Source organism: Streptomyces sp. NPDC090445 (assembly GCF_044769385.1).
Taxonomy (GTDB): domain Bacteria; phylum Actinomycetota; class Actinomycetes; order Streptomycetales; family Streptomycetaceae; genus Streptomyces.
The window spans coordinates 1-45,313 of record NZ_JBIVXV010000044.1 but is presented as its reverse complement, the minus strand read 5'-3'; the positions used below and the strand labels follow the sequence as shown (position 1 = coordinate 45,313).

At 69.9% G+C, this 45,313-nt stretch carries 45 protein-coding genes and 2 pseudogenes; 30 read left to right on the top strand and 17 right to left on the bottom strand.

Going from position 1 to position 45,313, the window contains the following annotated elements; translation table 11 throughout:
* Positions 1-147: 147 nt before the first annotated feature.
* The 11 genes from kdpF (ACIQUT_RS38205) to ACIQUT_RS38155 all read left to right on the top strand — a co-directional run bounded on the left by kdpF (ACIQUT_RS38205) (position 148) and on the right by ACIQUT_RS38155 (position 10,358).
* Entirely contained in the window at positions 148-237 is a 90-nt protein-coding gene (gene kdpF, locus ACIQUT_RS38205) for a K(+)-transporting ATPase subunit F (RefSeq protein WP_403570082.1), read from the top strand.
* A 34-nt stretch (positions 238-271) separates the two neighbouring features.
* Positions 272-553, top strand: coding sequence for a hypothetical protein (locus tag ACIQUT_RS38200; RefSeq protein ID WP_403570080.1), 282 nt, complete (start codon positions 272-274; stop codon positions 551-553).
* Positions 526-708 carry a hypothetical protein gene (locus tag ACIQUT_RS38195; RefSeq protein ID WP_403570078.1) on the top strand — a complete coding sequence of 61 codons (183 nt, stop codon included), beginning with the start codon at positions 526-528 and terminating at the stop codon, positions 706-708. The genes ACIQUT_RS38200 and ACIQUT_RS38195 overlap by 28 nt, the downstream gene beginning before the upstream one ends.
* Before the next feature lie 88 nt (positions 709-796).
* Positions 797-952 (top strand): hypothetical protein, encoded by a 156-nt coding sequence (locus ACIQUT_RS38190; protein WP_403570076.1) that lies wholly within the window; start codon positions 797-799, stop codon positions 950-952.
* On the top strand, positions 949-1,038 hold the full coding sequence (kdpF, locus tag ACIQUT_RS38185) for a K(+)-transporting ATPase subunit F (protein WP_403570074.1): 90 nt from the start codon (positions 949-951) through the stop codon (positions 1,036-1,038). The genes ACIQUT_RS38190 and kdpF (ACIQUT_RS38185) overlap by 4 nt, the downstream gene beginning before the upstream one ends.
* A gap of 6 nt (positions 1,039-1,044) precedes the next feature.
* Positions 1,045-2,709 (top strand): potassium-transporting ATPase subunit KdpA, encoded by a 1,665-nt coding sequence (gene kdpA / locus ACIQUT_RS38180; RefSeq protein ID WP_403570073.1) that lies wholly within the window; start codon positions 1,045-1,047, stop codon positions 2,707-2,709.
* The gene (gene kdpB / locus ACIQUT_RS38175; protein ID WP_403570072.1) at positions 2,706-4,811 is read left to right on the top strand and encodes a potassium-transporting ATPase subunit KdpB; all 2,106 of its coding nucleotides are present in this window, start codon (positions 2,706-2,708) and stop codon (positions 4,809-4,811) included. Before kdpA ends, kdpB begins: the two co-directional genes overlap by 4 nt.
* A gap of 7 nt (positions 4,812-4,818) precedes the next feature.
* Positions 4,819-5,535, top strand: coding sequence for a potassium-transporting ATPase subunit C (locus tag ACIQUT_RS38170; RefSeq protein WP_403570071.1), 717 nt, complete (start codon positions 4,819-4,821; stop codon positions 5,533-5,535).
* Positions 5,536-5,634: 99 nt separating this feature from the next.
* Positions 5,635-6,324: a response regulator gene (locus tag ACIQUT_RS38165; RefSeq protein ID WP_403570069.1), complete on the top strand. Its 690-nt coding sequence runs from the start codon at positions 5,635-5,637 to the stop codon at positions 6,322-6,324.
* A gap of 57 nt (positions 6,325-6,381) precedes the next feature.
* A complete protein-coding gene (locus ACIQUT_RS38160; RefSeq protein WP_403570068.1) occupies positions 6,382-8,925 on the top strand; it encodes an ATP-binding protein in 2,544 nt (847 codons plus the stop codon).
* Positions 8,926-9,551: 626 nt separating this feature from the next.
* Positions 9,552-10,358 carry an SDR family NAD(P)-dependent oxidoreductase gene (locus tag ACIQUT_RS38155; RefSeq protein ID WP_403570067.1) on the top strand — a complete coding sequence of 269 codons (807 nt, stop codon included), beginning with the start codon at positions 9,552-9,554 and terminating at the stop codon, positions 10,356-10,358.
* A gap of 253 nt (positions 10,359-10,611) precedes the next feature.
* On the opposite strand, the pseudogene ACIQUT_RS38150 reads toward ACIQUT_RS38155, so the two are convergent.
* A pseudogene (locus tag ACIQUT_RS38150) lies at positions 10,612-11,162 on the bottom strand (cation:proton antiporter); the annotation flags it as partial.
* Positions 11,163-11,330: 168 nt separating this feature from the next.
* Here ACIQUT_RS38150 and kdpF (ACIQUT_RS38145) point away from each other — a divergent pair.
* Positions 11,331-11,420, top strand: a complete 90-nt coding sequence (gene kdpF, locus ACIQUT_RS38145) for a K(+)-transporting ATPase subunit F (protein ID WP_403570065.1) — start codon at positions 11,331-11,333, stop codon at positions 11,418-11,420.
* 2 nt (positions 11,421-11,422) lie between these two features.
* Entirely contained in the window at positions 11,423-14,005 is a 2,583-nt protein-coding gene (locus ACIQUT_RS38140; RefSeq protein WP_403570064.1) for an ATP-binding protein, read from the top strand.
* A gap of 149 nt (positions 14,006-14,154) precedes the next feature.
* Here the strand turns inward: ACIQUT_RS38140 and ACIQUT_RS38135 are convergent, their stop codons facing one another.
* Positions 14,155-15,186, bottom strand: coding sequence for a hypothetical protein (locus ACIQUT_RS38135; RefSeq protein WP_403570062.1), 1,032 nt, complete (start codon positions 15,184-15,186; stop codon positions 14,155-14,157).
* A gap of 407 nt (positions 15,187-15,593) precedes the next feature.
* Complete coding sequence (locus tag ACIQUT_RS38130; protein WP_403570060.1) at positions 15,594-15,953, bottom strand: WhiB family transcriptional regulator; 360 nt, start codon at positions 15,951-15,953, stop codon at positions 15,594-15,596.
* A 582-nt stretch (positions 15,954-16,535) separates the two neighbouring features.
* On the opposite strand from ACIQUT_RS38130, the gene ACIQUT_RS38125 reads away from it, so the two are divergent.
* From ACIQUT_RS38125 to ACIQUT_RS38115, 3 genes are all read left to right on the top strand, one after another.
* Entirely contained in the window at positions 16,536-16,988 is a 453-nt protein-coding gene (locus tag ACIQUT_RS38125) for a hypothetical protein (protein WP_403570059.1), read from the top strand.
* 2 nt (positions 16,989-16,990) lie between these two features.
* The gene (locus ACIQUT_RS38120) at positions 16,991-19,639 is read left to right on the top strand and encodes a caspase family protein (RefSeq protein WP_403570057.1); all 2,649 of its coding nucleotides are present in this window, start codon (positions 16,991-16,993) and stop codon (positions 19,637-19,639) included.
* Positions 19,640-19,744: 105 nt separating this feature from the next.
* Entirely contained in the window at positions 19,745-20,257 is a 513-nt protein-coding gene (locus ACIQUT_RS38115; RefSeq protein ID WP_403570055.1) for an ATP-binding protein, read from the top strand.
* Between the two features lie 315 nt (positions 20,258-20,572).
* Here the strand turns inward: ACIQUT_RS38115 and ACIQUT_RS38110 are convergent, their stop codons facing one another.
* The 4 genes from ACIQUT_RS38110 to ACIQUT_RS38095 form a co-directional block, all read right to left on the bottom strand.
* Positions 20,573-21,943, bottom strand: coding sequence for a ricin-type beta-trefoil lectin domain protein (locus ACIQUT_RS38110; protein WP_403570053.1), 1,371 nt, complete (start codon positions 21,941-21,943; stop codon positions 20,573-20,575).
* A gap of 189 nt (positions 21,944-22,132) precedes the next feature.
* Positions 22,133-22,351 carry a hypothetical protein gene (locus ACIQUT_RS38105; protein WP_403570052.1) on the bottom strand — a complete coding sequence of 73 codons (219 nt, stop codon included), beginning with the start codon at positions 22,349-22,351 and terminating at the stop codon, positions 22,133-22,135.
* Positions 22,352-22,398: 47 nt separating this feature from the next.
* Positions 22,399-23,406 carry a 1-aminocyclopropane-1-carboxylate deaminase gene (locus ACIQUT_RS38100; RefSeq protein WP_403570050.1) on the bottom strand — a complete coding sequence of 336 codons (1,008 nt, stop codon included), beginning with the start codon at positions 23,404-23,406 and terminating at the stop codon, positions 22,399-22,401.
* Positions 23,407-23,447: 41 nt separating this feature from the next.
* Entirely contained in the window at positions 23,448-24,158 is a 711-nt protein-coding gene (locus ACIQUT_RS38095) for a GntR family transcriptional regulator (protein ID WP_403570087.1), read from the bottom strand.
* An 843-nt stretch (positions 24,159-25,001) separates the two neighbouring features.
* On the opposite strand from ACIQUT_RS38095, the gene ACIQUT_RS38090 reads away from it, so the two are divergent.
* Positions 25,002-25,583 (top strand): hypothetical protein, encoded by a 582-nt coding sequence (locus ACIQUT_RS38090; RefSeq protein WP_403570048.1) that lies wholly within the window; start codon positions 25,002-25,004, stop codon positions 25,581-25,583.
* Positions 25,584-25,994: 411 nt separating this feature from the next.
* On the opposite strand, the gene ACIQUT_RS38085 is transcribed toward ACIQUT_RS38090, so the two are convergent.
* Positions 25,995-27,845, bottom strand: coding sequence for a DUF4158 domain-containing protein (locus ACIQUT_RS38085; RefSeq protein WP_403570046.1), 1,851 nt, complete (start codon positions 27,843-27,845; stop codon positions 25,995-25,997).
* A gap of 257 nt (positions 27,846-28,102) precedes the next feature.
* Here ACIQUT_RS38085 and ACIQUT_RS38080 point away from each other — a divergent pair, with 257 nt between their 5' ends.
* Both ACIQUT_RS38080 and ACIQUT_RS38075 read left to right on the top strand, forming a co-directional pair.
* Complete coding sequence (locus ACIQUT_RS38080) at positions 28,103-28,459, top strand: hypothetical protein (protein WP_403570089.1); 357 nt, start codon at positions 28,103-28,105, stop codon at positions 28,457-28,459.
* A complete protein-coding gene (locus tag ACIQUT_RS38075) occupies positions 28,402-28,848 on the top strand; it encodes a Tn3 family transposase (protein WP_403570085.1) in 447 nt (148 codons plus the stop codon). The genes ACIQUT_RS38080 and ACIQUT_RS38075 overlap by 58 nt, the downstream gene beginning before the upstream one ends.
* A gap of 126 nt (positions 28,849-28,974) precedes the next feature.
* On the opposite strand, the gene ACIQUT_RS38070 is transcribed toward ACIQUT_RS38075, so the two are convergent.
* A complete protein-coding gene (locus ACIQUT_RS38070; protein WP_403570044.1) occupies positions 28,975-29,550 on the bottom strand; it encodes a TetR/AcrR family transcriptional regulator in 576 nt (191 codons plus the stop codon).
* A 104-nt stretch (positions 29,551-29,654) separates the two neighbouring features.
* Between ACIQUT_RS38070 and ACIQUT_RS38065 the strand changes: the two genes are divergently transcribed.
* The 4 genes from ACIQUT_RS38065 to ACIQUT_RS38050 all read left to right on the top strand — a co-directional run bounded on the left by ACIQUT_RS38065 (position 29,655) and on the right by ACIQUT_RS38050 (position 32,300).
* A complete protein-coding gene (locus ACIQUT_RS38065; RefSeq protein ID WP_403570042.1) occupies positions 29,655-30,287 on the top strand; it encodes an NAD(P)-dependent oxidoreductase in 633 nt (210 codons plus the stop codon).
* 2 nt (positions 30,288-30,289) lie between these two features.
* Positions 30,290-31,120 carry an SGNH/GDSL hydrolase family protein gene (locus ACIQUT_RS38060; protein ID WP_403570040.1) on the top strand — a complete coding sequence of 277 codons (831 nt, stop codon included), beginning with the start codon at positions 30,290-30,292 and terminating at the stop codon, positions 31,118-31,120.
* A 272-nt stretch (positions 31,121-31,392) separates the two neighbouring features.
* On the top strand, positions 31,393-32,136 hold the full coding sequence (locus tag ACIQUT_RS38055; protein WP_403570038.1) for a recombinase family protein: 744 nt from the start codon (positions 31,393-31,395) through the stop codon (positions 32,134-32,136).
* Entirely contained in the window at positions 32,133-32,300 is a 168-nt protein-coding gene (locus tag ACIQUT_RS38050; protein ID WP_403570036.1) for a hypothetical protein, read from the top strand. The genes ACIQUT_RS38055 and ACIQUT_RS38050 overlap by 4 nt, the downstream gene beginning before the upstream one ends.
* Before the next feature lie 125 nt (positions 32,301-32,425).
* On the opposite strand, the gene ACIQUT_RS38045 is transcribed toward ACIQUT_RS38050, so the two are convergent.
* Positions 32,426-32,965: a GNAT family N-acetyltransferase gene (locus ACIQUT_RS38045; protein WP_403570084.1), complete on the bottom strand. Its 540-nt coding sequence runs from the start codon at positions 32,963-32,965 to the stop codon at positions 32,426-32,428.
* Positions 32,966-33,543: 578 nt separating this feature from the next.
* Between ACIQUT_RS38045 and ACIQUT_RS38040 the strand changes: the two genes are divergently transcribed.
* Positions 33,544-34,215 carry a DUF4097 family beta strand repeat-containing protein gene (locus ACIQUT_RS38040; RefSeq protein ID WP_403570034.1) on the top strand — a complete coding sequence of 224 codons (672 nt, stop codon included), beginning with the start codon at positions 33,544-33,546 and terminating at the stop codon, positions 34,213-34,215.
* 182 nt (positions 34,216-34,397) lie between these two features.
* On the opposite strand, the gene ACIQUT_RS38035 is transcribed toward ACIQUT_RS38040, so the two are convergent.
* Complete coding sequence (locus tag ACIQUT_RS38035; RefSeq protein WP_403570032.1) at positions 34,398-34,748, bottom strand: hypothetical protein; 351 nt, start codon at positions 34,746-34,748, stop codon at positions 34,398-34,400.
* A 257-nt stretch (positions 34,749-35,005) separates the two neighbouring features.
* Here ACIQUT_RS38035 and ACIQUT_RS38030 point away from each other — a divergent pair, with 257 nt between their 5' ends.
* Both ACIQUT_RS38030 and ACIQUT_RS38025 read left to right on the top strand, forming a co-directional pair.
* The gene (locus ACIQUT_RS38030; RefSeq protein WP_403570031.1) at positions 35,006-35,182 is read left to right on the top strand and encodes a hypothetical protein; all 177 of its coding nucleotides are present in this window, start codon (positions 35,006-35,008) and stop codon (positions 35,180-35,182) included.
* Positions 35,183-35,192: 10 nt separating this feature from the next.
* Positions 35,193-35,579, top strand: coding sequence for a hypothetical protein (locus ACIQUT_RS38025; RefSeq protein WP_403570029.1), 387 nt, complete (start codon positions 35,193-35,195; stop codon positions 35,577-35,579).
* 360 nt (positions 35,580-35,939) lie between these two features.
* On the opposite strand, the gene ACIQUT_RS38020 is transcribed toward ACIQUT_RS38025, so the two are convergent.
* The 4 genes from ACIQUT_RS38020 to ACIQUT_RS38005 form a co-directional block, all read right to left on the bottom strand.
* Positions 35,940-37,175, bottom strand: coding sequence for a serine hydrolase domain-containing protein (locus ACIQUT_RS38020; RefSeq protein WP_403570027.1), 1,236 nt, complete (start codon positions 37,173-37,175; stop codon positions 35,940-35,942).
* A 154-nt stretch (positions 37,176-37,329) separates the two neighbouring features.
* Positions 37,330-37,722, bottom strand: coding sequence for a DUF1048 domain-containing protein (locus tag ACIQUT_RS38015; protein WP_403570025.1), 393 nt, complete (start codon positions 37,720-37,722; stop codon positions 37,330-37,332).
* Between the two features lie 2 nt (positions 37,723-37,724).
* Positions 37,725-38,057, bottom strand: a complete 333-nt coding sequence (locus tag ACIQUT_RS38010) for a PadR family transcriptional regulator (protein ID WP_403570023.1) — start codon at positions 38,055-38,057, stop codon at positions 37,725-37,727.
* Positions 38,058-38,631: 574 nt separating this feature from the next.
* Positions 38,632-39,264, bottom strand: a complete 633-nt coding sequence (locus ACIQUT_RS38005) for a hypothetical protein (RefSeq protein ID WP_403570021.1) — start codon at positions 39,262-39,264, stop codon at positions 38,632-38,634.
* A 446-nt stretch (positions 39,265-39,710) separates the two neighbouring features.
* Between ACIQUT_RS38005 and ACIQUT_RS38000 the strand changes: the two genes are divergently transcribed.
* A complete protein-coding gene (locus ACIQUT_RS38000; RefSeq protein WP_403570019.1) occupies positions 39,711-40,448 on the top strand; it encodes a VOC family protein in 738 nt (245 codons plus the stop codon).
* 212 nt (positions 40,449-40,660) lie between these two features.
* Here ACIQUT_RS38000 and ACIQUT_RS37995 read toward each other — a convergent pair whose 3' ends face one another.
* Positions 40,661-41,596, bottom strand: coding sequence for a LysR family transcriptional regulator (locus tag ACIQUT_RS37995; RefSeq protein WP_403570018.1), 936 nt, complete (start codon positions 41,594-41,596; stop codon positions 40,661-40,663).
* A gap of 146 nt (positions 41,597-41,742) precedes the next feature.
* Here ACIQUT_RS37995 and ACIQUT_RS37990 point away from each other — a divergent pair, with 146 nt between their 5' ends.
* From ACIQUT_RS37990 to ACIQUT_RS37980, 3 genes and pseudogenes are all read left to right on the top strand, one after another.
* Positions 41,743-42,795: a YncE family protein gene (locus ACIQUT_RS37990; RefSeq protein WP_403570016.1), complete on the top strand. Its 1,053-nt coding sequence runs from the start codon at positions 41,743-41,745 to the stop codon at positions 42,793-42,795.
* Positions 42,796-43,418: 623 nt separating this feature from the next.
* Positions 43,419-43,697 carry a hypothetical protein gene (locus ACIQUT_RS37985; RefSeq protein WP_403570015.1) on the top strand — a complete coding sequence of 93 codons (279 nt, stop codon included), beginning with the start codon at positions 43,419-43,421 and terminating at the stop codon, positions 43,695-43,697.
* A gap of 6 nt (positions 43,698-43,703) precedes the next feature.
* Positions 43,704-44,253, top strand: a pseudogene (locus tag ACIQUT_RS37980) (DUF4328 domain-containing protein).
* A 47-nt stretch (positions 44,254-44,300) separates the two neighbouring features.
* Here the strand turns inward: ACIQUT_RS37980 and ACIQUT_RS37975 are convergent.
* On the bottom strand, positions 44,301-44,993 hold the full coding sequence (locus ACIQUT_RS37975) for a hypothetical protein (RefSeq protein WP_403570013.1): 693 nt from the start codon (positions 44,991-44,993) through the stop codon (positions 44,301-44,303).
* Between the last annotated feature and the right edge of the window lie 320 nt (positions 44,994-45,313).

Sequence of the window (45,313 nt, the reverse complement as noted above, 5' to 3'; positions counted from 1 at the left end):
CCGTGATCCGCCAGTACATCGAAGGACAGAAGCGGCCCGTCTGACCGTCAACCCGGAGGCGCAGCGAACTCCGGCGCTCCGCGCCTCCGGGCCAAGGATGCGTTTCCCTCCCCGGCTGAAGCCGGGGATACCCACGCAAGATCAGGGATGGATGCGGAGAACGCGGTCGGGCTGCTCATCGCCCTCGCCCTGCTCGGCTATCTCGTGACCGCACTGATCAAGCCCGAGAAGTTCTGATGCGAAACCCTCCTGTCCGGACAGGAGGCCTCACATGTCCGGGTACCGACTCCACGACGCTGCCGTCCTGCTCGCGGCGCTCGTGGTCCCCTCCCTCGTGGCAGTCGCGCTCGTGCCCTTCCGTGCGGATCTATCGGCGACGAACGCGGCCCTGATCCTCGTCGTCGCGGTGGTCGCGGTGGTCGCGGTGGTCGTGGTGGTCGCGGTGGTCGCGGTGGTCGCGGTTGCCGCCATCGGCACGCGGATCGCCGGAGCGGCGGCCGCTCGCCGGAGGCGGTGGTCGAGTACGTGCGCAGGGAGCTCGTCGGCCTGCTGAGGCTGCGCGGCTGCCGCTTCGACTACTACGGCCGCTTCCTGCTGGATCCCCTCCCCGGCCCGCTGCCCCCGGAGCAGGACCGCCTGGTGGCCGTCGCGCCGGCTGCACAGGCCGGCTCCGCCCTGGACACGGCCGACCTGTCCCACCAGGCCTGACCGGGCGTTGTCCGGCGCTTCCCGTATGGGTGGCGTTAAGAGTTCCCGTGCGCCCGTATGGACCTCGTCAAGGTGACTTAACGCCGGGATGAAGACGCGGTTATCTCGTCATCGGCCATGTGGCCGATTCATTTCCTCCCTCTTCACCCAGGAGCTCACGGTGGCCGATCTGGCCTTCGTCGTCACCACGATCGCGGTGTTCGCGCTGGTGGCTCTCATCGCCCGGGGGGTGACCAAGCTGTGACCGCCGAAAACATCATCGGCCTCACCGTGGCCGTCTCCCTGCTGGGTTACCTCGTCCTCGCTCTTGTGCACCCGGAGAGGTTCTAGCCACCGATGAGTCCCGTCCTCGCTGGTGTGCTCCAGCTCCTCGCACTGATGGCCGCGCTCGCGCTGGCCTACCGCCCCCTGGGCGACTACATGGCCCGGGTCTACTCCTCCGAAAAGCACTACAAACCGGAGAAGTGGATCTACAAGGCGATCGGCGCCAATCCGACCGCCGAGATGCGCTGGCCCGCGTACCTGCGCGGCGTCCTCGCCTTCTCCGCGGTGAGCGTCCTCTTCCTCTACGCCCTCCAGCGCGCCCAGGGCGTGCTGCCCGGCTCGCTCGGCTTCCAGGCCATCGACCCCGACCAGGCCTTCAACACCGCCGCGTCGTTCGTGGCCAACACGAACTGGCAGTCGTACTACGGCGAGCAGGCCATGGGCCACGTCGTCCAGACCGGCGGCCTGGCAGTGCAGAACTTCGTGTCGGCGGCCGTGGGCATGGCCGTCGCGGTGGCCCTCGTACGCGGCTTCGCCCGGTCCCGTACCGGTGAGCTCGGCAACTTCTGGGCCGACCTGGTCCGTGGCGTGGTCCGGATCCTCCTTCCCATTGCCGTCCTCGGCGCGATCGTCCTGGTCGCCTGCGGCGCCATCCAGAACTTCGCCGGCATCCACGAGGTCGGCCAGTTCATGGGCGGCTCGCAGCAGTGGAACGGCGGCGCCGTGGCCTCCCAGGAGGTCATCAAGGAGCTGGGCACCAACGGCGGCGGCTACTTCAACGCCAACTCCGCCCACCCCTTCGAGAACCCCACCCCGTTCTCCAACCTCTTCGAGATCTTCCTCATCCTGGTCATCCCGTTCGCGCTCACCCGCACCTTCGGCCGCATGGTCGGCAGTCTGCGGCAGGGGTACGCGATCCTCGCGACGATGGCGACCATCTGGATCGGTTTCACCGCGCTGATGATGTGGACCGAGTTCGCACACCACGGCCCGGCCTTCGACATCGCGGGCGGGGCGATGGAGGGCAAGGAGACCCGTTTCGGTGTCGGCGCCTCCGCGATCTTCTCGGTCGCCACCACGCTGACCTCGACCGGCGCGGTCAACTCCTTCCACTCCTCCTACACCGGGCTCGGCGGCGGCATCCAGCTGCTGGGCATGCAGCTCGGCGAAATCGCCCCCGGCGGTGTCGGCTCCGGCCTCTACGGCATGCTCGTCATGGCGATCATCGCGGTGTTCATCGCCGGCCTCATGGTCGGCCGCACCCCCGAGTACCTGGGCAAGAAGATCGGCACCCGCGAGATCAAGTTCGCGGCCTGCTACATCCTGATCACCCCGGCCCTGGTCCTCGGCTTCACCGCCGCGGCCATGGCGCTGCCGACCCCGCCGCACTCGATGCTGAACTCGGGCGCGCACGGCTTCTCCGAGGTCCTGTACGCCTACACCTCGGGCGCCAACAACAACGGCTCCGCCTTCGCCGGCCTGAACGCCGACACGCAGTGGTTCAACAGCACCATCGGCATCGCGATGCTGCTGGGCCGCTTCCTGCCCATGGTGTTCGTCCTCGCGCTGGCCGGATCGCTCGCCGAGCAGAAGCCCGTACCCGAGACGGCAGGCACGCTCCGCACCGACAAGCCGCTCTACACCGGTCTCCTCGTCGGCACGATCCTCATCGTCACCGGTCTGACCTACTTCCCGGCCCTGGCACTGGGTCCGCTCGCCGAAGGGCTCGCCTCATGAGCACCGCCACTCCGACCCGTGCTCCGCACGAGGACCTGCCCACCGGCCACAAGCCGCCCGCCGGCCGTGTCGGCGGAGGCCTGTTCGACCCCAAGCAGCTCCTGAAGTCCTTCCCCGATGCGGTGAGGAAGCTCGACCCGCGCGTCATGATCAAGTCGCCGGTCATGTTCGTGGTCCTCGTCGGCTCGGTCGTCACGACCGTGCTGGCCGTCAACGACCCGACGGACTGGTTCGGCTGGGCGATCACCGCCTGGCTGTGGCTGACCACGATCTTCGCCAACCTGGCCGAGGCCGTGGCCGAGGGCCGCGGCAAGGCGCAGGCGGACACCCTGCGCAAGGCCAAGACCGACTCCGTCGCCCGCCGCCTGACCAAAGACGACAAGGGCGAGGAGGAGGTCCCGGGCACCGAGCTGAAGATCGGTGACCTGGTGGTCTGCGAGGCCGGCGACATCATCCCCGGCGACGGCGACGTCGTCGAGGGCGTCGCCTCCGTCGACGAGTCCGCGATCACGGGCGAGTCCGCCCCGGTGATCCGGGAGTCCGGCGGCGACCGCAGCGCCGTCACCGGCGGTACGAAGGTCCTGTCGGACCGGATCGTCGTCAAGATCACGACGAAGCCCGGCGAGACCTTCATCGACCGCATGATCGCCCTGGTCGAGGGCGCGGCCCGGCAGAAGACGCCGAACGAGATCGCCCTGAACATCCTCCTCGCGTCCCTCACGATCGTCTTCCTGCTCGCGGTCGTCACGCTCCAGCCGTTCGCGATCCACGCGGGCGCCGAGCAGTCGATGATCGTGCTGACGGCCCTGCTGGTGTGCCTGATCCCGACCACCATCGGCGCGCTGCTGTCCGCGATCGGCATCGCCGGTATGGACCGCCTGGTCCAGCGCAACGTGCTGGCCATGTCCGGCCGCGCCGTCGAGGCCGCCGGTGACGTGTCCACGCTGCTGCTCGACAAGACGGGCACCATCACCCTCGGCAACCGCCAGGCCTCGGAGTTCGTCCCCGTCAAGGGAACGACGGCGGCCGAGCTGGCGGACGCGGCCCAGCTGTCCTCTCTCGCGGACGAGACGCCCGAGGGCCGCTCCATCGTGGTCCTGGCGAAGGAGAAGTACGGGCTGCGCGAGCGCCACCAGGGCGAGCTGTCCCACGCCGAGTGGATCGCCTTCACCGCCCAGACCCGCATGTCGGGCGTGGACGTGGACGGCAAGCAGACCCGCAAGGGCGCGGCCGGCTCCGTGATCACCTGGGTCAAGGAGCATGGCGGCGAGGTCTCCGATGATGCCGACCTCCTCGCCAACCGCATCTCCGAGGCCGGCGGCACGCCGCTGCTGGTCGCCGTCAAGGACGGGCGGGGCGCCCGGGTCCTGGGTGTCATCCACCTCAAGGACGTGGTCAAGGAGGGCATGCGCGAGCGGTTCGACGAGCTGCGCCGCATGGGCATCAAGACCGTCATGATCACCGGCGACAACCCGCTGACGGCCAAGGCCATCGCCGAGGAGGCGGGTGTCGACGACTTCCTCGCCGAGGCCACCCCCGAGGACAAGATGGCCCTCATCAAGCGGGAGCAGGCCGGCGGCAAGCTCGTCGCCATGACCGGCGACGGCACCAACGACGCCCCGGCCCTCGCCCAGGCGGACGTCGGCGTCGCGATGAACACGGGCACGTCGGCCGCCAAGGAGGCCGGCAACATGGTCGACCTCGACTCCAACCCGACGAAGCTGATCGAGATCGTCGAGATCGGCAAACAGCTGCTGATCACCCGGGGGGCGCTGACGACGTTCTCCATCGCCAACGACGTCGCGAAGTACTTCGCGATCATCCCGGCCATGTTCGCGGTGGTCTACCCGGGCCTGGACAAGCTCAACATCATGGGCCTGGCCTCGCCTGAATCCGCGATCCTGTCCGCCGTCATCTTCAACGCGCTGATCATCATCGCCCTGGTGCCGCTCGCCCTCAAGGGCGTGCAGTACAAGCCGACCAGCGCCGACAGGATGCTCCGCCGCAACCTCGGCGTCTACGGACTCGGCGGCCTGATCGCCCCGTTCATCGGCATCAAGCTCATCGACCTGCTCATCTCCCTCATCCCCGGAATCGGCTGAGACGACCATGAACAACTCAGTAGCCAGCACGGCACGCCTGATCGGGGCCGGCCTGCGCGCCCTGCTCGTCCTGACCGTGATCTGCGGGGTCGTCTACCCGCTGGCCGTCACCGGCATCGCCCAGGCGCTCTTCAACAACAAGGCCAACGGCTCCGAGATCAAGGACAAGAGCGGGCAGGTCGTCGGCTCCTCCCTCATCGGCCAGACCTACAACCTGTCGAAGAAGGACCCCAATGATCCGGAGGAGGCGGCGAAGCCGGACCTCAAGTGGTTCCAGCCGCGTCCCTCCAACGGACTGGGCAGCAACAGCGTCAACACCCAGTACTCGCTGATCCTCTCCGGCGCCACCAACCGCTCGGCCGACAACGGCGCCGTGGGCGGCAAGTGCACCAAGGGCGCCGAGGAAGGCACCCTCTGCGCCCAGGTCCTCGCCGCCAAGGAAGCCGTCATCGCGGACAACTCCACCGCCGGCCACCCGGTCAGGCCCGAGGACGTGCCGGCGGACGCCATGACAGCCTCCGGCTCCGGACTGGACCCGCACATCTCCCCCGCCTACGCGAAGCTGCAGATCCACCGGGTCGCCGAGCAGAACAGGATCGACGTCAAGCAGGTGGAGAAGCTCGTCGCCGACCACACCACCGGTCGGACACTCGGCTTCATGGGCGAACCCCGCGTCAACGTCCTCGAACTCAACACCGCGCTCAAGGCACTGACCAAGAGCTGATGTTCCACATCGCACGGACGGGGAGCCGGCAGGGCGCGGAATGCTCGCGCCCTGCCGGCTCCTTACCGTGCCCCGCAACGAAGGAAAGGCTGCACAGCGATGACCCGGGTGCTGGTGGTGGAGGACGATCCCCAGCTCGTCCGCGCGCTGAAGATCAATCTACAGGCGCGCAAATTCGAGGTCGAGGAGGCCTCCGACGGAGGCTCGGCCCTGCGGCTCGCCGCCGCGCGCAGGCCGGACGTCATAGTGCTCGACCTCGGGCTGCCCGACATGGACGGCATCGACGTCATCAAGGGCGTCCGCGACTGGAGCCGGGTCCCCATCCTGGTCCTCTCCGCGCGTCACACCTCGGAGGACAAGATCCGGGCGCTGGATGCCGGCGCGGACGACTACGTGACGAAACCGTTCAGCATGGACGAGCTCCTGGCGCGCCTGCGGGCGGCCGCCCGCAGGCAGGATCCGACTGCCGCCTCCCAGGCCGACAAGGTCGCCCTCGTCACGACCGACGAGTTCACCATCGACCTGGTCGCGAAGAAGGTGCGCCGGGGCGAGCGCACGGTACGGCTGACCCCGACCGAGTGGCACCTGCTGGAGATCCTCATCACCCATCCGGGCCGGCTGATCACCCAGAGCCGGCTGCTGCTGGAGGTCTGGGGCCCGAGCTACTCGGAGAACACCAACTACCTGCGCGTCTACATGGCCCAGCTCCGGCGCAAACTGGAACCGGACCCCTCGCACCCCCGGTACCTGATCACCGAACCGGGTATGGGATACCGCTTCGAACCCTGATCACCCTGATCACCCTGATCACCCTGATCACCGTCAACAGAGAAGAAGAGCCTGAACATGGGACGCGGCAAGCTCCGCATCTACCTCGGTGCGGCACCGGGCGTCGGCAAGACGTACGCGATGCTCTCCGAGGCGCACCGCCGGGTCGAGCGGGGCACCGACTGCGTCGTCGGCTTCGTCGAGCACCACAGCCGTCCGCGGACCGAGGTGATGCTGCACGGCCTCGAACTCATCGAGCGGTGCGAACTGGAGTACCGCGGTTCCACCTTCACCGAGATGGACGTGGACGCGATCCTCGCGCGGCGGCCCGCCGTCGCCCTGGTGGACGAGCTCGCCCACACCAACGTTCCCGGCTCGCGCAACGCCAAGCGGTGGCAGGACGTCGAGGAGCTACTCCAGGCCGGCATCGACGTCGTCTCCACCGTGAACATCCAGCACCTGGAATCGCTGGGCGACGTGGTCGAGACGATCACCGGGGTCCGGCAGCGCGAGACGGTCCCCGACGAGGTGGTGAGGCGGGCCGATCAGATCGAGCTGGTGGACATGTCCCCGCAGGCGCTGCGGCGGCGCATGGCCCACGGCAACGTCTACAAGCCCGACAAGGTCGACGCGGCCCTCTCGAACTACTTCCGGCCCGGGAACCTGACCGCGCTGCGCGAGCTGGCGCTGCTGTGGGTGGCCGACCGGGTCGACGAGTACCTCCAGGAGTACCGGGGCGAGCACAACATCCGCTCCACGTGGCAGGCCCGCGAACGCATCGTCGTGGGCCTCACCGGCGGCCCCGAGGGCCGTACGCTCATCCGTCGCGCCGCCCGCCTGGCGGAGAAGGGTGCCGGAGGCGAGGTCCTCGCCGTCTACATCGCCGCCAGCGACGGCCTGTCCTCCGCCTCGCCCAAGGAACTGGCCGTCCAGCGCACCCTGGTCGAGGACCTCGGCGGCACCTTCCACCACGTCATAGGCGACGACATCTCCGACGCCCTGCTGGAGTTCGCCCGCGGCTGCAACGCCACCCAGATCGTGCTCGGCGTCAGCCGCCGCCGCTCCTGGCAGTACGCCTTCAGCCCCGGCGTCAGCGCCACCGTGGCCCGCGAATCAGGCCCGGACCTCGATGTCCACATCGTCACCCACGACGAGGCCGCCAAGGGCCGCGGCCTGCCCGTTGCCCGCGGCGCGCGCCTCGGCCGGTCCCGCCTCATCTGGGGCTGGCTGGCCGGCATCGGCGGCCCCGTGCTGCTCACCGTCCTGCTGAACCAGCTGGTCCCCGACCTCGGCCTCGCGAACGACATGCTGCTCTTCCTCACGTTCACGGTGGCGGCGGCTCTGCTCGGCGGGCTGCTCCCCGCGCTCGCCTCGGCAGCGTTCGGGTCCTTGCTGCTGAACTACTACTTCACCCCGCCGCTGCACGAGTTCACGGTCTCCGACCCGAAGAACATCGTCGCCATCGCGATCTTCGTCGGCGTGGCGGTGTCGGTGGCCTCCGTGGTCGACCTCGCCGCGCGGCGCACCCACCAGGCCTCCCGCCTGCGGGCCGAGTCCGAGATCCTCTCCTTCCTCGCCGGCAGCGTCCTGCGCGGCGAGGACTCCCTCGACGCCCTCCTGGAGCGGCTGCGCGAAACCTTCGCCATGCAGTCGGTGGTCCTTCTGGAACGCACCAGCGAGGTCGACCCCTGGACCACAGCGGCATCCGTCGGCACCGGCACGGTCGTCCGCCCCGAGGACGCGGACGTGGACCTGCCCATCGGCGACAACATGGCGCTCGCCCTCACCGGCCGGGTCCTGCCCGCCGAGGACCGCCGTGTCCTCGGCGCCTTCGCGGCTCAGGCAGCCGTCGTACTCGACCGACAGCGCCTCGTTGACGAGGCGGAGAAGTCACGTGAACTCGCCGAGGCCAACCGCATCCGAACAGCCTTGCTCGCCGCGGTCAGCCACGACCTGCGCACTCCGCTCGCCGGCATCAAGGCCTCCGTCACCTCCCTGCGCTCCGACGACGTCGAATGGTCCGAGGACGACAAGGCCGAACTGCTCGAAGGCATCGAGGACGGCGCCGACCGCCTCGCCGCGCTGATCGGCAACCTCCTCGACATGTCCCGCCTCAACACCGGCACCGTCGTCCCGCTCATTCGTGAGACCGACCTCGACGAGGTCGTCCCCATGGCTCTGGGGGGCGTACCGGAGGACAGCGTGGACCTGGACATCCCCGAGACGCTGCCGATGGTCGCCGTCGACCGGGGCCTGCTGGAGCGGGCCGTCGCCAACATCGTCGAGAACGCCGTCAAGTACAGCCCTCACGGCCAGCCCGTCAACGTCTCCGCCAGCGCCCTGGGGAGCCGCGTCGAGCTCCGGGTCGTCGACCGGGGCCCCGGTGTCCCGGATGAGGCCAAGGACCGCATATTCGAGCCCTTCCAGCGCCACGGTGACGCCCCGCGCGGCGCCGGCGTCGGCCTCGGACTCGCCGTCGCCCGCGGCTTCACCGAGTCCATCGGAGGCACCCTCACGGCGGAGGACACTCCGGGCGGTGGCCTCACCATGGTCCTCACCCTCCCCATAGCAGGTGACGGCCCTCCGGTGTCCCCGGAGCTCCCGACGTCTGCGGTCACCTGACATCGAGGAAAGGTCCCACCGGAACACGCGAGCCGTCCGGCACCGGTACCCCCACACCGGAAAGCCGGACGGCTCATGTGTTGTGCGACGGGTGACCGACACGCGGTCGCGCAGGTCCGTACCCCCACGGTGGGACCATGCGCTTCTTCGGTGTTCAGGTCACCGCCCACCAGCCGCGTGCCGCCGGTCCGTCGTCCGGCTCCGTCGCCACACCAGTCTGCGCCCGGCCGATGGCCCTCGCATCACTCCTTGACGGGTTCCTTCCGCGCAGAAGTCGATCTTTTACGCCGCCCTGATGGGCGTGCGTCAGAAGGCTGTCAAGGAGCCGCCGGGCGCTTGCCTCGATGTCCCCGATGCGCTGGGATTGCGCCATGAACAGCGGTCCGCGCCACCACGATCGGCCACCGAATCAGGTGCGGCCGACGGCGCCCGCTGTCCGCGCGGCCCTCTGATTTCGGCCGCGCGTCCTCCGCGTACCTGCTGCCGCCAGCCCCCTGAAGGGTGCTGCCCGAGGCTCCGTACGCATCCTGACCCTCACCTTCACCGCATGACCTGAGCCCCGGCTCACGCCCGCCTCGCGGCGGGGCGCCGGGCACGTCAGCCATGCCTGTTTCCAGGGATCCACCATGTCGTCATCTCTGTCAGGCCGTACCGTCCTCGTCACCGGGGCCACCTCCGGCATCGGCTATGAGACCGCCCGGCAGCTCGCCGCGCGCGGCGCCACCGTCCTCCTGCACGGCCGCACGCCCGAGGAGGCCCAGGCCGCCACCGACCGGCTCATCGCCACCGCCGGTATGGCCGGGGCCCTTCTCCGGCCGCTCGCCGCCGACTTCGTCCGCCTGGAGGAGGTCGAGAGCCTGGCCCACGCCGTCGTAAGCGACCACCCGCGCCTGGACGTACTCGTCAACAACGCGGCCATCGCGGCGCCGGAACGCCACACCCTGACCGCCGACGGCAACGAGATCTCCTTCCAGGTCAACTTCCTGGCCCACTACCTCCTCACCAACCTCCTGGAGCCCGCCCTCACCAGCGACCCCGGCGGGCGCGTCGTCAACGTCTCCTCAGCGCTCCACCGCTCCGGCGCCATCCAGTGGAACGACCCGCAGCGTGTGCGGCGCTATTCCCGCCTCGCCGCGTACGCCCAGTCCCAGCTCGCGCTGACCGTCTTCGCCGCCGACCCGCGCGTCACCGCCGTCTCCGTCGACCCCGGCGTGTGCGAGACCGGCCTCCTCCCGCTGTACGGCCACGAGGGCGCCCCTGCCGCCGAAGGCGCCCGGCACGTCGTACGGCTCTGCGACCCGGCCACGGAGATCGTCAACGGTGCGTACCACGACCGCTCCGAGCGCGTCGCCCCGGCCCCTGCCGCCACCGAGGACCGCACCATCAAGCGCCTCAACAAGCTCGCCGACCTCCTTGTCGGCCACACCGCCTGAAGGGATCCACGGACATGTCCAAGCGCGCACGCAAGAAGAAGGCCCGCCGCAAGAAGGGCTCCAACCACGGCAGCAAGCCCAACTGCTGACCGTCAACCCGCCCCGTGGGCGGCCTCCGAAGGGCCGCCCCACTTCCATTGCGGCCTCGCGCGCTGCTCACCTGCCGGTGCTCTGACGCACCGCCCGATCCGCGGCCGCCCGCCCCCGCCCGTAGAGCGGGCGGCCGCCTCCACCGGCGCTTGCCGTCTCCGTCCACTGCGGCATCTGTCAGTACGCGTACGAGTGGCCGCTGGTCCAAGAGGCTTCCGTCGTCCGCGGCGACCGGGATGGGCAGGGCTGCGGCCAGTGGGACGACTCCGCGCGTGCCCGCCCACGTCAGCACGGCCGGGACGCGCCAGGACGGGCATGCGCCCGCATTGCGCTGGACGACGGCACCAGGGCGATGACGGTCTCCAGTACCGGGTCCTCCGTCCTGCGACGGATCAGCGCCACCGCGCCCGCGACGACGCCTCCGATGAGGGTGCCGCCCCCGGCAAGCAGCGCGAATCCGGTACCCGCCGCCTGCCGGGACACCCCGGTGGAGGCTACTGCGACAACGACCGCGACGCGGAAGAGCACCAGCGAAGTGGCGTCGTTGAAGAGGCTCTCGGCCTGGACCAGGACCTGGACGGCCCCCAGGATCAGGGCCATCTGCCGGGTCAGCGGCGTGACCAGCGGCGCGACCACGCCCACGGCGGCCGCCGAGGCCAGGGCCAGGCCGACGGCGAGGACGCTGACCGGCTTCCATACCAGGCGCAGTTCGCGCCGACCAGGCTTCCCGGCACACCGCCTTCACTCTATCGATGCAACGGCCGTCAATGGACCGTCAAAGTCCCGCCTCAGAGCCGTTAGGAGTGCATCAGGGGCGTTTCCCTCGCGGCTTCGCTGCTGTTCGCTGATGAGGTTGAGGACGCGTGGAGGAGTCGGGTGCGGGTGAGCACGGAGAACATCGTCGGCATCGTCATTGCGGTCTGCTTGATCGGGTACCTGATCCTGGCGTACCTCTTCCCCGAGAAGTTCTGAGCATGGCGACCGTGGACGAGGCAGGGCTGGAAGCGGCGGCGGAGCCGGTCCTCCGGCCCGGGAGGCTCAAGGTCTTCCTGGGCGCGGCTCCCGGCGTCGGCAAAACGTACCGGATGCTCGACGAGGCGCACCGCAGGGTGGCCCGTGGCGCGGATGTGGTGGCCGGTTTCGTGGAGTGCCACCGGCGTCGGCACACCGAGGCGAGGCTCCACGGCCTGGAGGTGCTCCCCCTGGCCGACGTCGACTACCGGGGAGGCCGGTACGGGGAGTTGGACCGCGAAGCACTGCTGTCCAGGCGTCCGCAGGTGGTGCTGATCGACGAGCTCCCCCACACCAACGCCCCGGGCGGCGGCCGACACCCGAAGCGCTGGCAGGACGTCGAGGACATCCTGGCCGCCGGGATCGACGTCGTCACCACGCTCAACATCCAGCACCTGGAGTCGCTGAGCGACGTCGTCGAGAAGATCACCGGAGTACCGCAGCGCGAGACGGTGCCCGATGAGTTCGTACGCCGCGCCGACGAAATCGAACTGGTCGACATACCCCCTGAGGGACTTCGCCGCCGGATGGCCCACGGCAACATCTATCCCCCGGAGCGGATCGACGCCTCCCTCGCCCACTGTTTCCGCCCCGGCAATCTCATCGCGCTGCGGGAACTGGCCCTGCTGTGGCTGGCCGGGCGGGTGGACGAGGCCCTGCACAAGTACCGCATCGAGCACGGCATCGGGGATGTCTGGGAGACCCGGGAACGGGTGGTGGTGGCGCTCACGGGCGGCCCGGAGGGCGAGACCCTGATCCGCCGTGCCGCCCGCATCGCCGGCCGGTCCGCCGGCGGCGAGCTCCTCGCCGTGCACATTGCACGCAGCGACGGTCTTGCCGCCGGGTTCTCGCACGCTGCGCTCGCCGCGCAACGGGCCCTCGTCGAGGACCTGGGCGGCAGCTACCACTCCGTCGTCGGCGACGAAGTCCCGACCGCCCTGGTGGACTTCGCCATGGCGGAGAACGCCACCCAGCTCGTCCTCGGTACGAGTCGGCGCCGCAGGCTGGAACGTTTCCTCACCGGCCGGGGAATCGGCGAGACCGTGGTGGCGCTGTCCGAGGACATCGACGTCCACATGGTCACGCACGAGCGGGCGGGCCACGGCAGGCTGCTGCCGTCCCGCCGCCGCACGCTCCCCACCTCCCGGCTCATCGCCGGGCCCGTGGCCGGTGTGGTGCTCCCGGTGCTGCTCACCTTCGCCCTCGACCGGATACGCGGCACATTCAACCTCACCAGCGAAGCGCTGCTCTTCCTGGTGGCCGTCGTCGGAGTGGCCTGCATCGGCGGAGTGGCCTCCGCCCTCATCGCGGCACTGACCACCGCACTGCTCCTCAACTACTGGTTCATGCCGCCCATGGGCGAGTTCACCATGAACGACCCGGACAGCGTGCTGGCGCTGGTGGTCTTCGCCGCCGTCGCCGCCACCGTGGCCGCCGCGGCGGACCGGTCCCTGCGGCTCTCCCGCCGCGCCGCGCGGGCCACTGCCGAGGCGGAGACGATGTCCTCCCTGGCCGGCAGCATCGTCCGCGGCGACCAGACGATCCCGGCGCTGCTGGAACGCACCCGGGAGACCTTCGGCATGAACACCGTCGATCTGGCTTCGGAGCCCCCGGACCCCGGTGCCGGAACGAACGGCCGACGCCGCACGCGGACGGATGCCGACCCCGCCGTGGTGGTCGCTGCCGGATCCGGGGCCTTCCTCGTCCTGCGTGGCCGTACTCTGCCCTCCTCCGAGCGCCGTGTGCTGGCCGCCTTCGCCGCACACGTCGGCGCCGCGGTCGAGCGGGCCCGCCTGGCCGAGGCCGCCGCCGAAGTCGAACCCATCAAGGCCGCCGACCGCCTCCGCACCGCCCTGCTGCGCGCCGTAAGCCACGACCTGCGGACCCCGTTGGCGGGGGCGCTGGCCGCGGTCAGCTCGCTGCGCACCCCGGACGTGGACTTCTCCGAGGAGGACCGGGCGGAGCTGCTCGAATCCGCCGAGATGTCCCTGAACCGGCTGAACCGCCTGGTGGAGAACCTGCTCGAGCTCAGCCGTCTGCAGGCCGGCGCCCTCACCCTCGAACTGCGGGCCACGACCCTTGAGGAAGTCCTGCCGGCCGCTCTGGAGTCACTGGGACTGCTCTCCGCGGGCAGGCCCGCCGTCCACGTACAGAACCTGGAGACGGTACCGGCTCTGCGAGCCGATCCGCCCCTGCTCGAACGCGTACTGGCGAACCTGGTCGGCAACGCGGTCCGCCACGCCCCCGCCGACCGTCCGGTGCTGGTGACGGCGAGCGCCTTGGCCGGACGGGTCGAAGTCAGGATCGCCGACCGGGGCCCCGGGATCGCCATCGACGACCGCGAGCGAGCCTTCGAGCCCTTCCAGCGCCTCGGCGACCGGGACAACACCGCCGGACTCGGCCTCGGCCTGGCCCTGGCCCGGGGACTCACCGAGGCGATGGACGGCACGCTCACACCCGAGGAGACCCCCGGCGGAGGCCTGACCATGGTCCTGTCCCTGCCCGTAACCGCCGATGCGGCCGCGGGGGCAGCCCTGACCTCTTGACCGCAAGCGCCACCCCGCCGAAGCAATGCGGTTCACCGAGCAGGACACCGCCCCTGTGAGGGGGGTGGCTTGCCGTGGCCTCCCGGGGCGGTGCCCCGGGAGGCCTTACGTGACCGGTGTCTCGGCCCAGTCGACAGCCGGGCACCCGGCTACTGCATGAACTCGATGTGGGGATGCTCCGGTGCCGCCGGGCAGACGTACAGCTGCTGTTTGTAGCCGCTGCCGATCTGAACACGGGTCGGTCGGCATATGTCGTCGTGGTCGTCGGTTGAGGACGCGGCGGCCTGGTCTTCGTACGGGATCCAGCTGCGGTCGTTGCCGTCCGATTCGAACGTGGCGATGGTCAGCAGAGCGTCCATCGCGGTGTCGCAGGCGGGGCACTGCCGCGGGCTGGGGTCGGTGTAGCCCCACTGGGGCCAGCCGCCGGCCTTCCAGCCGGGGGCGACGGACAGATTGCTGTGGTAGTACGACTCCGGGTAGGGAGCGTAGGAGCTGTCCACACCGGCGTCGGCAGCCTGCCACCTGCTCCAGTCGTCCAGCTGCTCTCGCAGCTCCTTGCTCAGTTCAAGGGAGTTGGGGTACTCGGTGATCTGCTCCGGCGCGAGCACGCACGGCTCAGGCACGTATTCCTCGTACTCCACATCGAACGGTTCCGGGGGTGAGGTGAGGATGTCGGTGACGGCGTCCGCGGACCGCCAGACCACGGCGGTCCTGGGCATGTACAGATCCGGGTGGTCGAAGGGACACCACAGCACCTGAAGCAGATCGGCCTGGCCGGGCGGGCGCAGCACGGGGACGTCACGCACGTACAACTGGGCCACGGGCAGCAGGGGGACCGGACCATCGGGCCGCTCTTGGTCCCAGTCGATCTCCTCCAAGAGCGCCCTCTCCTCCGGCGTGGACGAGGAAACACCGTCCGGGTGCGCCGCCGCTCTCGCCCGCACTCGCTGCTCCACCCGCACCGCGGCCAGCAAGTGGCCACCCCCCTCGTGCGGGGCGTCGCAGTGCGGCCACGGCTCGTCGGCGGGCCACAGCAGTGGCCCGCCGATCGAGCTGTCATGCGGTGTAGGAGCCCCGCGGCGGGGGTGCAGCCGGGTCGCCGGGCGGGCCAGCGGGGCCAGTTGGGGGAAGACCGCGGTGACGTCAACCGGCCGCGGCGGGGTGGTACGGATGAAGGTCATGACACCGATGGTGCCAGCGCCCTCCGACACCGGGGCATACGGAGCTGCGACAGCTGACGCCTGTGCGACATCCGTGAGTTCCGTGATCCGGTCTCGGCAGAGGCTTTGCGCATCCCTCCGACCGAGCCGGAGATCAAGACGTTGATCACCGGCTGGGGCGGCGAGCCGGCGACCTGTCGGGCGGCCCTCACCGACGGCGCCACCTGTCCGCTGCACGGCCTCTGGCCGACACCCGCCCTGCAGCCTCCCCTGGCGTCGGTCCGATCGAACTGCTCCTGCTCTTGGTGGCCTGCGATGCACTACTCCTGCGGCAGGCGCGTTGTCCCTCCGCGCGCCCCGCGGCTGACCGCCCGAAGGGCACCCTGCAACGAAAGCACGCCTTGCCGCCGAGGTCGGCAGTCAGGCAGTCAGGCAGTCTGAGCCTTCGCGTGGAGGCGCGCCTGAGCCTGCTGCCGGTGCTCGGTGCGCGCGATCTCCAGTAGGCGCCGCCAAGACGTCACCAGGGGCCGGCGTCGCAAGAGAGCGCGCCGCTCCCGCTCGGTCATACCGCCCCAGACCCCGTGCTCAATCCGGTTGTCCAAGGCTTGGGCAAGGCACTCAAGCCTCACCACGCAGTCGGTGCACACGGCTTTCGCAGTGCTCTGGGCCACCCCGTCACCGAACAAGTCGTCTGGGTCTGCATTGCGGCATGCCGCCCATCCATGCCACGTCTGAGTATCGTCACCCACCCCGGCGCCCGTCCTTCCTCTTGTTCCCGCCCATGCCATTCGACCAGTACACGCAGCAAGCGGCACGCTCGTTCAACGCGCTCGCCGATCGCCCGACAACCGACGGCAGGTGGCAGGGCCCTGGACCGGCATCCCCGCAGGTACACAGCAGCATGCCAGCGCCGGTCCGGGCCGTGCGGGTGCAAGGGTCGCCCAGCCGGTGAGCCGCCGCCCGGCCAGTTCCGTGATCGGCCGGGCGCCGGGCAGCGGTGGCAGAGCCAGAGCACGCCCGGCCCGCCCGACGGCTTCCACCGCCCGGACGGCTTCCACCGCCCGGACGGTGTCCTCGGCGCCGGGGGCGAGGACCGGCACCGTGCGACACATCTGCATCATCCGATGAGTTCTTGAGCCCAGCTGCAGATCTCAGGCTGGGGTCTCGCGCCCGCCCGCGGCGAGGTGGTCCTTGAGTCGGTTGCCGGGTCCGCCCCGCGGGCCTTGCGTGGTCCCTGCCATCGGGCGGCCTTGTACCGAACCCTCCCCTCCGCCGGCCGATGTGTGTCACGCTCTGGCATGCGCAGCGCATGCTGCTGCGCCCCACGGGTAACGAGGCCCACGAGGGCAGGGGATACGGGGGCACGGAGGATGGAGCTGATCATCGGGGTGGCCGACCCCGAGGAGAGTGCCGCAGTACGGGACTTCTTCCGCTGGTTACGGAGCGAGGACGAGCCGCCCGGCGAGCTCCGGCTCGCTGCGCGACGCGCACCGGGCTCGATGAGCGGCGGGCTTGACGTCATCAACGTCGTACTCACCCAGTCCGTGGCCCTCGGCAACCTGGCCCTCGCCTACGCGGGATGGCGCAGGGCGCGCCGCAGCCGTGCCGCCGTCACCTTCACCAGGGCGTCCGACGGACTGTCGGTGACGGTGGAGGACGGCTCGGAGGAGACGGTGCAGCGGCTCGTACAGGCCCTGACCCCCGATCCGGTGTCCGTACCCCCACCCGCAGCGCCCTTGCCTGACGGGCACGGTGTACCCGGCGGACGTGGCGCACCCGACGCATGTGACGTGCCGGACGGGCCGCCGCCAGGAGCCGAGTAGCCGTGGAGCTGGCCGACCCGAACGGCTCGTACGCCGTCCTCGTAGGCTCGTCACGGTACGACTCCCCAACCCTTGAGGACCTCCCCGCGGTTGCCGGGAACGTCCGGGACCTCGGACGGCTCCTGATGGACCCGACCGTCTGGGGCCTTCCCCCGGGGCATTGCATCCCGATCACGGACCCGTCCTCGCACGAGGTCGTCCTCGACGCCGTGCACGAGGCGGCGCAGCGGGCCACCGACTCCCTCCTCGTCTACTACGCCGGACACGGCCTGCCGGGCCCCGACGGCGACGGACTGCTGCTCGCCCTGCCCACCTCCGACACCGATCGCCCCTACTCGTGGCTCGACTACCGGGGCGTCCGCCGGGAGGTGCTCAACGCGGGCCGGAGGGTCAACCGGATGGTGATCCTGGACTGCTGTTACAGCGGCCAGGCGTTGATCGGCGGGATGAGCGGTTCGGTGACGCTGACCGAGCAGGCACGTATCGCCGGCACGTACCTGCTCACCGCGACCTCCGCCAACTCCATGGCGCTGTCGCCCCCGGGCAAGCCCCACACCGCCTTCACGGGCGCGCTGATCCGCCTGCTGGACCAGGGGCTGCCCCGCGGCGGACCGCTGATCACCGCTCCGGAGCTCTACGACCACCTGCTCGACGACTTGCGCTCCGACGACTTCCCGCTCCCGCAGCAGCGGCTGGGCGGCACCGGGCACACCCTGGTCTTCGCCCGGAACCGCTACGGGACGCGCAACCCGGTCGCCCTCGCCGCGCCGGCTGCCCCCGCGAGAGCGGTTCCCGAGCGGCTGCGGGACGCGCTACGGGCCCAGCCGCGGTTGATCGCGGAGCACGCGTCCCGGTGGCGGACGACCGACCCTGCCGGGGCGGCGGAACTGCTCACGCTCGCCGCCACGACGCGCCCCGCCCAGGAGGCGGCGGCATTGGTGTGCCTGCTGCGCGGGCAGATGCGGACGGACGAGGCGGACTTCGTGCTGGCCGCCGCCGCGTCGCAGCGTGCGCCCGCCGACCTCGCCGCGTGCATCCATGCCCTGCGCGCGATGGACGACGACGGGTCCGCGGACATGTTGCTGCGGACGGTTGCGAAGCACCGTCCGCCCCAGGACGTTGCAGCCACCATCCGTTCGCTGCGCACAGACGGAGGCGGTACGACGGCGGTAGCCGATGCGGAGGCACTGCTTGCGGCGGCGGTCGCTGAGCTCGGGACCACCGAGGCGGTCCTCGACCTGGCCGGGGCGCTGTGGTCCGCTCAGCTGGACGACTGCGCCGACCAAGTCCTGCGGGCCCCTTCGGTCTCCTCATCGCACGAAACGGCCCGGCTCGCGGAAGCGTTGAGCTCGATCGGCCGTGTGGAGGAGGCCCTCGCCTTGTACGTCCGGGTGTTCGAGGACGTCGTCCAGGCGCCCTCCAACCTGGTCCGGGTCCTGCGCTTGGCGGACGAGGCAGGCCGTCCGGCCGACGCGGACCGGCTTCTGACAGCCGCGGCGAAAACGGTCTCGACGATCCAGGACATCGCCGATCTGTGCGACGCCCTCTGGGCCGCCGGCATGGGGGACCGAGCCGGGGGGACGCTGGCCTGGTCCGCCGGGCGCTTGGCCACCGACGGCGTCATCGTGCTGGCGGACGTACTGCATGCTCAAGGCCACGACGAGGCCGTACTGCAGCTGTTCGCACAGGCGGCGCTGCACAGGCCGGTGGCGGACACCCCCGTTCTGGTCGCGGCGCTGCGTACGATGGGCCGCCCGCTGGACGCCCGCCGGCTGCTCCTGGACGCCGCCGGGCGACCGGTCGAGGATGTCGCCGAGCTGTTCGGGATCCTCGACGACCAGGGTGCGGTACGGGACCGCGCGCGGGTACGGGGCGCCCTGCCGGACGCCCTCGCGCCCCGTGCCCGGCTGATACGCCTCCTGCATGTGGCGCGCCGATCTGTCGAGGATCTGCTGGACCCGCTGCTCGGGCTGTCGGACGCGCAATTCGACGATGCATTGCGTCTGCTGCGCGCGGAGGGCGCGGACGACGTCGCCGGCCTGCTCCTGCGTCACCTGGTGCGCAACGCTCCGGACCGGGCGGCGCAGAGGCTGGAGCACCTCGACGGCGCAGGCTCGCTCCTGCTCGACCGCGTAGTCCTGCGGGCGTTGCTGCAGGCGTCCGACCGCCGGGTGGCGGAGGTGCGGACCGAGGTGATCGTGGCCCTCGTGGGCCCGCGCGGCCGGACGATCGACGAGCGGGTCGCGGCGATCGGATCCCTGTGCGAAGCAGGTCTGACGGAACGTGTCGAGGAGGTCCTCGCCGACGCCACGCGGCACGAGCCGAGGGTGGAAATCGTCAACCTGATCGGCCGCATGGAGGCCCGGGGCCTCACCGCGGGCGCCCGGGCCGTTGTCCGCAGCGCGTCCTGGATGTTCTCGGAGCTGTACCGGGATTTCGTACTCGCGCTGCTGCGCGCCGGCCTGCGGGACCTCGCCGTGTACGCCCTGGAGAGCAACCCGGAGAGGCTCAGTCCGGCCCAGCGCGAGCAACTGGTCCTGACCCTGGGCATCCCCGCTCCGGGCTCGACCGGCGCCCCGTCCAACGGTCCGGCTCCGCCTCCCAAACCGTCCACCCCCCTGCGCCTCCGCGACCGCCTTCGTCGTCACTGAGGCGTACGGCTTGGCCCCGCAACGCTCCGCGCAAGGGTCCGGCCTGCCGCTGTGCCCTCGATCGCGGCGACGAGCGCGTCATCGAGCCGGTGAGTTGGGGGTGCAGTGCCGGTGGGCGGAAGGCCCGCCAGTACGCGCCCGCGCCGGTGCTACAGGGTCCGGCCTTGGCTGCGTTGGCGGGCTTGCTGTCCCGGAGTGCGCCGGCTGCATGCCGGTGAGTCGGTCATCCTCTTCGGACCGGTCGGCCTCGGCAAGACCCACATCGCCCAGGCCCTCGGCCACCTCGCCCTCTGCCAAGGTGCCCACGTCCGCTTCGCCAAGACCAGCCGCATCCTCGCCGACCTGGCCGGCGGCCACGCGGACCGCACCTGGGAGAAACGGATCCGCGAAACCCGTCCGCCCCGACGTCCTCATCCTCGGCGTCCTCATCCTCGACGACTTCGCCATGCGCCAACTCAACGCCACCCGGGCCGACGACCTCTGAGATCCATCCGGGAAGTCTCTCAGAAGTACCTCGCACAACATGCGGGTTTCGAGAGGACTTTTGCGAACAGCGACCTGCGGAAACGTGATCACTTTGGCGGCTCTCGCAGAACTCTCACAGATGAACATTTATGAGAATCGCGGAGCGTGAGGCTTTCGCCAGGGTCACCAGGTGGCGGTGTCCCGTCTTGCGAAAGCTCAGGCACCGAGGAAGAGCTGCGGCAGCCGCCCGGCTGCCGCAGGGACCGCCGTGCTGTTGGCCCGGACGTGCCGGGCCAACAGCACGCCCTTGGTGCCTGTCTTTTTCGATTCCGGGACGGTCAGGTCAGAGGCCCTGCGGCACTGGGCCGGGACGTCGGCTGAGGTCCCGGCCCTGTGCTGCGAGCCCGAAAGGTTCGAACGTGGTCGTCCAGACGTTCCGGCGGAGACTGTCAGAAGGTGCCGTGGCCGTTACCGGTGGAACTCCCAGAGCTGGTTGACGTCGGTCGACGAGCAGCTCTTGATGACCATCTGCTGGCCGTGGCCGGCCTTGGTCAGGCACTTGCCGTCCTGCTTGCTGACGATCTGGTAGTAGGCGCCCTTGCGGACCATCTTCCACCGCTGGTCGGGCCTGTGGTGGTAGTCCCACCACAGGGTGGCCTTGCCGCCCGAGTTCGTCAGCAGCCGACGCTCCTTGCCGATGAAGAAGAGGATGTCACTGCCCCACTGCTCGGCGTACCACTGCTGGTTGGCCTTGCGCTCGTTCGTCCAGGTGACGACGCGCGTGCCATCCTCGAAGGAGCCGCCCTCGGTGTCCAGGACGGTCTGGTCGTGGTAGTTGGCGATGGCGGTGAGCCCGCGGACGGTGTTGTACGTCTGGACCCGCTCCCGGGCGGCGAAGTCGTTCGCGTCGAAGTAGTCGACCGCGAGGAAGTTGGGCTTCTTGCCGCCCGTCGCCCTCATGCAGGTGGCCACATGGCTGCTGATCGTGTCCGCCGTGTTGTAGCGCTTGGCCGCGGCCTCGGTGCGGGGCGTTCCGTGCGAGAAGTGGTTCATCGTGAAGAGGCGGGTGTACTTCTCGTGGTAGAGGCTGCGGTGGGCGGCATTGAGGGGCTTCGCGTCGCCCCCTTGCCCGTCGCACGAGCCGGTCGCGTCCTCCTCGAAGGAGTTCTCCACCGTCCACTCCTTCGTGTACATGATCCGGGGGTCCTTGTCCGCCCGCCACCCGTTGCTGCTGAAGAAGAGCAGGCGCTGGTTGACGCTGATCATGTCGGAGACGGTGGGCCAGTCTTTGTCCTTCACCGCGAAGCCCGGGGTCCCGTCGAGCGTCTTCGGGGTCGGGTTGAAGAGGAGACGACGCGCCCCGCTGTCCGAGACGGCCTCGTAGACGAGGTTCGAGTGCTCGTCGCCGAGGCGGTCCTCCAGGTTGACGACGACGATCTCCTGGCGGTTGTCGTTGAGGAACTTGACGACCTCGGCGAGCCCCGAGGTCAGGGTCTGCGAGGCCGTGCTGTAGATCTCCCCCTCCTTGGTGACGGTCCTCGGGCACTGGCCGTGGCAGAGAAAGGCGTCGTACTTGCCGCTGCTGCTGGGCTGCCGGTAGGCGTCGAGCATGAGTGCGCGGGCGCCCTGGTTCAGCTGCCCGGTGATCGTCTCCCGCTGGTAGGCGTGGTTGAACGCTGCGGCGAACACGGAGCGGTGGTTCGCCATCGCGTTGTGCGCCGTGAGGAAGGTCATGTCAAAGAGCTTCTTCTCCCACGGCGCGGCCGCCTCCTGCACCGGGGTGTCGTCCGCGGTCGCCGTGGTCGCCCCGGGGAGGGCGGCGAGCAGGAGTGCGATCACTGCGGTGAACAGGGTCGTCGTCAGCGCCCGGCCGCGCCTCCCGCGCCGGCCGCCCTTGATTTGCCTGTGGTCTGTGCTGGTTGTGGCCCGTGGTCCCGTGGTCTCGGGTATCACGTAGTCCCCCCTTGGTCGGTGTTCGGGTGTGAGTAGTTGCGGTACAGGATGTAGCGCTGGAAATGATCACGGGCTCTAGCTGCGGATCTCCGTGTTCGGGTGGGCTGGGTCTGGAGGGGGCCGAAGCGCCGGGCCGTCGTCCACCGCGGCGGCCTCTGCTTCGGCGAGCACCCGGTAGAGCGAGGCGACCGACGGGGACTTGCCCGCGTTCTTCCCGGTCTTGATGGTGAGCTTCTTGGCGTTCTCGGGGACGGGGACGCCCTTGTCCTTGAGCGCGACGGCGAAGGTGAGCATGTCGTCGTCGATGACGGCGTGATGGGGAGACCGGGTATGTACCCGGATCAGCGGAAGACGCCGCTGTAGGCGTTGAGGGCGGGCTGGCCGCCGAGGTGGGCGTACAGGACGTTGGAGTCCTTGGGGATATCTCCGTTGCGTACGAGGTCGATGAGCCCGGCCATGGACTTTCCCTCGTAGACGGGATCGATGATCATGCCTTCGAGGCTTGCGGTGAGCCGGATGGCGTCCAGGGTGGACTGGACGGGGATTCCGTAGAGGTCGCCAGCCCAGCCCTCGAGGACGGTGATCTCGTCGTCGCGCAGGTCCCGGCCGAGGCCGATGAGTTCGGCGGTGTTGCGGGCGATCTTCTCCACCTGGGCGCGGGTCTCGGCGAGCTTGGCCGAGGCATCGATGCCAAGCACGCGGCGGGGCCGTTTCTGGCCGGCGAAGCCCGCGATCATGCCCGCGTGGGTACTGCCGGTGACGCTGCACACCACGATCGTGTCGAAGAAGACGCCCAGTTCACGCTCCTGCCGCTGCACCTCGTAGGCCCAGTTGGCGAAGCCGAGACCGCCCAGCGGATGGTCCGAGGCACCGGCCGGGATGGCGTACGGGGTGCCGCCGGCGGACCGGACGTCCTCCAGGGCTTGCTGCCAGCTGTCCTTGAAGCCGATGCCGAATCCGGCCTGGATCAGTCGTACGTCGGCGCCCATGATGCGTGACAGCAGGATGTTGCCGACCTTGTCATTGACGGCGTCCGGCCAGTCCACCCAGCTCTCCTGGACCAGGACGGCCTTCAGACCGGTCTTGGCCGCGACCGCGGCCACCTGCCGAGTGTGGTTGGACTGGACCCCGCCGATGCTGACAAGAGTGTCCGCACCCCTGGCAAAGGCGTCGGGAAGCAGATACTCCAGCTTCCGGGTTTTGTTACCGCCGAAAGCCAGCCCACTGTTGCAGTCCTCCCGTTTGGCCCAGACGCGTGCACCGCCGAGGTGGTCGCTGAGCCGGTCCAGGGGGTGGACGGGGCTGGGTCCGAACAACAGGGGGTAACGCTCGAGGGCGTCGAGGGACATCGGCGGCTCCTTCAGTGAACGCGCCCGGTGCAGGGCTTTGGTCAGTGCGGGGAAGCGATGCCGGCGGGTCCGCCGCCCAGCTCGTCGCCGCCAGGGAGCGGGATGTCGAGCAGGGGCACCAGCGTCTGCCAGTTGGCGCGGGTGGCAGCTACTGCCCCTTCGACATCTCCGGCCTCGCACAGTGCGATGATCCGGTCGTGTTGCGCGACCGAGCCCCGGCCACTGAGCGAGGAGAAACGCCGTCGCTCCAGGCGCCGCAGCACCGGCGTGAACTGCTCAAGGACATTCCAGATGGCGGGATTGGCGCAGGCGGCGACCGGGACGCCGTGGAAGTCGTCGTCGGCGGCGATCGCCGCGTCGGCGTCGTTGCGCCGCAGGGCGTCGGCGAAGCGTGCATTGGCCCCGCGCATGGCGTCGAGCTCGGCGGCGGACAGGTTGGGCAGTGCCTCGCGGACGGCGAGTTCGTGCATGGCGGACGTCACCGACTGGGCGGCACGGACAGCGCGGGCGTCCAGGGGGCTGACCATGGTGTAGCGGCCAGGTTTCGTCTGGACCAGTCCGGCCCGCTCCAGACGCGCCAGAGCCTCCCGAACGGGGGTGCGGCTGACGCCCAGCCACTCCACCAGGTCACTGTCGTTGAGACGTTCACCCGGGGCAAACGTGCCATCCACGATGGCGTCCCGGATCGCCTGGTAGGCGTTTTCCCGAAGGAGTGACCTCGAAATGAGCCCTCGGCTCTGCGGAACTGGCATGCAATATATTGCACGCAGGATGTCGATGTCTGTCAAGGGCGCAGTCCGAAGCGGTCTATCGCCGGACCGCCCGCGAGCTAACACCCAGAGGTATGTAGCGCAAGGTGATACTCAGGGCTGGACCGGGTGGGGGGCGTCGCGGTGCAGCGGGCGGCGGTAGTGGTGGTTGCGCTTCGAGGTCTACTTATCGGACCTCCCCATGCTTGATGGTGTCGACCAGGGGCAGTTGCCGCAGTAAATGCCGGATTTACTGCGACGGAGCCCCTACCGCGCTCACCCACGACGCCGAGGGCGGCACCTCACCCCCGATGCTGCTGGCCCGCTCCCGTCACGCCTCCGTCCGCTCCTTGGAGCGGTACGCACGCCCCGGCGTCGATGCGGTCGCCCGGCACGTCGCCAGCAAGGACCCGACCGCTCGTCGACGCTGACCGCCGTCACGACAGCGGTCAGCTCACCGTCGTGGGGGCCTACGGCATGTTTCCGGCGTATTCCGGCTGCTTTCCAAGTTGGATAGCCGATGACTCGCACTTCGGCTGCTGCGGCCGGTCCGCGGGGCGGCAGACCCTGCCCGTCTCCGCAGTTCAGAGCCGCCTCAGCCCGCTCGGCCACGCGGTCGCGCGGACTGGGCCGCCCTGCCCGTCCGGCACTGCGACAGTGGAATCGTCCACCGGTAGATCAGGCCGAACGGGCAGCGCATCACCGCCCTGAGCTGGGGGAAGGGGCGACTTCGTCCCAGATCTGCAACAAGTGCAACAGTTCTGACGTCCCGTCCGATCTTCCAGGGTCGAGACCCATACGGTTCGGAGCGATCCGTTGACCGCCCAGACCGAGGAATGCCATCAGATGTCCAGGAAGACCCTCCGGCCCGCCGGTGTCGCCGTCGCCGTTCTCGTTTCCCTCGTGCTGACGGGCTGCGGGTCGGCCGACGACAAGCCGACCGCCGAGGCCGCGCCCGCTGCCTCCGCGACCGCCTCGGCCTCGGCCGGTGCGGGCTCCGCGAAGCCGAAGGCACCGACCAAGGCCGCCACCCCGTCCGGCTCCGCCGGGAAGCCGGGCGCGTCGCACGTGCCCGGCACCGGGGACGAGAACCCCGGCGACCACTCCAACATCGGCGGCGGCACCGCGGCGACCAAGTTCGGCGGCCGGACCACGATGGGCGCCCTCGAAACCTTCACCGGGATCGCCGTGCACGACAAGTTCGTCTTCAGCGAGGCCGCGAGCGCCAACACCGACATCCAGGTGCACGTCGCCCAGGGCGCGATGGCCACCACGTCCAACCCCAGCATCACCAAGAAGGCCCCGGAGACGATGACCCTCGCCGAACTCGGCAAGCGACTCGCGGCCGTACCCGCCGAGCAGCGCAACATCGTCTGGGCGGTCACGTTCACCGCGGACGGCGACATCAAGTCCGTCAAGGACAGCTGAGCCCCTCCGCTCCCCGGCCCCGGTCCGGATCCGACGCTCCCGCCCGCTTCGCCGACCGGCGCAGGCCACACCCGGTGCGACAGGTCGATGCGCAGCGGCCCGGCCGCCGACCGGCTGTACCCGATCGCTGGCCACCCGGCCCAGATGCGCGGCAGTACCTCGACGGGCGGGCGACGGAATGCACTGTCGGCCCACGCGGATGGGCGCGGCCGTCCGCCAGTCGCCTCGGTCGTCTGCACGGTCTCCCGGCTCAACCCACCTCTGAGGTTCCCCGAAGCCGCCATCGAGGGTGTGAACGGCGCCCTTTCCAGCGGCCCTGAGGCCTCAGTTTCAACTCCGGCAAGGTCCTCCCCTGTCCAGCACCTATCCCCGGGCAACAGTCCGGCTCCCGGGGATAGGCCGAGGTCCCGTCTACTCCTCGTTGTCCTCATCCAGCCCGAGCCCGGCCGCGTCCGGGTCGCGCAGCGGACGCAGGGCGCCGGCGGCCGGGGTGGAGGGGGTGAAGCTGTAGCGGCCGAGCACGTTGAGGTTCGCGTGCTTGAGCGGGGAGAGCCGGGCGATGTCCTCGTCCCGGATCTCGTGGCCCTCGGCACGGAGCTGGGCGACCGCGGCGTCAATGTACTTCGTCGTCCAGAGCACGATGGCGTTGAGGACCAGGCCGAGTGCGCCGAGCTGGTCCTCCATCCCGTCGCGGTACGCCTGATGGATGGTGCCGCGCTTGCCGTGGCACACGTCGCGGGCCAGCTTGTGGCGGGACTCCTGCACGGTGAGCTGGCGGTTCATCTGCCGGCGGTAGGTGTCGTCGACCGGGTCGACCATCCGCATCAGGTGTTCGGTCTTGCCGATCCGCCCGTACTCGGCGAACGCCTGCCCCAGCGGGGTCGAGTGGCCCTCGCGCGCCAGCAGCGGCTTGTCCTTCACCCGTCGGCGAGCCAGCGCGGGCAGCCGCCGCACTCCGGCCAGCACTCGCGCGCCGCCGGTCGCCGCGTCCAGGGCCTTCGACTCGCCCAGCAGCGCGAGGCACGGGCGCACCGTGTTGTAGCGGGTGGTCAGGGCCGCCCGCATCGCGACGTCGGCCGAGTCCTCGTCCTGTGGAACCAGCGACACCACCAGCGCGGCCGCGGTCATCACCGCCTCGCGGGGCGCGACCTCCTCGACCGCCGCCCACAGCGCCGCCGTATCCAGGTCCGCGCCGTGCTCCTCGACCAGCTCCGGCTCCTCGAACAGCACCTTCGCCGCCCGCGCGAGCGTCCGTGACGCCTTCTCCAGCTGCGGCAGCGTCGACAGGCGCTCCTTCTCCGTCGCCCGCTTCGCCGTGCTGATCAGCCGGGTCGCCATCAAGACCTGGAACAGGTCCAGGGCCTCGTCGATGGCCTTCGCCTCCAGGTGCCGCATCACCGCGGTGAGCATCGCCGTCCGCTTGGGCTCCTCGGCCCGCTCCAGGCTCGCCGCCTTCGACCCCAGCCCGTAGCGGGCCAGCGCCGCCAGCCGGTTCGGCGGAACCTGCGACAGCCGCACCCGGCCCAGCCCGAACGCCCCGATCTCATCGACCCGCTCCAGCGACCGGGCGAACGCCGTACCCGTCGTACGCGTCGGCGGCCGGCGCAACCGCTCCAGCTCCGAGAACCGCGCGCCCTCCGGCGTCACCAGCATGGCCACCAGGTCCCCGGGCAGCGCCGCATCCGCCCGGTGCGCGGCCCTGGCCACCGTGGTGTGCAGCCGCTTCTCCGCGACCGCCCGGACCTCCGACACCTTCCGGGCCAGCACCGACACCCCCGGCAGCAGCACCCGGTGACGGCGCAGCCAGCCCACCGCCTGGTTGAACAGCGCCACCGGCCCCTCGGCGTGCGTCCACGCCCGCCCGTGCAAGAACGTACGGAACTTCCGCCCCCACTCCGCGTCGTCGTACTCGTGGTACTCGTACGCGTCCCGGATCTCCCACGCGTGCTCGTACGCCGTCGGCTTGCGCTCCGTGTACTGCTTCACGCAACTGACGTCCCCGATGCCGAGCTGCTCTCCGAGGTACTCCACCACGGCCCACGGAACGTCCAGCGGGTCGTCAGGGAGGAACCGGCCGATGTAGCGCACAGTGCACATCTGGAGGGCGAACCCGAGCCGACTGTGATCACCGCGCCGCTTCGCGATCAGCTTGCGGTCCTCGTCGTCGAGGAAGAAGAACCGCTCCAGCTCCGGCCGGGTCGGCTCCTCGTTGAACTTCCCGTACGAAGCCGCCTGCTCATCAGTCAAGAACTCCACTGGCATGGACCTGACGCTAACGACGCCCGCAGCCGCCCAACGATCTTCCGCCGAACCCCGGCGCCAGACCGATCGCCTGTGCTAGCGGCCCATGATCACCGGCTTAGCGTTAACCGCTGTACCGCTGTTCCCCGAGGCCGGGTTACCGGGAAAACGAGGGCCTGGTCATCGATCCAGAGACCGGCATCCCCTCCCTCAAGGCCCACCGCTCCGAGGGTCAGCGGGCCTCGGCGAAGGCCCTGGAGCAGGAGATCAGGGCCCGGATGCCGGAGCGCTCCCTGCTCGGGATCATCTCCCGCACGGCGTACTGGGTGGAGTGGTGGCGCCGCTTCGGCCCCGCCTCGGGCAACGAGCCGAAGCTGAAGGACCCCTTCGGCCGGTACGTGATCACCACGTTTGTGAAGGGCACGAACATGGGCCCCTACGGCTCCGCGGTCGCCGCGGACGGCACCCACATGGACACCTACCTCAACAACCTGCTGTCCGAGACGTCCGTGCGGTACGGCGCGCCGGCTCACGCAAGAACGCCACCTGCACCGCGTTCCGCGAAGTCGGCCGCGTCATCCGCACCGTCCAGCTGCTGCGCTACCTCTCGGATGCCCCGCTGCGCCGACGGGTGACCGCCGCCACGAACAAGGTCGAGGCGTTCAGCGGCTTCTCCCAGTGGATCGGCTTCGGAAACGGCGGCGTCATCACTGACAACGACCCCGTCGAGCAGGAGAAGACCGCGAAATCCAACGCTTTGCTCACGAACGCGGTGATCTTCCACAACGCCCTCGACATCGCCGAGATCGTCCGCCAGCTCCAGGAGGAAGGCCACGTCATCGACCCCGAGGACCTGGCCCACATGTCGCCGTACCTGACCGAGCACATCCGCCGCTTCGGCGAATACTCCACTCACGAGCTCGGCATCCAGCCCGGGCAGTACGACCCGCACCTCGACGTCGACTTCAGCCCGCTGCGCGGCGACGGTCCGCGCGCGCCGGACGGCTACGGCCAGGCGGCCTGACCACCCATGCGAGGAAAACCACGATGAACGACTCCGCGACTGGTCGGGCGTGCTGATGGACTGCTTCCGGCGCAGGTTCTGCCGTAGCAGGCTGCGTACGATGCATGCACCGCTGATGGAAGGCGGTCACAGCAGCGGCTGCACGACCGCCCTGGCGAGGCCCTCGGCGAAGGCGCGCGGCGCCGCGGGGGCGTCCACACCGTGGGCGTAGTAGCGCAGGAATGCCTCCTGGAAGCACGCGCCCACCAACAGGCTCGCGGATGCGCCCGGATCGGCATCCCGGGCGATGCGGCCGAGGTCCTGCTCTGCCCGCAGGTAGCCGGCGAAGCCGGCGACCGCCTGTTCCGGCCCGGCGCCGTGGCGGCCCATCGCCTCCCGATGGGCGGCCATCCGCCGCGGATCGGCGAAGAGGGCCCCCAGCATGGGGATCGCCCGCTGGTAGAAGTCCGAGGCCGCGTGGGCGAGCGCCGCGAGATTGTCCTCGACGTCACCCTCGCCCGGGCGGACGGTGACGCGGGACATGCCCGGCAGCCGCTCGTCGAGGACGGCGAGCAGCAGCCGCTCCTTGTCCCCGAAGTACTTGTACAGCGTGGGCTCCGACACGCCGGACGCCTGCGCGATCTCCTTCGTCGTGGCGTGCATGACGCCGCGGTTGTGCAGGATCTCCGCAGCCGCGTCGAGGATCTTCTCCCGTGTGCTCATGACCGACCGTCCTCCTCATTTCGCCCTCCCGCTTGACGGGTTAGTGAACACTAGCGCATCCTGGGGTTAGTGTTTACTAACCCCACTCCGACCTGGAGGTCGGCATGCGCATCACCGTTTTCGGTGCCACCGGTGGCACCGGCCGGCAGCTCGTGGCCCAGGCCCTGGAGGCGGGCCACCACGTCACCGCGGTCGTCAGAGACCCAGCCCGCCTGCACCAGGCCGGCCATCCGCGACTCGACGTGGTGACCGCCGACGTGATGGACCCGGAAGCGATCACCCAGGCGGTGGCCGGACAGGATGCCGTCGTCTCGGCCCTGGGGCCGCGCGCCAAAGGCGAAACCTCGGTATGCAGCGACGGCGCCCGTGCGATCATCACCGCGATGCGGGCCCGCGGCACCCGCCGCCTGATCGTCGTCACCGCCGGCGGCCACATCGTCGACGCCGGCGACGGATGGTTCACGAAGGCCGTGGTCAAGCCCATGCTGCGGCGCTTCCTACGCGACAGCTTCGCCGACTTCGCCCGCACCGACCAGGCTGTTGAGGCCAGCGGCCTGGACTGGACGATCATGCGGCCGCCCCGCCTCACGGACGGCAAGCCCCGCCCCTACCGCACCGCCGTCGACCGCAACGTGCGCGGTGGCATCACCATCGCCCGCGCCGACCTCGCCCGCGGCATCCTCGCCGCACTCGCCGACCCGGGCACCGCCCGCCACACCATCGCCCTGGGGCACTGACCATGAAGAGCCTGTTCACGAAGAGGCGCGTCATCATCGCCCTGTCCACCCTGCTCCTCGCCGTACTGGGCGCGGGCGGCACCGTCGGCTACCTCACCTTCGTACGCTCGCCCACCAGCGCACCGGCCGATGCCTGCACCGACGGGCGCCCGCGGGCCGACGGCCAGGTCGTCGTCGCAGCAGGCGCCAGCATGGTCCAAGGCACCCTCGGCCACGACTGGGTCGGCGCCCTGCGCGAGAAGCCCGCGTTCCGCGACCACGAGTTCATCAACGCCGGCGACAACGGCAACACCAGCGCCGACCTGCTGGGACGCGTCGACAGCGACATCGTGGCCTGCGACCCCGACCAGGTCGCCATCCTCGTCGGCACCAACGACGTCCGCGACGGAGTGCCCCTGAAGGACTACCGCGACAATCTCCGCGCGATCATCGACCGCATCAAGGACAAGACCTCGGCCCGTATCGCCCTGATGTCCCTGCCTCCCCTCGGCGAGAACCTCGACACCGGCATCAACCACCGGCTGCGCGACTACAACGCGGCGATCAAGGACACCGCCACCCGCGCCAAGATCGACTACGTGCCCGTCAACGAGCGTTTCACCGATCACCTCGACGACCGGAGCGACCGGCCCGCCTACGACTTCAGCTTCACCACCGCCTACCTGGCGGCCACCGAGCACTACCTGCTCGGCCGCAGCTGGGACGACGTCGCCCGGAGCAACGGACTCGAACTGTTCGTCGACCACATCCACCTGAGTGACCGGGGCGGTGCCATCGTCACCGACCTCACCACGGGCTGGTTGTCCGGCAACGACGCCACCGCGAGGCAGTAAGGCGTTGCCTCGGGGTCGAGCCGGAACCGCGCAGAGAGTGCATTTGGTGTCGCATCGTTTGACACCGTCGACGCCTGAACGGCCCGAACGGCCGGCCCCGTACCAAGTGTCGGCAAACGAATGACGACAGGCGCGCCGGGCGTTCAATGAACCCGGACTTTCCGGGGCCCGACGGCGGCGCCGATCCCATCAGATCCGATGGCGGATGATGACAGGGTTTGCTGACAGCTAGGGTCGAATGCGACCACCGAGAGCGGGGAGCGGGGAGCGGCATGGCCAACCTGGTCTACAAGCGGGTGTCGACCGACCAGCAGTCGACCGACCGTCAGAACCTCGTCTTGGCCGAGGCCGGGATCGAGGACCCGGTCGTCTTCGAGGAACAGGCCGGCACCTCCAGCCGCCTCCACCCGCTTGAGCGCCCGAAGTTCGGCGAGCTGCTCGCCTACGCGCGGCCGGGCGACACCGTACACATCTCCGAGATGTTCCGGCTCGTGCGCGGCACTCAGCACGTCCTCGACGTGCTCGACGCCCTGCACCGCGACCGCCTCGCCCTGCGCATCCACGACGGCGCGTTCTCCACGATGGACCTCACCGCCCGCCACCCGCGCACCGGCGAACTGCTGTCCACGGTGAAGTTCATGGTGCAGACCCTCGCCGCCGCCGGCGAACTCCAGCGTGATCTCCAACGCGAGCTGACCTACGACGGGCTGCGGGCCGCCGAGGCAAAGGGCAACAGAGGCGGGCGCCGCCCGGCCGTACCTGCCGACAAGACCGACGCCGTCCGCACGGCGTATCTGGAGGGCCGGTCCATCGCGGCCCTGGCCCGCGAGCGCGGCGTCAGCCGCGGTGCCATCCGCACCGCCGTCGCCGACCTCCTGCCCGAATACACGGCCGCCGACCCCGGCGCCCCTGCCCCGGAACTGCCGGTCACCTCGACATGCCGGGCAAGGTCGCCGACTTCCTCCGTACCACAGACCTGGAACCAGCCGAGCGGACCGCGCTCGACCAAGGGGTGACCGTACGACGCGGCCAGGGATACACCCTGCGCATCAGCGCCATCCCGGCGGTACACCGCCAACTCCTCGACCGCTGCCGGCCCCTCGACAACACCGCGGCAATCCCGGCACAGCGCAAGGCCCGCCGCGAGTACGCGAACCACGTCAGCAACCTCGACCAGTAACCAAGATCATCCCGTGGTGGGTTTCTGGCGTATTTGGGTCATGCCCCCTTCGGGACGGGCACGAAGCTCGCGGGCGAAGTGGTGATCTGCTGCCCCGGGCGGCCGAGGAGACGGCGCCGGGCAGCTCAGACCTCGGGCAGGGACGGGTCGGGTGTCCAGGGGCTCGGAGCGGTGATGGCCCAGCGCTCGTGATCCCGCCAGCCCCCGTCGACGTAGAGGTAGGCCGGCGAAATCCCCTCGTAGCAAAAGCCCAGCCGCTGCACCAAGGCAAGGGACGCCTTGTTCGCCGGCTGGATGTTGGCCTCCAGCCTGTGGAGCCGCAGGTCGGTGAAGGCGTACTGCAGGGTGGCGGCAAGCCCTTCGGTCATGTACCCGTGCCCGGCGGACGGAGCGAAAGCCGCATAGCCGAGGGACGCGCCCTGGAAGCGGCCGCGGATGACCGAATTGATGTTGACCATGCCGGCGGCCGTCCCTGTCTCCCGGACACGGACCAGGAAGCCGAGGTTGACGCCGTCGTCGAAACGGCGCATCCAGGCCTGGAACTCCTCCGCGGTTGCAGGCAGCTGCATCCACGGCAGGTGCAACTCGGAGCTGGCCCGCACGAGCGAACAGAACTCGTCCTGGTCAGAGCGGGTGAGCGGACACAGTTCAACTCGTGACGACATCTTCGGCATGACCCAACGTTAGGGCCTGCGGGCAGGAGGCCACCCGAGTCATCCACAACCGGAATGATCTAGGACTGGATCATGCACCCCCCCCTGAGAGTGGCGCCGTTGTGACGGTCCGGATGCGGCGAGGCGCCCACGATCCAGACAGCCACCGCCGGACAGGCAGGCCGACCTGCGGAAGCCGACCGCGCGGCGTCGACAGCGCGACGCAGGTGTGATGGCCGGCTTCCCGCACATCAAGAGGCCACCTCCCCGGGATCCGCAGCCGCTCGGTCTCACGACCGCAGGGCGAAGAAGCCAACCGGTACGTCGCACGGCTCGATTACGGTCTCGTTCAGACCGAGCGCCAGCGCGGCTCCCGCGAGCCCCCGGCATAGCATTCACCCCCATTCCATTGCAACGCAACAAGGCGTGACGTTGCGTTAATTGCCACACCCAACGCAACGATTTACCAGCCCTGAGCTGGGAAGACAACACTCAGACGCAATGAATGGATTGATAGATTCTTGAACGCAACGTAGTGTTTCACCTGTCGGAAACACCGACGGGAACAACAAAACGAAGGAATCACCACGATGCAGACGTTCACCACCCCCGCCCCGATCGCCACCGTCCTGGACATCCCCGCCGGACGCATCCGCTTCATCGCCGCCGACCGCGCGGACACCACCGTCGAGGTCCTCCCCACGACCGCCGACAAGCACAGCGACATCAAGGCCGCGGAGCAGGTCGAGATCGACTTCACCGACGGCGTCCTGCGCATCGCCGCCGAGCCGCCGAAGAACAAGTTCCTGGGCGACTCCGGCTCGGTCGAGATCACCGTCCATCTGCCCGCCGACTCCACCCTCCGGGCCAAGGCCGCCAGCGCCGAACTCCGCGGCGTCGGCCGCCTCGGCGACGTGGTCTTCGAGGCCGCGGCCGGCACGGTCAACCTCGACGAGACCGCCGCGGCCCACTTGGCCCTGCAGGCCGGCGACATCGCGGTCGGCCGCCTGCACGGCCCCGCCGAGGCCACCACCTCCAAGGGCGACATCCGCATCACCGAGGCCCGCCGCGGCACCGTCCACCTCCGTACGGAGGCCGGCGACGTGACCATCGGCGCCGCCCGCGGCGTCTGCGCCACCCTCGACGCCGGAACCGCCTACGGCCGCATACGCAACTCCCTGCAGAACACCACCGGCGCCGACGCGGCCCTGACCATCCACGCCACCACCTCCTACGGCGACATCACCGCCCGCAGCAACTGACCCTTCTCAGCCATGACGGCCAAGGCGGACAGGCCCCTCCACCTTTCACAACAACATCACCGCTCTGCAGGACATGGCCGCTGCCGGCTCCTGACCGGATCTCACCGGCCGCCGCGGGGCCGAAGCCTGACGGCTTCGGCCCCGCGAACAACGAACCTCGAAGTGGAAGGGCGGCCCAGGGCTCAGGTCCTCGCCCAGCTGGGCATCTCCGCCGTTGCTTCAACCCAGGCCAGAACCTGATCAACGGCAACATCGAAATCTGCCGGCGCCTGCGGATGAAGATCCGCCTGCCACGCCACATCACCCACGAAATCGAGCCCGATCACACTGACCCCGCCCTCGGCAAACACGCTTACGTTGCCGTACCTGTTCCCGAAATCCACGTCCACTTGGGCATCGGGAGCGTTCTTCCGGCGCCTGACCGGGCGCCAGTCAGCAGGACGAATCCGCAGCGCCACGTCGACACCACAGGCCCGGCACCCGCTCTCACGCTCCGCGAACCACGCCTCCAGCCAGTCCGGCAGTCCACCCACGCCGCTCCCCCTCGCTCCGGAATCGCACCAGAACACCATCCTGACAGGCAGGTCGGCACAAAAGCTTCCGGCACCCAACCGAGCGACCGGCACAACTCCCTACAGGGGTCGAGCAGCCTCCCTCACGGTTCTGCACTCGACCTCGCACTTCGCTCTGCAGATCAACTCGTACGCCGACAACACGAGCCGCGCGACACGCCCGAAGGCTTTTCGAGGCCGTGCATGGCCTGACCCGCTCTGGTCGGAGCCACAGCTCCGTGGCCCGAGAGCTCGGCCTGAACCGCCGCACCGTCAGCAAATACGCCACCGACTGGACCGGCGGCCGACCGGTGATCGTCGGCCACACGCTGCTGTTCTCTGTCGGCTCGGTGCTGTGCGCCGCCGCCCAAGGCGTCGAGGACTTCAGGTCGGCCTGGCCTGCAGTGCGGCAGTAAGAATGAGGTCGTGTTCAAACGCGAATGGCCGGAGCCACCGACCGATGCCCGGCTTGACCCATACCGCCACGCTGCTGCCCGTCTCATGAACGGGAACGAACAGATCGGCGTGCTCGTGATCCGAGTCGCCACCTGGTGGCGAAGGGAAGGACCCTTCTGGCGAAGGCGGTGGGGGAATCCGCGAGAACTTCCCGAGTGGGCGCTGTCTCGCGTCGGCCCGGCACAACAGTTGCCCGACTTCGACGACGGGATCGTCTCAGCTGAGGAGCTCGACGGGGAGCTCGCCGACTGGGCAGCGGGGATCTTTCGCCTACGGGGCCGGCAGTTCAGTCTCGTCTGGCTTGGCGAAGAGGAAGCCGACGCTGCGCATAGGGAGCACGGGTGGACGATCGGCTGACCATCCCTGCTGTGCTGTTTACCGCGGCATAGCCGGGACGTTCATCCGTACGCGGCTGGGGAGCTTCGGGGCTCTGGCAGGACTGTCGTAGCCGGAGATCATCTCGGTGACACGGTCGGCTGGTGCACAGGATGGGCAGCCTGTGACTGTGCTCTGTTGAACCGGCCGAGCTGTGGCAGGCCGCCGGCGAAGCCCAGCTGGGGCTCCGTGTACGGCGGCGGCACCTGGCGTGCCTCCGTTGGCGTAGGCCTCCCTGCGTGCCGCCGTCCAGGCGGAAGCTCCAGCCGGCAGGGGGCGTCATCGGGGGTGTTCCTCCGCTGACCCGCACGGGGCCGGGGCCGGGGCCGTCCGGAGGCTCGGTCAGTCGTCGATGGCCTGGTAGAGGGTGGTCCAGAAGTCCTGCATGGCGCGTGCCGAGTCCGGGGTGGACATGCCGGTCTGGGTGAGGAGGATGCCGACGAGCCGGTTGTGCGGGTCGGCGTAGGTCGTCGTGCCCGTTCCGCCGTCCCAGCCGAACTGGCCGACGGGCGCGTAGTCGCCGCGGTAGGTGCGCACCGTCATCCCGAAGCCCCAGCCGCCGGTCTGCCCCTGGCCGTGTGACAGGTGGACGACGCTGCGCGCCCAGGTCTGTAGGGCGGCTGTCTGGTCGGGGGTGAGGCGGTTGGTGGTCATCAGCTCGACGGCGGGCCGGGACAGGATCCGCTCGGTGCCGTGCATTCCGTGGTTGAGCAGCATCCGGAAGTAGGCGTGGTAGTCGTCGACGGTCGAGTCGAGCCCGCCGCCGCCGGACTGGAACGCCGGGGGCGTGCTGTGGTGTCCTCCTGCAGCCTGGTCCTCCACGGTGAACTCCCCGGTCTGCGGGTCGGGGGCGTACAGGGGCGGCAGGCGGTCGATCTTGTCGGCGGGCACGTGGAAGCCGGTGTCCTTCATGCCCAGCGGATCGAAGATGCGCTCACGCAGGAACGCCTCGAAGGGCTGGCCGGTGACCCTGGCCACCAGCACCCCGAGCACGTCGTCGCCGACGTTGTACAGCCACCGCTCTCCGGGCTGGTGCATCAGCGGAAGCGTGCCCAGGCGGCGCATCCACTCGTCCGGGTCCACTGCCGGCAGCATCCATCCGTTCTCGCCGTAGACCTTCCGCTCGAAGTACGCGCTCATCATCGGGGAGCCCATCGCCGTCATGTCCAGCCCGAGACCGCAGGTGGAGGTGAGCAGGTCCCGCACGGTGATCGGACGCCGTGCCGGCACGGTGTCGTCCAGGGGGCTGTCGGGCCGCTTGAGGACCCGTCGGTCGGCCAGTTCCGGCAGCCACTGGTCTATCGGGTCGTCGAGCCGCAGCCGGCACTCGTCCAACAGGACCATGGTCCCGGCGACCGCGACCGGCTTGGTCGTCGAGGCCATGCGGAAGATCGTGTCCCGGCGGATCGGCGCGCCGCCGTCGTGGCGCATCGTCCCGATCGCCTCGACATGCGTCTCCTCGCCCCGCCCGATGAGGGCGACGAGGCCGGGGATCTTCTTGGACTCGACATGCGCCTGCAGTACCTCGCGCAGGCGGCGCAGCCCTGCTTCGGACAAGCCGTTGTTGCCGTTTGCCATGACGGGTCTCCTTGTACGCGATGGTCGGTCTCGACAGTGCCGCGGGCAGGCGGTGGCGGGCGGCCGGCCGGGGGCGCGGCCCGGCCGGCCGCGTGGTGCAGACAGGCGATGAACGTGGTACTCCGCCCTGTGGGGGCGATGTGCTGAGGCGGGATCAGACCGTCTCGGTTCCTGCTACGGTCGCGCCGCCGGCGGCGCGGTCGATGTCCTCGGCCAGCTGCTTCCGCGCGCGGGCGGGGACGTAGCCACCATCGGAGTAGTTCTGGGCGAACGCGTCGGCGAACTCCACCGGGTCCTCGCCGACGATCCCCCGGACCGGCGTCCCGTCCGCTGCGGCCTGCTCGAACAGGTCGGCGAGGTCTTCGAACATCGAGGCGCTGCTGTCGCCGTCGGTCGGTACGAAGTGCATCAGGTAGCGCTCGATCGCTGCGATCGCCGTGCGGTGGTTCTCAGGCAGCTCCTTGACGCGCGCCTTGTACGCCCGCCAGCGCTTCTTGGGCCCGATCACCTTCGCGATGATGCCGCCGGTCTTGTCTGCTTCGGACATGGTTACTCGCCCTCCCCTTCGCGGAGCCGGTCCAGTCGTTCCGAGAGGAAGCTCCAGGTCTTCCAGAACTCTTCGAGGTGCTCCCGCCCCCGAGCGTTGAGGGAGAGCACCTTGCGCGGCGGCCCCTTCTCGGACGGGACCTTCTCCACATCGACGAGCCCGCGCTTCTCCATCCTGACGAGCAGCGCGTAGACGGTTCCTTCGGCGATGTCCGGGAAACCCTGCTCCCGCAGCCGCGCGGTGATCTCGTAGCCGTAGGCGGGCCGGCCGGACAGGGACGCGAGGATGATGCCCTCCAACGTGCCCTTGAGCATCTCGGTCAACAGCTTGGCCATGAAACCGCCTCCTCCCTGCGCTATTTGGCGTCATTGAGTACCGGTACAACGTAACGCTGACTACCGGTACTCAGCAAGACCGAATAGCGGAGGGCGTCGCCCGAGGGCTGGGAAGAGTCGAGCCGGGGGCGGCCGTCGATGCGATGACCCGCGGCCGGCATCGGGGCCGACGATGGTGCGAAGAGGACGGCGGTGGAGGCGAGTCCGCCGGCCCGACCCATAGCCATCCGGCGATGAAGACGGCGAAGTTGGGGGCGGCGGCCACGACGAGGAGGCGGAGCGGGCCGAGGACAGCGCCGTGACCGGCCCGTGCAACTCCCGGCAGAATCGGTCACCGGCCATCGGTCAACGCGGCCTCGCCGGACAGGCGCTCCGGCCAGGTTGGGAGAGCCACTGTTCGGCGGCTTCCACCTGCCAGGCGGCGCAGTCAGCCGCCTTCGCCTGGTGGAAGGCGATGACGGGGTCGACCAGGGCGAGGCCGTGCTCGCACAGGACCCAAGATCAATCGGTCCCCAGCTCGTTGCCGCCGGCACGGCGGGCGGCCGGGCGCCCTGGTCCGAGCGGTCGGCCTGTTTCAGAGCCGCTGCCCGGGCCCGATGACCGTGAGTCCCACCTGCTCGGCGAGCCAGTACGCGTACGGCTCCCTCAGCTGGCGGCCGTCGACGCTTGCGCTGCGGACATGGACAAGGACGGTGTGGTCTTCGGCGGGCTCGTCAAGCTCGCGGGTACGGGCGTTGAAGAGGAGCGTCACCGCAGCGTGCTTGAACTCTCCTTGGAAACCTGACTCGGGCGCGTCCGGCCAGGACAGCATCTCCCAGTTGATCCAGCCCACGTTCGTGCCGATCGCCGCGGTGAAGGCGTCCTCGATGCTGCCGACCGGCAACTCACTCAGTCCGCACTCCACCGGCAGCCGCCCTTCGTACGCGGCCGGGTCGGCCGGCAGACCCGGCTCCTGCACGCCGACGACCAGCGGGGGCTGCTCGTCCCACGGCACCCCGTGGAACTCCTCATACTCCGCCTGCCCCCGGAACCATGCCTCGGGCAGCTCCTTCGCCACACGCCGCACCTCGGTGACGGAGCGGAACTCTGCGTACACGGAGACCTCGGAGTACTCGCACCGACCGAACTCCATGAGACGGCGTGCGGTGCTGAGGGCGAGTGCGAGGTCGGTGGTACGGAAGACGGGGTAGGCGATGTCGTTGGACATGCGTGCACTGTGCCACGGCCCGTCATCGCAGGTCATCGCATTATCGAACAACCATGCGCGCGTCCGCCCGTGGCCCGCCGCACGAGCGCTCGGCTCCACCGGCTCGGACGCTCAACCGTCAAGTCTCGCACTCGGTCTCAACGGGCTTCAGCAGGCGTCGCGCGCACGTTGTCGTCCGGGTCCGCCCGCCCGTGAAGGGTGCGGGCCGAGCGGGCCGGTCAGGGGCGCGGGGCGTGAGCAGCATCCGATCGGCCAGTGGTGTCAGCGAGCCGTCGGAGTGCGGGATCGGTGCCACTGGCCGGCCGGATGCGGGCGGCGTGGTCGGGCCTCGCCTTCGTTCACGAGCACTCGCGCAGTGTCGACGAGGGTAACCATGGCCAGTACCGGGTCGAGCACGTGTCCGATCGCGGCGGCCCGGGCCGGCGGCAGCCTCTAGGATTTTCGTCATGGCAACGAGACTCGTGCAGATCAACATGAAGGCCCAGGACGACTCCGCACTCGGCCGGTTCTGGGCGGAGGCACTCGGTTGGGGTGTCGACAGCGAGGGACCCGGCGTGACCAACCTCGAACCCGTGGGCTTCGCCTATCCCGACCCCGTGGCCGTCTGCATCGACATCGTCGCCCGCCCGGAACCCAAGACGGTGAAGAACCGGGTGCACCTTGATCTGGCCACCACCTCGACCGCTCATCAGGAGGAGTTGGTCGCGCGCCTGAAGGGTCTCGGCGCGACGCTCGCCGACGTGGGTCAGGGCGACGTGCCCTGGACGGTCATGGCCGACCCGGAGGGCAACGAGTTCTGCGTCCTGGAGCCCCGCCCTGTCTACCGGGACACCGGGCTGATCGCCGCGGTGGTGGTCGACTGCACCGACCCACGGGGGATGGCCCGGTTCTGGGGCGAGGCGACGGACTGGACGGTGCACGAGGTCACCGACGACCACGCGACCATGCGCTCCGCCCAAGGCGTCGGCCCCTACCTGGAGTTCGTCCGCACCCCCGACACCAAGAGCGTGTGGAACCGCGTCCACCTCGACGTCTGCCCCTACCCCGGTGACGACCTGGCAGCAGAGGAAGCCCGACTGCGCGCCCTGGGCGCCGCCGACCCCGGTATCGACCAGTCCGCAATCCACTGGACGGTCATGGCCGACCCGGAAGGCAACGAGTTCTGCCTCCTCAGCCCCCGCTGACCTTGAGCAACGGCTCCGCCCGCTTTCAGGTCGCCGACGAAGACCGCACGGCGTCAGCGCATGCCGCCCCCGAGGCGGGGAGGGCTTCCCCGGTGGTCCAGCGCGCGTCAGCGGACGCCGGGAAGGCCACGAGCCGGCCTTCGTAGGCGCCGGTACCCGTACAGCCTCGGCGCCTACGGCGGCATACCGCGGAGTTCACCGATCGTCAGCCCCTACGGCAACCCACCTCCAAGGTCAGCAGCGGCTGCCGGCCCCGTCCGCGGCGGGGTCAGGACGGCGGTCGCCACGTGCTCGCGGAACCAGCGGTGCCCCGGATCGGCCGAGTTGCGGGGGTGCCAGGCCATCCCGAGGTCCAGGGGTGCCAGGTCGAGGGGGATGGGGAACGTCCGCAGTCCCATGGCGGAGACGGTGTCGGGGAGCCAGTCGGCGAGGCTGAGCGCGACGAGGTCGGTGTCCCGGGCGAGCATCATCGCGCTCGTGTGGCTGGGCACCACGACCGCGGTCCGGCGCCGCAGCCCGAGTTCCGCGAGCGCACTGTCGATGGGCCCGAGGCGCTTGCCGAGCCGGGAGATGCCGATGTGGTCGGCCGCGGCGAACCGACGGGCGTCGATCCTCCCGTCGAAGAGGGGATGACCGCTGCGGGCGATGCCGACCAGCGTCATCCGGGTGAGGTGCCGGGTGCGGATCTCCGGGTCCAGGTGTCCGAGGACGCCCAGTTCGACGTCCACCCAGCCCTGCCGCATCCCGGGGCCGCCCTCCACCGCCTCCGACAGGAAGACGACGTCCACCTGCGGGGCCTCCGCATGGATCCGCTCGGTCAGGCTCCCGGCCAGTCCCACGAGGAGCAGGTCGGTGGCCTGCACCGTGAAGGTGCGTTGGAGGTGCACGGCATCGAAACCGGGACCGGGCCGCAGGACGCTGTCGCAGCTGCGCAGCAACGCGCCCACCTCCTCCCGGAGTTCCACGGCGCGCGGGGTGGGGACCAGCCCCTGGCCGGCCCGGACCAGCAGCGGGTCGCCGACGGTACGGCGGAGCCGGGCCAGGGTGCGGCTGACCGCGGCGGGCGAGGTGCCGAGGCGCTCCGCTGCACGGGTCACGCTGTTCTCCTGGAGCAAGGCGTCCAGGACTCGCAGCAGGTTGAGATCCATCAGTCGCTCCTGAGCTGCATTTTTGCGTCTGCGGCAATGATTGGATGCCAATCTTTGCATTGTTGTGGCACCCCGCCGGCGCGGAGAGTGGAGATGCCCGCGACCACGCGTGGCGTTCCTCCCTCCGCCCCTTTCAAGGAGCCGCTGTGCAGCAGTCCCCCCGTACCGGTCGGGAAGGCGATGTCCTGGCCGTCGTCAGTCAGAGCGGACCGACCGTCTCGTTCTTCGACGCCGCCTCCGACCACCACCTCGGCGATGTGCACGTCCCCGCCGAGCCCCACGAGCTGTGCTTCGACCCGACGCAACGACTCCTGTGGTGCACGCTGACGTACCACTCGGGCTACTACCACGCGAACGCCGGCCGCCGCACCGAACTGGCCGTCATCGACCCCGACACCCGCCGCATCGTCGAGGTCGTCGACCTCGCCCCGGAACACGGGCCGCACGGCCTCGCGCTGGACCCGGTGCGCGGTCGGCTCTACGTCAGCGTGGAGAGCGCCGAGGACCGACCCGGCGGTGTCGTGGTGATCGACACGGCGACCCGCCGGCCCGTGGGCAGGATCGACACGGACGCGCCCGGCCCGCACTGGTTCGCCATCGACCCGGCCGGAAGGACCGGGTACGCCACCAACAAGGAGGCGCCGTTCGTGTCGGTCGTCGACCTCGAACGGGGCGTCCTCACCTCGAAGGTCGAGGTGCCGGGCAGTGAGGGACTCGCCGTCTCCGCCGACGGCAGGTACGCCTTCGTCGCCGCGCCCTACGGCAACTTCTCCCGCACCGCCGAGGAACGGCCGGCCACGGGAATCCGGGTCATCGACGCCCGGACGGCGTCCGTCGTCGACACCCTGCCCACAGAGGACATCGTCCTGCCGGTGCACCTGACGTCGACGGGGAAGCTGCTCGCGGGCGAAGTGCGCATGGCACCCGATCCGGTGTCCCGACTCGGACGCAACGCGCCGGGCCGCCTCACGGTGTTCGACGCCGACACCCGCAAGCAGGTGGGCGACCTCGAGGTCGGGCTCTTCCCGCTGACCATCACCTCATCTCCCGACGGCCGACTCGCCTACGTGTCCTGCGTCATCTCGTCCACCGTCGACATCGTCGACCTGGAGACGCTGGAACGCGTGGCCCGGCTGGACATCGCCAAGCTCGGCGAAGCCGGCGCGCACGGCCTGGCGTATCTCCCGCGCCCGGCCTGATCGCCGCCCGGCGGGCCGGACGAGCACGTCCAGGCCCGTACTTCGCGGGTCGCTCCGGTTGACGAGTGGGCCCGGAGCGCGGTGCCGGGACCGCTCCCGGTCCGCTCTCCCTCCGGGCCTCTCGCCGAACCCGCCGCCCTGCACCTCCCGACGCAGCGGGCTCTCGTGCTCGGTGTCGTACGCCAGGATCGTGACGCGGCCTGGCCGGGCACGGGCGGTGGCGCAGGTCAGGTCAGGTCAGGTCAGGTCAGGTCAGGTCAGGTCAGGTCAGGTCAGGTCAGGTCAGGGAGTCTCGCCGTCGTCTCCGGCAACGAACCGTTTGGCCAGCCAGCCTCCCCCGAGCGACCGGCTCCACGGTTCCGGCCGGCTGTCGTCCGATCCTGCCGAAGGCGGCCCGGCATCCCGCGCCGCCGGCGTGCGGAGGGCCACTTGGTGGTCGGCCAGGGTGGGCGGGGCTGCCCGCCGCCCCGGCCGCGGGCCTTCGCCCGTCGGCCCCATCCAGCCATCGGCAGGCAGGAATCCTTATGGACCCTGCATCCGCCGATCACGTATGTTCACCGGGCTCGGGCCGCCCAGGAGGCGGCCCGCTTCTCTGTCGTCGTTCCCGTGGGGGGATCTCCATCATGCTCTTCGGCACACCCGGATCACCGCCGTCCCAGCCCCAGGGCCCCGGCTCGGCCGGACCGTACGCGGCCGCGCCGCCGGCGCAGCCGTACCCCGGGCAGCCGTACCCCGGGCAGCCGTACCCGGGGCAGCCGTACCCGGGGCAGCCGTACCCGGCCGCGCCACACGGAGCCGCGCTGCTGCGCTCCCCGCTGGGCCTCGGAACAGCCCTGACGGTCCTGCTGTCCGTCACGGCCGCGGTCAACCTCTTCTCGTCCGCCGTGAGCGCCTACACCTGATCGGCGATGGCGAGCCTCGCCGCGGACGGCACATCCGTGGCCGACACCTTCACGGCGGCGGATCTGCTCACCGGCATTGCCGGGCTGCTGCAGTCCCCCTCCTTCCTCGGCACCGCCGTGGTTTTCTTCGTCTGGTTCCACCGGGTACGGGCCAATGCCCAGGTCTTCCGCCCCGACGGGTTCAGCCAGACCCCGGGCTGGGCCATCGGCGGCTGGTTCATCCCCGTCGCCAACGTCTTCCTGCCGTTTCGGACCGCCCGCGAAATCTGGGCAGCCAGCGTGCAACTGTCCCGCGACGGATCCTTCCGTGCCGTGTCGCAGGCACCCGTCGGTCGCCTGGTGGCTGGCCTTCGTCGTGTCGATGGTCCTCACCCGGATCAGCGACCGGATCTACCTGAACGCCGAAACCGCAGAGGAAATGAAGGACGCAGCGGCTTTCGGCCTGGTCTGCGACCTCGCCACCGTCGTCGCAGCCGTCCTGGCGATCGTCTTCGTACGCAAGCTGACGGCCCTGCAACACCTCCGGGCCACACAGGGGTTGTACGCAGCCTCCTGACCCCCGGTCTGCCGGGCCCGCCCGCGGAGGTTGGCGGTGACACATCCTCACTCCCTGCCCAGCACCTCCGCGTACTCGGTGAGCTGACTTTCCTGGTCCGCGGTCAAGTGCCGGATCTCCCAGATCAGCGCCGCTGTGTCAACCACCTCGGGTGTGAGTTCGCGGCTACCCGCCGACGGGCGGACGCCGGTCAACTCGGCCAGCACGGCGACCGGTACGCCGAGCATCGCGGCGAAGCCGTCGAGCATCTCTGCATCGAGCGGCTTGGCGCCCCGCCCCACCGCGCCGATGGTCGAAGCCGCCTTGCAGACACCGGACATCAGATACATCGCCTTGGCCGTCCCTGACCAGTTCAGGTTACGGAGCCCGAGCATCCGGAGGAGGAGCGAGCCGAAGCCGGGTGGGTATTGCTCGTGCGGGCGGGGCTTCCGAGGAGTGAGCACGCCCGCCGGTGCGGTCATGCGGCGTGCACGGGTACGCAGCAGTTGCCGACCGGACACGGGCAGGGCGAGGGAGCGCGACACCAGGAGACCGGAAGCGCCGGCCGTCTCGTCGAAGAGCCACGCGGTCTCGGGCACGGGGAGGTCCGCGACGAGCAGGAGGTCGTGGGTGCGCAGCCCGGTCCGCTCCGCGAGGCCGCCGAGGAATTCCTCGGTCGGGGGCCACGTGGCCGAGAGGCCGACCGCGCCCGCGAGGCGCGCCAGACGTATGTCGGGTTCGGGGTATGTCGAGGGTTCCATGGTCACCACGGCTTCGGTCGGAGGTGTTCAGTCGTGTCGGGCCCGCCGGGTACAGCCTCCACGAGGCTGTACCCAGTTGTCAGGTGCCCGGTCAGGGCATCCTCTGCCCGGGGTGATACACCCAGGCCTTCCGTTCTCGATCCGAGTGAACGCGCCGCCAGGACCCACGACCCGCTGCTGGAACCAGCTCGCGGCCGGAGCGGCGCGGGCTCCTCCGGCGATGAGGCGGGGGGGTGCCCCTATCTGTTTGGTCAACCCGTCAGGGTCGCTTCGTGGGGGTTAATCCTGGTTTCCGGGAACGTCCCGCGAAGCGGGACGTT

Coding starts and splice junctions, on each gene's coding strand:
- kdpF (WP_403570082.1), top strand. CDS start 148: ATGGATGCGGAGAACGCGGTCGGGCTGCTCATCGCCCTCGCCCTGCTC.
- ACIQUT_RS38200 (WP_403570080.1), top strand. CDS start 272: ATGTCCGGGTACCGACTCCACGACGCTGCCGTCCTGCTCGCGGCGCTC.
- ACIQUT_RS38190 (WP_403570076.1), top strand. CDS start 797: ATGAAGACGCGGTTATCTCGTCATCGGCCATGTGGCCGATTCATTTCC.
- kdpA (WP_403570073.1), top strand. CDS start 1,045: ATGAGTCCCGTCCTCGCTGGTGTGCTCCAGCTCCTCGCACTGATGGCC.
- kdpB (WP_403570072.1), top strand. CDS start 2,706: ATGAGCACCGCCACTCCGACCCGTGCTCCGCACGAGGACCTGCCCACC.
- ACIQUT_RS38170 (WP_403570071.1), top strand. CDS start 4,819: ATGAACAACTCAGTAGCCAGCACGGCACGCCTGATCGGGGCCGGCCTG.
- ACIQUT_RS38165 (WP_403570069.1), top strand. CDS start 5,635: ATGACCCGGGTGCTGGTGGTGGAGGACGATCCCCAGCTCGTCCGCGCG.
- ACIQUT_RS38160 (WP_403570068.1), top strand. CDS start 6,382: ATGGGACGCGGCAAGCTCCGCATCTACCTCGGTGCGGCACCGGGCGTC.
- ACIQUT_RS38155 (WP_403570067.1), top strand. CDS start 9,552: ATGTCGTCATCTCTGTCAGGCCGTACCGTCCTCGTCACCGGGGCCACC.
- ACIQUT_RS38140 (WP_403570064.1), top strand. CDS start 11,423: ATGGCGACCGTGGACGAGGCAGGGCTGGAAGCGGCGGCGGAGCCGGTC.
- ACIQUT_RS38135 (WP_403570062.1), bottom strand. CDS start 15,186: ATGACCTTCATCCGTACCACCCCGCCGCGGCCGGTTGACGTCACCGCG.
- ACIQUT_RS38130 (WP_403570060.1), bottom strand. CDS start 15,953: ATGGCATGGGCGGGAACAAGAGGAAGGACGGGCGCCGGGGTGGGTGAC.
- ACIQUT_RS38125 (WP_403570059.1), top strand. CDS start 16,536: ATGGAGCTGATCATCGGGGTGGCCGACCCCGAGGAGAGTGCCGCAGTA.
- ACIQUT_RS38105 (WP_403570052.1), bottom strand. CDS start 22,351: ATGCTCACCTTCGCCGTCGCGCTCAAGGACAAGGGCGTCCCCGTCCCC.
- ACIQUT_RS38100 (WP_403570050.1), bottom strand. CDS start 23,406: ATGTCCCTCGACGCCCTCGAGCGTTACCCCCTGTTGTTCGGACCCAGC.
- ACIQUT_RS38095 (WP_403570087.1), bottom strand. CDS start 24,158: ATGCCAGTTCCGCAGAGCCGAGGGCTCATTTCGAGGTCACTCCTTCGG.
- ACIQUT_RS38090 (WP_403570048.1), top strand. CDS start 25,002: ATGTCCAGGAAGACCCTCCGGCCCGCCGGTGTCGCCGTCGCCGTTCTC.
- ACIQUT_RS38085 (WP_403570046.1), bottom strand. CDS start 27,845: ATGCCAGTGGAGTTCTTGACTGATGAGCAGGCGGCTTCGTACGGGAAG.
- ACIQUT_RS38080 (WP_403570089.1), top strand. CDS start 28,103: ATGCCGGAGCGCTCCCTGCTCGGGATCATCTCCCGCACGGCGTACTGG.
- ACIQUT_RS38070 (WP_403570044.1), bottom strand. CDS start 29,550: ATGAGCACACGGGAGAAGATCCTCGACGCGGCTGCGGAGATCCTGCAC.
- ACIQUT_RS38065 (WP_403570042.1), top strand. CDS start 29,655: ATGCGCATCACCGTTTTCGGTGCCACCGGTGGCACCGGCCGGCAGCTC.
- ACIQUT_RS38060 (WP_403570040.1), top strand. CDS start 30,290: ATGAAGAGCCTGTTCACGAAGAGGCGCGTCATCATCGCCCTGTCCACC.
- ACIQUT_RS38055 (WP_403570038.1), top strand. CDS start 31,393: ATGGCCAACCTGGTCTACAAGCGGGTGTCGACCGACCAGCAGTCGACC.
- ACIQUT_RS38045 (WP_403570084.1), bottom strand. CDS start 32,965: ATGTCGTCACGAGTTGAACTGTGTCCGCTCACCCGCTCTGACCAGGAC.
- ACIQUT_RS38040 (WP_403570034.1), top strand. CDS start 33,544: ATGCAGACGTTCACCACCCCCGCCCCGATCGCCACCGTCCTGGACATC.
- ACIQUT_RS38020 (WP_403570027.1), bottom strand. CDS start 37,175: ATGGCAAACGGCAACAACGGCTTGTCCGAAGCAGGGCTGCGCCGCCTG.
- ACIQUT_RS38015 (WP_403570025.1), bottom strand. CDS start 37,722: ATGTCCGAAGCAGACAAGACCGGCGGCATCATCGCGAAGGTGATCGGG.
- ACIQUT_RS38010 (WP_403570023.1), bottom strand. CDS start 38,057: ATGGCCAAGCTGTTGACCGAGATGCTCAAGGGCACGTTGGAGGGCATC.
- ACIQUT_RS38005 (WP_403570021.1), bottom strand. CDS start 39,264: ATGTCCAACGACATCGCCTACCCCGTCTTCCGTACCACCGACCTCGCA.
- ACIQUT_RS38000 (WP_403570019.1), top strand. CDS start 39,711: ATGGCAACGAGACTCGTGCAGATCAACATGAAGGCCCAGGACGACTCC.
- ACIQUT_RS37995 (WP_403570018.1), bottom strand. CDS start 41,596: ATGGATCTCAACCTGCTGCGAGTCCTGGACGCCTTGCTCCAGGAGAAC.
- ACIQUT_RS37985 (WP_403570015.1), top strand. CDS start 43,419: ATGCTCTTCGGCACACCCGGATCACCGCCGTCCCAGCCCCAGGGCCCC.
- ACIQUT_RS37975 (WP_403570013.1), bottom strand. CDS start 44,993: ATGGAACCCTCGACATACCCCGAACCCGACATACGTCTGGCGCGCCTC.